This is a genomic window from Streptomyces sp. NPDC104371, assembly GCF_055583785.1.
In genome coordinates this window covers 513764-571146 of record NZ_JBVJNF010000001.1, presented here as the reverse complement: position 1 = coordinate 571146, position 57383 = coordinate 513764, and the positions used below count along the sequence as shown (strand labels likewise).

The 57383-nt window shown below is 70.7% G+C and carries 53 protein-coding genes (2 of these 53 running past the window's edge); 36 read left to right on the top strand and 17 right to left on the bottom strand.

The window, feature by feature from the left end; genetic code table 11:
- The 9 genes from ACZ60T_RS02660 to ACZ60T_RS02620 all read left to right on the top strand — a co-directional run.
- Positions 1-463: the 3' end of a glutathione-independent formaldehyde dehydrogenase gene (locus tag ACZ60T_RS02660; protein ID WP_469664729.1), read on the top strand. Its footprint begins 689 nt before the window's first position; the window shows 463 of its 1152 coding nt (coding positions 690-1152); its start codon lies beyond the left edge, outside the window; its stop codon occupies positions 461-463.
- A 184-nt stretch (positions 464-647) separates the two neighbouring features.
- Positions 648-3329, top strand: a complete 2682-nt coding sequence (locus tag ACZ60T_RS02655; protein WP_469663815.1) for a SpoIIE family protein phosphatase — start codon at positions 648-650, stop codon at positions 3327-3329.
- A gap of 314 nt (positions 3330-3643) precedes the next feature.
- The gene (locus tag ACZ60T_RS02650) at positions 3644-4816 is read left to right on the top strand and encodes a sensor histidine kinase (RefSeq protein ID WP_365630655.1); all 1173 of its coding nucleotides are present in this window, start codon (positions 3644-3646) and stop codon (positions 4814-4816) included.
- Positions 4813-5214 carry a roadblock/LC7 domain-containing protein gene (locus ACZ60T_RS02645; RefSeq protein WP_365630403.1) on the top strand — a complete coding sequence of 134 codons (402 nt, stop codon included), beginning with the start codon at positions 4813-4815 and terminating at the stop codon, positions 5212-5214. Before ACZ60T_RS02650 ends, ACZ60T_RS02645 begins: the two co-directional genes overlap by 4 nt.
- A gap of 5 nt (positions 5215-5219) precedes the next feature.
- A complete protein-coding gene (locus tag ACZ60T_RS02640; RefSeq protein ID WP_252423012.1) occupies positions 5220-5597 on the top strand; it encodes a DUF742 domain-containing protein in 378 nt (125 codons plus the stop codon).
- On the top strand, positions 5572-6177 hold the full coding sequence (locus ACZ60T_RS02635; RefSeq protein WP_365630408.1) for a GTP-binding protein: 606 nt from the start codon (positions 5572-5574) through the stop codon (positions 6175-6177). Before ACZ60T_RS02640 ends, ACZ60T_RS02635 begins: the two co-directional genes overlap by 26 nt.
- Positions 6174-7505, top strand: coding sequence for a cytochrome P450 (locus ACZ60T_RS02630; protein WP_469663812.1), 1332 nt, complete (start codon positions 6174-6176; stop codon positions 7503-7505). The genes ACZ60T_RS02635 and ACZ60T_RS02630 overlap by 4 nt, the downstream gene beginning before the upstream one ends.
- A 241-nt stretch (positions 7506-7746) precedes the next feature.
- Positions 7747-8976, top strand: coding sequence for a tryptophan dimethylallyltransferase family protein (locus tag ACZ60T_RS02625; RefSeq protein WP_469663810.1), 1230 nt, complete (start codon positions 7747-7749; stop codon positions 8974-8976).
- Positions 8958-10319: a tryptophanase gene (locus tag ACZ60T_RS02620; protein ID WP_365630415.1), complete on the top strand. Its 1362-nt coding sequence runs from the start codon at positions 8958-8960 to the stop codon at positions 10317-10319. The genes ACZ60T_RS02625 and ACZ60T_RS02620 overlap by 19 nt, the downstream gene beginning before the upstream one ends.
- 87 nt (positions 10320-10406) lie before the next feature.
- On the opposite strand, the gene ACZ60T_RS02615 is transcribed toward ACZ60T_RS02620, so the two are convergent.
- Positions 10407-11081, bottom strand: coding sequence for a ScbR family autoregulator-binding transcription factor (locus ACZ60T_RS02615; protein WP_365630418.1), 675 nt, complete (start codon positions 11079-11081; stop codon positions 10407-10409).
- 224 nt (positions 11082-11305) lie between these two features.
- Here ACZ60T_RS02615 and ACZ60T_RS02610 point away from each other — a divergent pair, with 224 nt between their 5' ends.
- Both ACZ60T_RS02610 and ACZ60T_RS02605 read left to right on the top strand, forming a co-directional pair.
- On the top strand, positions 11306-12142 hold the full coding sequence (locus ACZ60T_RS02610; protein WP_469663807.1) for a ScbA/BarX family gamma-butyrolactone biosynthesis protein: 837 nt from the start codon (positions 11306-11308) through the stop codon (positions 12140-12142).
- Between the two features lie 267 nt (positions 12143-12409).
- On the top strand, positions 12410-13162 hold the full coding sequence (locus tag ACZ60T_RS02605; protein ID WP_365630424.1) for an HAD family hydrolase: 753 nt from the start codon (positions 12410-12412) through the stop codon (positions 13160-13162).
- Positions 13163-13214: 52 nt separating this feature from the next.
- Here the strand turns inward: ACZ60T_RS02605 and ACZ60T_RS02600 are convergent, their stop codons facing one another.
- Complete coding sequence (locus ACZ60T_RS02600; protein WP_469663804.1) at positions 13215-15551, bottom strand: ATP-binding cassette domain-containing protein; 2337 nt, start codon at positions 15549-15551, stop codon at positions 13215-13217.
- 232 nt (positions 15552-15783) lie between these two features.
- Here ACZ60T_RS02600 and ACZ60T_RS02595 point away from each other — a divergent pair, with 232 nt between their 5' ends.
- The 7 genes from ACZ60T_RS02595 (at position 15784) to ACZ60T_RS02565 (ending at position 22546) form a co-directional block, all read left to right on the top strand.
- The gene (locus tag ACZ60T_RS02595) at positions 15784-16596 is read left to right on the top strand and encodes an SAM-dependent methyltransferase (RefSeq protein ID WP_469663802.1); all 813 of its coding nucleotides are present in this window, start codon (positions 15784-15786) and stop codon (positions 16594-16596) included.
- A gap of 210 nt (positions 16597-16806) precedes the next feature.
- Entirely contained in the window at positions 16807-17547 is a 741-nt protein-coding gene (locus ACZ60T_RS02590; RefSeq protein WP_469663800.1) for a DUF1684 domain-containing protein, read from the top strand.
- A 44-nt stretch (positions 17548-17591) separates the two neighbouring features.
- Positions 17592-19106, top strand: coding sequence for an ABC transporter substrate-binding protein (locus tag ACZ60T_RS02585; protein ID WP_365630436.1), 1515 nt, complete (start codon positions 17592-17594; stop codon positions 19104-19106).
- Positions 19106-20071 (top strand): ABC transporter permease, encoded by a 966-nt coding sequence (locus ACZ60T_RS02580; RefSeq protein WP_469663798.1) that lies wholly within the window; start codon positions 19106-19108, stop codon positions 20069-20071. The genes ACZ60T_RS02585 and ACZ60T_RS02580 overlap by 1 nt, the downstream gene beginning before the upstream one ends.
- A complete protein-coding gene (locus tag ACZ60T_RS02575; protein WP_469663796.1) occupies positions 20068-20946 on the top strand; it encodes an ABC transporter permease in 879 nt (292 codons plus the stop codon). Before ACZ60T_RS02580 ends, ACZ60T_RS02575 begins: the two co-directional genes overlap by 4 nt.
- Positions 20943-21743 (top strand): ATP-binding cassette domain-containing protein, encoded by an 801-nt coding sequence (locus ACZ60T_RS02570; protein WP_469663794.1) that lies wholly within the window; start codon positions 20943-20945, stop codon positions 21741-21743. Before ACZ60T_RS02575 ends, ACZ60T_RS02570 begins: the two co-directional genes overlap by 4 nt.
- Entirely contained in the window at positions 21740-22546 is an 807-nt protein-coding gene (locus ACZ60T_RS02565) for an ABC transporter ATP-binding protein (RefSeq protein WP_365630448.1), read from the top strand. Before ACZ60T_RS02570 ends, ACZ60T_RS02565 begins: the two co-directional genes overlap by 4 nt.
- Here the strand turns inward: ACZ60T_RS02565 and ACZ60T_RS02560 are convergent.
- The 5 genes from ACZ60T_RS02560 to ACZ60T_RS02540 all read right to left on the bottom strand — a co-directional run bounded on the left by ACZ60T_RS02560 (position 22501) and on the right by ACZ60T_RS02540 (position 26438).
- Positions 22501-23304, bottom strand: coding sequence for a polysaccharide deacetylase family protein (locus ACZ60T_RS02560; RefSeq protein WP_469663792.1), 804 nt, complete (start codon positions 23302-23304; stop codon positions 22501-22503). The genes ACZ60T_RS02565 and ACZ60T_RS02560 overlap by 46 nt on opposite strands.
- Before the next feature lie 34 nt (positions 23305-23338).
- Positions 23339-24235, bottom strand: a complete 897-nt coding sequence (locus tag ACZ60T_RS02555) for a DMT family transporter (RefSeq protein WP_469663790.1) — start codon at positions 24233-24235, stop codon at positions 23339-23341.
- Positions 24236-24247: 12 nt separating this feature from the next.
- On the bottom strand, positions 24248-25099 hold the full coding sequence (locus ACZ60T_RS02550; protein WP_469663788.1) for an SDR family NAD(P)-dependent oxidoreductase: 852 nt from the start codon (positions 25097-25099) through the stop codon (positions 24248-24250).
- Positions 25100-25330: 231 nt separating this feature from the next.
- Complete coding sequence (locus tag ACZ60T_RS02545) at positions 25331-25867, bottom strand: SPW repeat protein (RefSeq protein ID WP_469663786.1); 537 nt, start codon at positions 25865-25867, stop codon at positions 25331-25333.
- A 112-nt stretch (positions 25868-25979) separates the two neighbouring features.
- Entirely contained in the window at positions 25980-26438 is a 459-nt protein-coding gene (locus ACZ60T_RS02540; protein WP_469663784.1) for a hypothetical protein, read from the bottom strand.
- Between the two features lie 288 nt (positions 26439-26726).
- Here ACZ60T_RS02540 and ACZ60T_RS02535 point away from each other — a divergent pair, with 288 nt between their 5' ends.
- Positions 26727-26936: a hypothetical protein gene (locus ACZ60T_RS02535; protein WP_365630466.1), complete on the top strand. Its 210-nt coding sequence runs from the start codon at positions 26727-26729 to the stop codon at positions 26934-26936.
- A gap of 146 nt (positions 26937-27082) precedes the next feature.
- Positions 27083-27298: a hypothetical protein gene (locus ACZ60T_RS02530; protein ID WP_252423051.1), complete on the top strand. Its 216-nt coding sequence runs from the start codon at positions 27083-27085 to the stop codon at positions 27296-27298.
- A 69-nt stretch (positions 27299-27367) separates the two neighbouring features.
- Here ACZ60T_RS02530 and ACZ60T_RS02525 read toward each other — a convergent pair whose 3' ends face one another.
- On the bottom strand, positions 27368-28468 hold the full coding sequence (locus tag ACZ60T_RS02525) for an alpha/beta hydrolase (RefSeq protein ID WP_469663782.1): 1101 nt from the start codon (positions 28466-28468) through the stop codon (positions 27368-27370).
- 724 nt (positions 28469-29192) lie between these two features.
- Between ACZ60T_RS02525 and ACZ60T_RS02520 the strand changes: the two genes are divergently transcribed.
- The 5 genes from ACZ60T_RS02520 to ACZ60T_RS02500 all read left to right on the top strand — a co-directional run bounded on the left by ACZ60T_RS02520 (position 29193) and on the right by ACZ60T_RS02500 (position 35592).
- Positions 29193-31739 carry a DUF7507 domain-containing protein gene (locus tag ACZ60T_RS02520; RefSeq protein ID WP_469664727.1) on the top strand — a complete coding sequence of 849 codons (2547 nt, stop codon included), beginning with the start codon at positions 29193-29195 and terminating at the stop codon, positions 31737-31739.
- A 103-nt stretch (positions 31740-31842) separates the two neighbouring features.
- Positions 31843-32724, top strand: coding sequence for a KPN_02809 family neutral zinc metallopeptidase (gene ypfJ, locus ACZ60T_RS02515; RefSeq protein ID WP_469663780.1), 882 nt, complete (start codon positions 31843-31845; stop codon positions 32722-32724).
- A 138-nt stretch (positions 32725-32862) separates the two neighbouring features.
- Positions 32863-34308: a glyceraldehyde-3-phosphate dehydrogenase gene (locus ACZ60T_RS02510; RefSeq protein WP_469663778.1), complete on the top strand. Its 1446-nt coding sequence runs from the start codon at positions 32863-32865 to the stop codon at positions 34306-34308.
- A gap of 103 nt (positions 34309-34411) precedes the next feature.
- The gene (locus ACZ60T_RS02505; RefSeq protein WP_469663777.1) at positions 34412-35179 is read left to right on the top strand and encodes an SOS response-associated peptidase; all 768 of its coding nucleotides are present in this window, start codon (positions 34412-34414) and stop codon (positions 35177-35179) included.
- Between the two features lie 5 nt (positions 35180-35184).
- Entirely contained in the window at positions 35185-35592 is a 408-nt protein-coding gene (locus ACZ60T_RS02500; protein ID WP_469663775.1) for a GNAT family N-acetyltransferase, read from the top strand.
- A 7-nt stretch (positions 35593-35599) separates the two neighbouring features.
- On the opposite strand, the gene ACZ60T_RS02495 is transcribed toward ACZ60T_RS02500, so the two are convergent.
- Positions 35600-36256, bottom strand: coding sequence for a TetR/AcrR family transcriptional regulator C-terminal domain-containing protein (locus ACZ60T_RS02495; protein ID WP_469663773.1), 657 nt, complete (start codon positions 36254-36256; stop codon positions 35600-35602).
- 130 nt (positions 36257-36386) lie between these two features.
- Here ACZ60T_RS02495 and ACZ60T_RS02490 point away from each other — a divergent pair, with 130 nt between their 5' ends.
- The gene (locus tag ACZ60T_RS02490; protein WP_469663772.1) at positions 36387-36845 is read left to right on the top strand and encodes a hypothetical protein; all 459 of its coding nucleotides are present in this window, start codon (positions 36387-36389) and stop codon (positions 36843-36845) included.
- A gap of 7 nt (positions 36846-36852) precedes the next feature.
- Here ACZ60T_RS02490 and ACZ60T_RS02485 read toward each other — a convergent pair whose 3' ends face one another.
- Both ACZ60T_RS02485 and ACZ60T_RS02480 read right to left on the bottom strand, forming a co-directional pair.
- Positions 36853-38337 (bottom strand): oxidoreductase, encoded by a 1485-nt coding sequence (locus ACZ60T_RS02485; RefSeq protein ID WP_469663770.1) that lies wholly within the window; start codon positions 38335-38337, stop codon positions 36853-36855.
- 67 nt (positions 38338-38404) lie between these two features.
- Positions 38405-38866: a MarR family winged helix-turn-helix transcriptional regulator gene (locus ACZ60T_RS02480; RefSeq protein WP_469663768.1), complete on the bottom strand. Its 462-nt coding sequence runs from the start codon at positions 38864-38866 to the stop codon at positions 38405-38407.
- Between ACZ60T_RS02480 and ACZ60T_RS02475 the strand changes: the two genes are divergently transcribed.
- The 8 genes from ACZ60T_RS02475 (at position 38860) to ACZ60T_RS02440 (ending at position 48468) form a co-directional block, all read left to right on the top strand.
- Positions 38860-39930, top strand: coding sequence for an MFS transporter (locus tag ACZ60T_RS02475; RefSeq protein WP_469663766.1), 1071 nt, complete (start codon positions 38860-38862; stop codon positions 39928-39930). The two genes, ACZ60T_RS02480 and ACZ60T_RS02475, sit on opposite strands and share 7 nt — an antisense overlap.
- Before the next feature lie 313 nt (positions 39931-40243).
- Positions 40244-41593: a M20/M25/M40 family metallo-hydrolase gene (locus ACZ60T_RS02470; protein WP_365630496.1), complete on the top strand. Its 1350-nt coding sequence runs from the start codon at positions 40244-40246 to the stop codon at positions 41591-41593.
- 50 nt (positions 41594-41643) lie between these two features.
- The gene (locus ACZ60T_RS02465; protein WP_469664725.1) at positions 41644-43476 is read left to right on the top strand and encodes an ABC transporter substrate-binding protein; all 1833 of its coding nucleotides are present in this window, start codon (positions 41644-41646) and stop codon (positions 43474-43476) included.
- The gene (locus ACZ60T_RS02460; protein ID WP_469663764.1) at positions 43469-44557 is read left to right on the top strand and encodes an ABC transporter permease; all 1089 of its coding nucleotides are present in this window, start codon (positions 43469-43471) and stop codon (positions 44555-44557) included. Before ACZ60T_RS02465 ends, ACZ60T_RS02460 begins: the two co-directional genes overlap by 8 nt.
- The gene (locus ACZ60T_RS02455) at positions 44554-45450 is read left to right on the top strand and encodes an ABC transporter permease (RefSeq protein WP_365630503.1); all 897 of its coding nucleotides are present in this window, start codon (positions 44554-44556) and stop codon (positions 45448-45450) included. The genes ACZ60T_RS02460 and ACZ60T_RS02455 overlap by 4 nt, the downstream gene beginning before the upstream one ends.
- Positions 45450-46484 (top strand): ABC transporter ATP-binding protein, encoded by a 1035-nt coding sequence (locus tag ACZ60T_RS02450; protein WP_469663762.1) that lies wholly within the window; start codon positions 45450-45452, stop codon positions 46482-46484. Before ACZ60T_RS02455 ends, ACZ60T_RS02450 begins: the two co-directional genes overlap by 1 nt.
- Positions 46481-47527, top strand: coding sequence for an ABC transporter ATP-binding protein (locus ACZ60T_RS02445; RefSeq protein WP_469663760.1), 1047 nt, complete (start codon positions 46481-46483; stop codon positions 47525-47527). The genes ACZ60T_RS02450 and ACZ60T_RS02445 overlap by 4 nt, the downstream gene beginning before the upstream one ends.
- Positions 47524-48468, top strand: a complete 945-nt coding sequence (locus ACZ60T_RS02440) for a S66 peptidase family protein (protein WP_469663758.1) — start codon at positions 47524-47526, stop codon at positions 48466-48468. The genes ACZ60T_RS02445 and ACZ60T_RS02440 overlap by 4 nt, the downstream gene beginning before the upstream one ends.
- Positions 48469-48533: 65 nt before the next feature.
- On the opposite strand, the gene lysA is transcribed toward ACZ60T_RS02440, so the two are convergent.
- Positions 48534-49805: a diaminopimelate decarboxylase gene (gene lysA, locus ACZ60T_RS02435; protein WP_469663756.1), complete on the bottom strand. Its 1272-nt coding sequence runs from the start codon at positions 49803-49805 to the stop codon at positions 48534-48536.
- A gap of 363 nt (positions 49806-50168) precedes the next feature.
- Between lysA and ACZ60T_RS02430 the strand changes: the two genes are divergently transcribed.
- Together ACZ60T_RS02430 and ACZ60T_RS02425 are read left to right on the top strand one after the other, a co-directional pair.
- Positions 50169-51701 carry an N-acyl-D-amino-acid deacylase family protein gene (locus tag ACZ60T_RS02430; RefSeq protein WP_469663754.1) on the top strand — a complete coding sequence of 511 codons (1533 nt, stop codon included), beginning with the start codon at positions 50169-50171 and terminating at the stop codon, positions 51699-51701.
- A complete protein-coding gene (locus ACZ60T_RS02425) occupies positions 51695-52468 on the top strand; it encodes a serine hydrolase (RefSeq protein ID WP_365630519.1) in 774 nt (257 codons plus the stop codon). The genes ACZ60T_RS02430 and ACZ60T_RS02425 overlap by 7 nt, the downstream gene beginning before the upstream one ends.
- A 340-nt stretch (positions 52469-52808) precedes the next feature.
- Here the strand turns inward: ACZ60T_RS02425 and ACZ60T_RS02420 are convergent, their stop codons facing one another.
- From ACZ60T_RS02420 to ACZ60T_RS02400, 5 genes are all read right to left on the bottom strand, one after another.
- Positions 52809-53750: a LysR family transcriptional regulator gene (locus tag ACZ60T_RS02420; RefSeq protein ID WP_365630522.1), complete on the bottom strand. Its 942-nt coding sequence runs from the start codon at positions 53748-53750 to the stop codon at positions 52809-52811.
- A 115-nt stretch (positions 53751-53865) separates the two neighbouring features.
- Positions 53866-54195: an antibiotic biosynthesis monooxygenase family protein gene (locus ACZ60T_RS02415; RefSeq protein WP_365630525.1), complete on the bottom strand. Its 330-nt coding sequence runs from the start codon at positions 54193-54195 to the stop codon at positions 53866-53868.
- An 80-nt stretch (positions 54196-54275) separates the two neighbouring features.
- Positions 54276-55364, bottom strand: coding sequence for a sulfite oxidase (locus ACZ60T_RS02410; protein ID WP_469663752.1), 1089 nt, complete (start codon positions 55362-55364; stop codon positions 54276-54278).
- Between the two features lie 101 nt (positions 55365-55465).
- A complete protein-coding gene (locus ACZ60T_RS02405; RefSeq protein ID WP_469663750.1) occupies positions 55466-56656 on the bottom strand; it encodes an acyl-CoA dehydrogenase family protein in 1191 nt (396 codons plus the stop codon).
- Positions 56653-57383 carry the 3' portion of a CaiB/BaiF CoA transferase family protein gene (locus ACZ60T_RS02400; protein WP_469663748.1) on the bottom strand. 427 nt of this gene lie beyond the right edge of the window, so only the last 731 of its 1158 coding nucleotides appear in the window; the start codon falls outside the window, past its right edge; its stop codon occupies positions 56653-56655. Before ACZ60T_RS02400 ends, ACZ60T_RS02405 begins: the two co-directional genes overlap by 4 nt.

Below are 57383 nucleotides of genomic sequence, written 5' to 3'. Positions count from 1 at the left end.
GGCCGCGCAGATCAAGGAGAAGACGCGCGGCGAGGGCACCGACAAGGGCGTGGACGCGGTCGGATACCAGGCCCAGGGGGCCGACCCGGGCCAGGAGGAGCCCGCCGTCGTCCTCAACGCGCTCGTCGAGACCGTACGGCCGACCGGCATGCTCGGCGTGCCGGGACTGTATGTGCCCGCGGACCCGGGCGCCCCCGACGAACACGCCAAGAAGGGCCAACTGCTCGTCTCCATCGGCAGGCTGTTCGAGAAGGGGCTGCGGGTGGGCACCGGCCAGTGCAACGTCAAGCGGTACAACCGCCAGTTGCGCGACCTGATCATCGCCGGACGCGCCAAGCCCGCCTTCGTGGTCTCCCATGAACTCCCGCTGGAACAGGCCCCGTCGGCGTACGAGAAGTTCGACCAGCGGATCGAGGGGTACACCAAGGTGGTGCTGCACCCCGGTCACACACCTGTGGCGTGAGGGACGGGCCCGGAGCCGTGGTGTGTCACTGATCCCCGCCCGGCCGGGCCGCACACCTGCCTCCTCCGTCCTCCCTGCCTCTCCGTCGACCGGCGCGAGCCCACCGTGTCCACTCCCGGGGGCCGGTCCCCGGTTCGTTCTCCCGACATGGCCGTGAGGGATCACCGGTGCTAGAAAGGGGCACATGGTGGACCGTTTCGCCCGGTTCCGGCGAACGCCGTTGCGGTCACTGGTCGGCAAGAGCCCACGAAGTGTCGCCGGGCAGGTGTTCCTTCTCCAGGTGGCGTTGATCCTGCTGCTCGTGGCCTGCGCCGTCTTCCTGCTCCTGCTGCAGTCCCGGCGGTCGACCAGCTCCGAGGCCAGGAACCGCGTCGTGGCCGTCGCACAGACCTTCGCGCACTCTCCGGGCGTCGTGGCGGCGCTGGGGACCACGAACCCGACGGCGGTGCTCCAGCCGGCCGCCGAGGCGGGGCGCAAGACCGCGGGCGTCGACTTCATCGTCGTCACGGACACCCACGGCATCCGCTACACCCACCCCATCACGCACCTGATCGGCAAGCCGCTCATAGGGGACATCCGTCCCGCGCTCCAGGGCAAGGCCCACACGGAGAACGTCAACGGGCCACTGGGCCGTGAGGTGCAGGCCGTCGTGCCCGTGAAGACCGCCGACGGCAAGGTGATCGGGGTCGTCGTGGCCGGGATGAAGGTCCAGAGCGTGACCGGTGAGGTGAACCGGCAGATCCCGATCATCCTGGGCACCGGGGCCGGTGCGCTCGCCCTGGCCACCGCCGGGACGGCGCTCGTGGGCAGGCGGCTGCAACGCCAGACCCACAGCCTGGCCCCGGACGAGATGACCCGGATGTACGAGCACCACGACGCGGTGCTGCACTCCGTACGCGAAGGTGTGCTCATCGTGGACGGCGACCAGCGGCTGCTCCTGGCGAACGACGAGGCCAGACGGCTCCTTGAGCTGCCCCAGGACGCCGAGGGACGGCGCGTGCCGGAGCTGCCGGGCCTCGAACCGGGCATGGCCGCGCTGCTCGACTCCGGCCGTGAGGCCAGCGACGAGGTGCACTTCTCCGGGGAGCGGCTCCTGGTGGTCAACCAGCGGCCCACGGACCGTGGCGGCGGCCCCAAGGGAACGGTGGTGACGCTGCGCGACTCCACCGAGTTGCAGACGGTGTCCGGCAGGGCACAGGTGGTGGGGGAGCGGCTCAAACTGCTGTACGACGCCAGCATGGGCATCGGGACGAGCCTCGACGTGGCCCGCACCGCGGAGGAGCTGGCGCGGGTCGCCGTACCGCGCTTCGCCGACTTCGTCAGCGTGGACCTGGCCGACGCCGTGCTGCGCGGCGAGGAGCCGACCACCAGGGCGGCGACCCTGCGGCGCATCGCCGTGTGCGGCGTCCGCGACGACTACCCCTTCTACGAGAAGGGCCGGCTGATCTCCTTCCCGTCCTACACACCCCAGGCGCGGGGCTATGCCACCGCCCACTCCGAACTGCTGGCCGATCTGACCACCACGAGTACCTGGCATGTGCAGGATGACGAGCTGGCCAGGGAGATCCTGGAGTACGGCATCCACTCGCTCATCGTGGCCCCGATCCGGGCGCGCGGTGTCCTGTTGGGGATGGCCAGCTTCTGGCGCTGCAATCAGCACGAGCCGTTCGACGAGGAGGAGCTGGCGCTGGCGGAGGAGCTGGTGGCCCGCGCCGCGGTCACCATCGACAACGCGCGCCGCTACACCCGCGAGCACGCCCTGGCGGTCACCCTCCAGCGCAGCCTGCTGCCCCGGGCCCTGCCCGAGCAGAACGCCCTCGATGTCGGCTACCGCTATCTCCCGGCCCAGTCGGGGGTGAGCGGGGACTGGTTCGACGTGACCCCGCTGTCGGGGGCCCGGGTGGCCCTGGCCGTCGGCGATGTGGTGGGCCACGGGCTGCACGCCGCGGCCACGATGGGGCGCCTGCGGACCGCGGTGCACAACTTCTCCGCGCTCGACCTGCCGCCCGACGAACTGCTCAGTCACCTGGACGACCTGGTCGGCCGCATCGACCGGGACGAGACGAGCGCGGAGACGGTCGTGGGCGCCACGTGTCTGTACGCGATCTACGACCCGGTGACCCGGCGCTGCGTCATGGCGCGTGCCGGACACCCGGAGCCCGCGCTGGTCCACCCCGACGGCCATGTCACCTTCCCCGACCTGCCGGCCGGGCCGCCGCTGGGCGTGGGCGGCATGCCCTTCGAGACGGCCGAGCTGGAACTCGCCGAGGGCACGCAACTGGTCCTCTACACCGACGGCCTCATCGAGGACCGCAGGCGCGATCTGGACGTGGGGATGGACATGCTGCGGCAGGCCCTGGCCGGGCACCCCGACCGGTCGCCGGAGGAGAGCTGCCAGGCCGTGCTGGACGAACTGCTGCCCAGCAGGCCCACGGACGACGTCGCCCTGGTCATCGCCCGCACCCGGGCGCTGCCGCCCGACCGGATCGCCAACTGGGACGTGGCACACGACCCGGCCGCCGTCGCGGGGATGCGCGAGGCGGTGTCCGGCCGACTCGAGGCGTGGGGCCTCGACGAACTCACCTTCAGCGTGGAACTCGTCCTGAGCGAACTGGTCACCAACGCCATCCGCTACGGCTCCGAGCCGATCCATGTACGGCTGATCCACGACCTCACGCTGATCTGCGAGGTCGCCGACGGCAGCAGCACCTCGCCCCATCTGCGCTACGCCGCGACGACCGACGAGGGCGGCCGTGGCCTGTTCCTGGTCTCGCAGTTGGCCAAGAGCTGGGGTACCCGGTATCTGGCCCAGGGCAAGGTGATCTGGGCGGAACTGACGCTTCCCGTACGGCCCGAGGAGGTCTGACCGGCTTGGTCCGGTGGGTCTGCGGCGGCGCGAGCGGAGGGAACGCGTCCGGTGAGTGAGGGCACGTCAGAACGTATGAACGAAGCAAGCTGATACCCCATCAGGTGACCTCGACGAGCATCGGGTTGACGGTCTGTCGCCTGTCATGGCGGTGATACGATCACCGCACTTGCCGAGCGGGCGGATGGACGTAGGAAACGGCATCCGTGACCAACGGGGCGGCTCGGGCGGTGAATTCGGTGCGGGCGACCCACCGGTTCCTCCGCATTGACGCGAAATCAGCCGCTGGCCTTCAGTCGTCTGAAGAGAGTCTTATGACGCAGTACATACAGGACCCGGCACTCTGGGCTTTCCTCGTCGGCACCCCTGCCGCCGCTGCCGTTGCTGTTCGCCAACGCAGGGCGGCGCGGAGCGCACGACGGGAAGTCGACGAGGTCAGGAACCACTACACCGAGCTGGAGAACCGGTATTCGGAATCGGTCAGGAAGGCTCAGGAGCAGGCCGAAGAGGAGACCAAGTCGGCACTCAAGTCCGCTATGCGGACGCTGCAGGGTCTTGCGGGTGAACAGCAGCTCATCATTTCGAAGTTGCAGTCCAAATACGGCGAGTCCCTCGTACTTCAGGATCTTCTCGAAATCGACCACATGAACTCGCAGTTCGGTCGGCGCGCCCAGTCCATCGCCGTGCTGTGCCAGGGCTGGGTGGGCAGGCATCGCGACGTCGCGTCGGTCTACGACGTGGTCCGCAGCGCCCAGGGCAGGATCCGCCACTTCCAGCGGGTGGAGATCCTCTCGCAGGTCGACTTCGGCATCACCAGCAGGGCGGTCGAGCCGGTCGCGCTGGCGCTCGCCGAGCTGCTCGACAACGCGACCAGCTACTCGAGCCCGGACACGATCGTCGAGATCAACGTCCGCACCGTCCCCAAGGGCATCTGCATCGTCGTCGACGACGCCGGTGTCGGTATGAACGACGAGGAGCGGGCCAGGGCCGAGAGGCTCCTGTCGAGCGAGCGTGCCTCGGGTGTCTCGGGACTCGGCAACCCTCCGCAGTTCGGCTTCGCGGTGATCGGTGTGCTCTGTGAGCGCTTCGGGTTCACGGTGTCCGTGGACTCCTCCTCCCCCTACGGAGGCGTCCGGGCGGTCCTGCTGCTGCCCGACGAGCTTCTCACCAGCATGCCGGAGCGGAAGGAGCCGGCACCGGCCGCGGTCGGTGCCGTGCCCACGTCGGCACCGACCGGACCGGAGACCTCCCTGAACCCGTCCATGACCTCCGACGGCCTTCCCAAGCGACGCCGCAAGCGGCCGATGATCCTCGTGCAGAACGACACGACGGCCACACCCTCTGCCCCCAAGCGCTCCGACGAGGACACCGCGGCGATCATGGCCGCCTTCCAACGGGGCACCCGGTCCGGCCGTACCACGGATCCGCGCACCATGGGGCAGATGAGCAACACACGCGATGCAAGCGAAGGGCATGAGATCCCGTGAACAACGATCTGTCATGGATGCTTGACAGCGCTCTGGAGCTTCCCGGAGCCCTGCACGCTGTCCTGGTCTCCGCCGACGGGCTGTTGATGGCCCGCTCCAAGGGGGTCGACAAGGACATGGGAGACACGGCTGCCGCCGCGATGAGCGGGGTGCAGTCCCTGAGCCGTTCGATCGGGTTCTTCTGCGGCGGCTCCGGCCAGCAGTGGCGCCAGACGCTGGTCGAGTTCGACGGCGGCTGGGTCTTCCTGATCTCGGCCGGCGAGGGCGCGTACCTCGCGGTCTCGGCCTCCCCCGAGGTCGACATGGGTGACATCACGTTCCGGATGCAGCAACTCGTCGGCCAGTTGGGCAAGTCGCTGACGACCCCGCCGCGCGAGAACATCGGTATGCGCCCGTGACGCCCATGACCGATCCCGACAAGCCGGAGCCCGAAGCCGCGGAATTAGTACGCCCCTACGTCATCACCAAGGGGCGCAGCCTCCCCGACGACGAGCAGTTCTCCCTCATCACCCTGGTCACGGCGACGCTGGACGACCGCCAGCGCCCGAACAGGCTGTCCCCTGAGGAACAGAACCTGCTGACGATGTGCACCGGCGGCTACCTCTCGGTCGCCGAGATCGCGGGGCACACGCGGCTGCCGCTCGGCGTGGTGAAGATCCTTCTCGCTTCCCTCGTCGAAGGCGGATATATCCTCACCCGCCCGCCGGTCGCGCGTGCCGTCCTCGCCGACCGGGAAATCCTTCAGGAGGTGCTGGATGGTCTCCGGGCCAAATTTGGATGAGACGGCCTACGTTCGCGACGGAGCCAACCAGACACCGGTGAAGATCCTGGTCGTCGGGCACTTCGCGGTGGGGAAGACCACGTTCATCGGAGCGATCTCCGAGATCCCCCCGCTCTCCACCGAGGAGACGATGACGCGGGCCGGGGAATCGGTCGACGACCTCAAGGGCGTCAACGGCAAGACCACCACCACGGTTGCCATGGACTTCGGCCGTCTGACCATCAGCGAGCGCGTCGTGCTGTATCTGTTCGGCACGCCCGGCCAGCAGCGGTTCGTGCAGATGTGGGAGGACATGGCCCGGGGCGCCCTCGGCGCGCTGGTCCTGGTCGACCCCGAGCGGCTGGCGGACTCCTTCGCCGTGATCGACCTGATAGAGCAGTACGGACTCGACTACGCCATAGCCGTCAACCACTTCGACGGTTCACCGGTACGCGAGGAGAAGGCGCTGCGCGAGGCGCTGGACCTGCTCGACGACACGCCGATCGTCGCCTGTGACGCGCGGGACGAGAAATCGTCGGCCGCGGCATTGATCACGCTCGTCCGCTTCTTGCAGGACCGAGCTCTCCAGGAGCAGATATGAACGACCATTCCACCGCACCGGTGCCACCACCGGGTTGCCCGGCCCACGGCCGAGTACCCCTGTACGGGCCGGAGTTCGCCGCCCACCCGCAGGCGTACTACGCGTACATGCGGCAGTTCGGGCCGACCGCCCCCGTCGAGCTGGCGCCCGGCGTGGACGCCACCCTCGTCACGGACTACGCGGCCGCGCTGCAACTGCTCCAGGACTCCGGTTCGTTCCGCAAGGACTCGCGCCGCTGGCGGGAGCTGAACGAAGGCAGGGTCAGCCCGGACAGCCCGGTCCTCCCGCTGCTCACGTACCGGCCCAACTGCATGTTCAGCGACGGCGCGGAGCACCTGCGGCTGCGTCAGGCCGTCACCGAGAGCTTCGCCCGGGTGGACTCGCGCCGGCTCAGCCAGAGCACCGAGCGGGTCTCCAACTACCTGATCGCCCAGTTCGCCACCCGCGGCTCGGTCGACCTCCTCAACGACTACGCCAAGCAGCTCCCGCTGTTCGTGTTCAACGAACTCTTCGGCTGCCCCGCGGACATCGGTGACCGGGTCCTCTTCGGCATCTCCGGCATCTTCGACGGCATAAACGCCGAGAAGGCCAACGAGGTGCTGTTCCAGGCCGTGAGCGAGCTGGTCTCGCTCAAGCGCGTCAAGCCCGGTGACGACGTCACCTCCTGGCTGATGCAGCATCAGGCCCGCCTGGACGACCAGGAGATGGCCCACCAGTTGGTGCTGCTCCTCGGCGCCGGAGCCGAGCCGCTGCGCAACCTCATCGGCAACACCCTGCACCGCCTTCTCACCCACGACCGGTACGCCAAGGGTGGGTTGATAGAGGAGGCCATAGACGACACGCTGTGGGAGAACCCTCCCATGTCGAACTACGCGCCCCACTACCCGGCGTCCGACGTGGAGTTCGGCGACCAGAAGGTGCCCGCGGGCGAGCTGATGCTCGTCAGCTTCGCCGCCGCCAACGCCGGTCCGGCGCTCGCCGCGTCGCGTCAAGCGGGCAGCAGCCGCGCCCACTTGGCGTGGAGCGCGGGCCCGCACGCCTGCCCGTCGAAGGAGCCCGCCCGGCTCATCACCGTCTCGGCCATCGAGAACCTGCTCAACCAGGTCCCCGACGTCGAACTCGCGGTCCCGGAGGACAGCCTGACCTGGCGCCCCGGCCCCTTCAACCGGGCCCTGGCCACCCTGCCGGTCCGCTTCACCCCGCTGGCGTCCGTACGGCAGTTGAGCCCGGCTCCCCGGGTGCAGGCGGCCACGTCCGATCGCGACAGCGTGCCGAACCGCCAGGAACGAGGACTGTGGAGCTCCTTCCTGTCCTGGTGGAAGGGGTGACCTAGCTAACAACAGCCATGCGTGGAACACCGCATGACGGGGCGTCAGGTGGGGTAGGGAGTAGCGCGGCATTCATGTTGATCATGAGTTAAAGGAGTCTTGTGCCTCACATACCCGCCGGCGCTACTTCCGCCGCGTACTCCGCGGTCACGCCCCGTCTTCGCCGACGTACCGTCCGGGAGTGCGCCTCCGTGTCCCTCGTAGGCCCCGGTAAACCCTCCGGCCGTCGCCGGGAGAAGCGGTGATCGCCTCCCGGTCCGACGGCCGGGAGACTCTCGGAGTCAAGGAGCTGGGCGGGTTCGCCGCAGACCAGTTGCTGCGGCTCTGCGAGATCGCGGGGCTGGACCGAACCGACGCAGAAACGTATGCGCGGGTTCTGATCGACGCGTTGGGTCCCGTGGCGGAGCGCTCCCTGGCTCTGCCGCCCCCCTCCCGGAGCTTCCTGTCCGACGACCACACGCCGGTGGAGTACTCCCTCTCCTTCACGCCCGGCACCGCCCCGGCGCTGCGGGTGCTCGTGGAGCCGGGGTGCGACGCCGAGAGTCTCGCGGAGAACGGCCGTATCGGCCTGAGCGTCATCCGGCGGATGGCCAAGGACTGGGGCTTCGCCACCGACAAGCTCGACCTGTTGGAAGACCTGTTCTTCCCGCCCTCCCCGCAGGGCCTCCTCGCGGTGTGGTGCGCGCTGGAGCTGCGCCCCGGCGGCGTCCCGAAGCTGAAGGTGTACCTGAACCCCTCGGCGCGCGGGGCCGACCGGGCCGCCGAGACGGTCCGTGAGGCGCTGGACCGGCTCGGCCACCGGCAGGCCTTCGACGCGCTGCCCCCGGCCGACGGCTACCCGTTCCTCGCCCTGGACCTGGGCGACTGGGAAGCCCCCCGGGTGAAGGTCTACGTCATGCACCACAGCCTGTCGGCCACGGAGGCGGGCGCCCTGGCGCGGCGGAACCCCGGCTTCGACCACGAGGCGGCGGAGTGGTTCTTCCGGAACGCGGCCGGATACGACGACGCGACCGCCGAGGACGACACCCGGCTGGCCGGGAAGCCCGCCCTCACCTGCCACTCCTTCACCCGGACCACGAGCGGCGAGCCCACCGGCTTCACCCTCCACATCCCGGTCAGGGACTACGTGCGGCACGACGGCGAGGCCCACGCGCGCTCGGTCAGCGCACTGCGCCGCCACGGCATGGACGAAGCCGCGCTCGCCCGGTCGATGACCGCCGTGACCGCGCGGTCCCCCCAGGACGGGCGCGGACTCATCGCCTATCTGGCGCTGGCCCAGGAACAGGGCCGCGCGCCGCGGGTGACCACGTACATCTCCTCCGAGGCGTACGAGGTCCCGCCGCCGGCCGTCGTGCCGTCCCCCCGGGCGGTGCCCGCCGAAGAACAGGCCGACCCCGGCCGTCAGACATCAGCCCCCCAGCAGAACACCCAGAAGCAGGAACGAGGAGCAGCGTGGAGCCGTACCGCATAAAGGTCGTCGAACCCATCGCGATCACCACCCGTGAGCAGCGCGAAGCAGCCCTGGAGCGGGTGCACCACAACCCGTTCGACCTGCGGGCCGACGAGGTCACCATCGACCTGCTGAGCGACTCGGGCACCGGCGCGCTGTCGGCCGCGCAGCTCTCCGTCGGGATGGACGGTGACGAGTCCTACGCGGGCTCCCGTTCCTTCTACCGTTTCGAGGAGACGGTGAAGGAGCTGACCGGCTTCGCGCGCATCCTGCCCGCCCACCAGGGCCGCGCCGCCGAGCGCATCCTGTTCTCGACGCTTCTCCAGGCCGGCGGCATCGTCGTGTCGAACACCCACTTCGACACCACCCGGGCCAACGTGATGCTCGCGGGCTGCCAGGCCGTCGACCTGCCCTGCCCCGAGGCCAAGAACCTGGACAGCCACGAGCCGTTCAAGGGCAACATCGACCTGGAGGCGCTGGAGCGCTACCTCGGCGCGACGGACGGCCCGAAGGTCGCCGTGGTGGTCATGACGATCACCAACAACGGCGGCGGCGGTCAGCCGGTCTCCATGGAGAACCTCCACAAGACCTCGGAGATGTGCCGGCGCTACGGCGTTCCGATGTTCCTGGACGCCGCCCGGTTCGCCGAGAACGCCTGGCTGGTGACCCGTCACGAGGCCGCCTACCGGGACCGCACCCCCCGCTCGGTCGCGGAGGAGGCGTTCCGGCTGGCCGACGGCTGTGTCATGAGCGCCAAGAAGGACGCCATCGTCCACATGGGCGGCTTCGTCGGCCTGAACGACCTCGAACTCGCCGAGAAGTGTGAACAGCTCCTCATCGCCACCGAGGGCTTCGCGACCTACGGCGGCCTCGCCGGGCGTGACCTCGACATGATCGCGCAGGGTCTGCGCGAGGTGACCGAGCCGGCCTACCTCGCGGAGCGGGAGGACGCCGCCCGCTACCTCGCGGACCGCGTCCGGGCCGCCGGGGTCGACATCCTGGAGCCTCCGGGGCTGCACGCCGTGTACCTGAACGCCGGACGACTGCTGCCGCACATCCCGGCCCACCAGTTCCCCGGCCAGGCCCTGTCCTGCCAGCTCTACCTGGAAGGCGGCATCCGCGCGGCCGAGCTGGGTTCCCTCTACCTCGGCGAGGAGGACGAGGCCGGCAACCCGATCAAGAGCGCGCCGTACGAGCTGGTCCGGCTCGCCCTGCCGCGGCGTGTCTACACGCGCAGCCACTACGACCACATCGGTGAGACCCTGGCGCGCATCGCCAAGAACGCGGAGTCCGTGCGCGGCTACCGGATCGTGGAACAGTCCCCGATCCTGCGGCACTTCCGCGCGAAGCTCCAGTCGGTGTGAACCGCTTCCGGCCGCTGAGACCACCGGCGGCCGGAGCGAGAGCGTGATGTGAGTGAGGCGGCCGGGCCACGGACCTGGCCGCCTCACTCATGCTCTGCGGGCCCGAGGGCTGTCGGTCACGCGGGCCGGGTGGCCCACCGTCACCCGGCCGCCCGCCTTGGCCAGCAGGGCCCGGGGCGCCGGATCGGCCTGGAGGCCCGGCAGAAGCAGCAGCCAGAAGTTGGCCAGCCGGTCCTCGATCAGCATGCGGTCGTCGAGGACGTCGGAGAGGGTGTGCAGCCCGAAGAACGCGGCGACCAGATTGGGGGCGTCGCGGCTGGGCTCCGCCTGGGCGGCGAGTTCTCCCGCGGCCCGCGCCTGGGCGAGCAGCCGCTCGACCGTGGTGATCCAGTCCACGAAGGGCAACGGCATCTCGATGTCGATGGACTTCCGCTCGGTCCACAGCCGGGCGCCCGCGCGGACCAGGACGTCGTCGCGGAAGGTACGGGCGACCGCGAAGCTCAGCCCCACCAGCTTCTCCAGCGCGGGGCCGGCCGTGGCGTCATGACGTGCGATCACCGCGGGCCAGGCCGAGAAATGGGCGTCCACCAGGGCCAGGGCGAGCTGTTCCTTGTTCGTGTAGTGGAAGTAGATCGCCCCGCTGGTACGCCCGGACCGTTCACTGATGTCGCTGATACTGGTCGCCGCGTATCCCCGTTCGGAGAACAGCTCGGCCGCCGCATGGAGTACCGCGTTGCGGGTTGCTTCCGCCCGATCCTGCACGTGTGTTCCCTTGTCTGTCGGTGAGTCGCGAGGAGGAATGTAGCGGCCCGGGGGTGCGAGAACGAAAACCGGGCATGCGGAAACGGCAATAGTCTTATTAGCCTTTTGCTATGGATACCGGGCAGCAAACGCGGAACGCAGGGGAATCGACGACCGCCTCCCCCCAAGCCGCCCCCGCTCCCTTTTCCGCTCTCGACCGCTCAAGGACCGTCGAGCGTGAGTGGGTGCACCGGATCTCGGTGGCCGAGGTCCTGCTGACGGATGTGCGCGCCAGCGGTCCGCTCACCTTCTGCGCCGCTGCCGCATGGACGCGTTCGCACCCCACGTTCCCTCGCGGGCGCGACGACCGGCACAGCCCCTGGATGATCGTCGAGACACTGCGCCAGCTCGGCATCTGCGTTCCGCTGCGGTATTTCGGCGTGCCGCACACGGCCCGCTTCCTGATCGGCGACCTCTCCTTCCGGCTCGACCCGGCGGCCGAGCCCAGGGCGCCGTACGGCGCGGGCGAGATCGACTGTCTCGCGACCGTCGGCGACGTCCGTACCGGCGGACGCGGCAACGCGGTGACGGGGCTGCGGATGCGGGTGGACTTCTTCGCCGACGGGCGGCTGTTCGCCCACGCCGAGGGCGGGGCGCGCTTCCTGGACGCCCGGCTCTACGACGCCCTGCGCTCCCGGGCCGCTACGGCCGTGCCGACCCGGCACCAGGGCGTACGCCCCCAACCGACCGTGCTGGGGCTCGAGTCGGCGTCGGACGTCGTCGTCTCCCAGGACGGCGACCGCGTCCTGGTGGACCCCGCCGACCCCCGCCATCCCTTCTTCTTCGACCATGGCACGGACCATGTGCCCGGGATGGCCCTGCTGGAGGCGGCCCGGCAGGCGATCGCCCTGCGCAGCGGAGGGAAGCTGCTCCGCCCTGTCTCCTGCCGTATGACGGCAGCGCGCTTCACCGAACACGCACCCCCCGCCGCCATTCACTGCTCCGTATACGGATCCCTCGCCTTCTTCCGTATGCGGCAAGGCGATACGAAGACCGCGACGGGCCTGCTGCGCTATTGCTGAGCGTCACCCACACGTGGGTATTGCGGTGGCAAATGGCCACGATCGCTCGGAGCAAGCGTAGCGTTCGTTATGTTTCTGGTTCCGGATGTGCTCGAGACCACCGCGGACCGCGGTGTGTGACCGTCATGCATGAACCGGCCATGACCGTCCTGCTCTTACGCGCTTTCCTGCGGTGAAGGCGGCTCAGCAGGCACATCGGGACCTCTGACCGGCGGATCGCGCCGCCCTTCGGCAGTTCCGTCCTGCACCAGAACGGCAGCACAGCACATGACATCCCATCGTATTTTCGACTGGACGCCACAAGCCGTCGTCTTCGATTGCGACGGCACACTGGTGGACACAGAACGGCACTGGGAACAGGCCCGCGACATCGTCCTGAGCGGCTATGGAGTCGTACCGGACGCGGAGTTCGCGGAAAGCAGCAAGGGGCTGCACTACACGGAATGCGGCGCCCTCATGGCGCGTCTCGCCGACCGCCCCGACGCCGTCGAGGACATGACCGAGCAACTCCTCGCGAGCTTCCGCGAACTCGTCGCGCAACGCCCCGTCCCGGTCGCCGGAGCACAGGATCTCGTGCGGAACCTGGCCCGGATCGCGCCGCTGGCCGTGGCGAGCAACTGCCCCGTGGACGTGGTGGAGTTCTGCCTCGAGTCCGTGGGCCTGAGACCCCACTTCCGGCACATCGTCGTGCCGGGAACGGACGTGCTTCCCAAACCGCGCCCCGACGCCTATGCCGAGGCCGCGCGCCGACTGGGCGCCGACGGCGGGGACACACTGGCGGTCGAGGACTCGGTCAACGGCCTGAAGGCCGCGGTCGGCGCGGGCCTGCGGGTGATCGGGGTCGGACGGCAGCCCAGCAAGGAAGGCCTCGCCCTCGCCGACCTCTGGGTGGACACGCTGGCCGACCCGGAGTTGGTGGCCTGGGCGAAGAGCCGCCCCGGCGCCCCCACGGCCGCCGACCAGCCGCTGGTGCCCAAGCAGAGCGGTTCGGCCGAGTCCGGCACGGAAGCCCTGCCCTGACCGGGCGGCCACGCGGGCGAGCGGAGACAGAGCCTTCTACGGGTGTTGGTCCTCACCGGCCGTCCAGGACACCCCTCAGATACGGTGCCGTCGCGCTCCCGCTCGCCCGCGCCACCTCGGCCGGGGGGCCCGCCGCGACGATCCGCCCGCCTGCGTCCCCGCCGCCGGGACCCAGGTCGATCACCCAGTCCGCACCCGCGACCACGGACATGTCGTGCTCGACCACGATCACCGTGTGCCCGGCGTCGACCAGTCCGTGCAACTGACGCATCAGGACCTCGACATCGGCCGGGTGCAGCCCGGTCGTCGGCTCATCGAGGAGGTAGAGGGTGCTGCCACGGCGCCCGCGCTGCAACTCACTGGCGAGCTTGATGCGTTGTGCCTCACCACCGGACAGCTCCGTGGCCGGCTGACCCAACCGCAGATACCCGAGGCCGACATCGAGCAGGGTGCCGAGGCTGCGGGCGATCGCCGGGGTGTCCGCGAAGAAGTCCGCCGCCGCCTCGACCGTCAGATCGAGCACCTGCGCGATGTTCCGTCCCCGGTACGTCACTTCGAGCGTGTCCGGGTTGTAGCGCGCGCCGCCGCATTCCGGGCACGGTGCGTAGGTGCTCGGCAGGAAGAGCAGCTCCACGCTGACGAACCCCTCGCCCTGACAGGTCTCACAACGCCCGCCGGACACATTGAAGGAGAACCGGCCGACGCCGTACCCCCGCTCGCGCGCCTCGTCCGTGGCCGCGAACACCTTGCGCACGACATCGAAGAGGCCCGTGTAGGTCGCGAGGTTCGAGCGCGGGGTACGGCCGATCGGCTTCTGGTCGACCGCGACCAGCCGCTCCACACCGGGCAGTTCCTCGGTGATCTCACCGATGAGCGTGGACTTCCCGGAGCCCGAGACACCGGTGACCGCCGTGAACACTCCGAGCGGGAACCGCGCCGTCACCTCGCGGAGGTTGTGCCGTGTGACGGGCCCGACGCTCAACTCACCGCGCGGCGCGCGTACTTGGCGCGCGGTGCCGGGGGAGCGGTCGAAGAGGAAGCGGGCCGTCGCCGACTCCTCGACGCCCGCCAGCTCCGCCACCGGGCCGCTGTGCAGCACGCGCCCGCCGTGCTCGCCCGCGCGCGGGCCGACATCCACCAGCCAGTCGGCGGCGCGCATCACCTCCAGTTGGTGCTCGACCACGAACACCGAGTTACCGGCGGCCTTCAGCCGCTGAAGCACCGTCAACAGCGCCTCGGTGTCGGCGGGATGGAGCCCCGCGGAGGGCTCGTCGAGGACGTACACCACCCCGAACAGCCCGGAGACCAACTGCGTGGCCAGCCGCAGCCGTTGCAGCTCGCCCGCCGACAGGGTGGGGGTGGCGCGGTCCAGGCTCAGATAGCCGAGGCCCAGTTCGAGGACCGGCGCGATACGGGAGGTGAGGTCCTCGGTGAGGACACGCGCGGTTCCCGTCGCGCCCTCCAGCGTCTGCGCCAGCGCCGCCAGCGGCAGTGCGGCCAGGTCGGCGATGGTGCGGCCCGCGAACGTCACGGCCAGCGCCTCCGGGCGCAACCGGCTGCCACCGCACGCCGGGCACGGCGCACTGGCCAGGAAGCGCTCCGCCTTCGCGCGCAGCGTCGGGCTCTTGGAGTCCGAGAACGTCTTCATCACATAGCGGCGGGCGCTCATGTACGTGCCCTGGTACGGCCGTTGGATGCGCTGGGCCTCCCGTACCGGATGGACGGTCACCACCGGCTGCTCGTCCGTGAACAGGATCCACTCCCGCTGCTCGGCGGGCAGTTCGCGCCAGGGCAGATCCACGTCGTAGTCGAGCGCGTCGAGGATGTCCCGCAGGTTCTTGCCCTGCCAGGCGCCCGGCCACGCGGCGATCGCCCCCTCCCGGATCGACAACGACGGGTCGGGCACCAGCAACTCCTCCGTCGTACGGTGCACTTGGCCCAGCCCATGGCACTCCGGGCACGCACCGGCCGCCGTGTTCGGGGAGAACGCGTCCGAGTCGAGACGCGCGGCCCCCGGCGGATAGTCACCGGCGCGGGAGAAGAGCATCCGCAGCGAGTTCGAGAGGTTCGTGACCGTGCCGACCGAGGAGCGGGACGTCGGCGTGGAGCGGCGCTGCTGGAGCGAGACGGCGGGCGGCAGTCCGGTGATCTCCCCGACCTTCGGCGCGCCCACCTGGTGGATCAGCCGCCGTGCGTACGGCGCGACCGACTCGAAGTAGCGACGCTGCGCCTCCGCGTACACGGTGCCGAACGCCAGCGACGACTTCCCGGACCCGGACACCCCCGTGAACACGGCCACGACATCCCGGGGGATGTCGACGTCGACGCCCTTGAGGTTGTGCTCCCGGGCACCGCGAACGCGGACGTACGGATCGTGGGGGCTGTGCATGACGGGAACTCCGTACGGATCGTCGACGGGGATGGGACAAACCCCGCAATTCTATGGGGTCGGGGGCGCGGACCGTCGGGCGGTGTCGCCCGAGACCGGCTGCGGTCGGCAGGCGGCTGCCGCCGGAGACTCGCCGGGGTGATCGGCAACTCCCTCTGGGAGTCGGAGAGTTGTTCGACATGGGCTACCGTGCGGGGCACAAGGTCGACCACGGTGAGGGGAGCGGGTCAGGATGTACGAGCGGCCGACGGGTCCGATGGTGCCGATCAACAGCTCGGTCGCGCATCCCGCGCGCGTCTACAACGCCTGGCTGGGCGGCAAGGACAACTACCTCGCCGACCGCGAGGCGGCCGAGCTGGCCGCCGCGGCCAACCCGGAGATCGTCCCCGCGGTCCGGGCCAACCGGGCGTTCCTGGGGCGGGCCGTCCGGCATCTGGCGGGGGAGGCCGGTATCCGGCAGTTCCTCGACATCGGCACCGGGATCCCGGCGGCCGACAACACCCACGAGGTGGCGCAGCGCGTCGACCCCGGCTCACGTGTGGTGTACGTCGACAACGACCCGATCGTCCTCGCCCATGCCCAGGCGCTGCTGGTCAGTGCCTCGGAAGGGAGCACGGACTACCTCCAGGCGGATCTGCGGGACGTGGACCGCATCCTGGCCGCCGCCGGGAAGACGCTCGACCTGTCTCAGCCCGTGGGCCTCATGCTCGTGGCGGTCCTCCAGTACGTCCCGGACGCCGACGACCCGTACGACCTCACCCGGCGCCTCCTCGACGCGCTCGCCCCCGGCAGCCACCTCGTCCTCTCCCACCCGGCGGCCGACATCGGCGCCGAGAAGGTCGCCGAGTCCATGCGCGCGTACAACGAGCGGGCCGCCGAACACGCGGGCGCCACGCCGCGTACGCACGCCGGGGTCACCCGCTTCTTCGACGGCACCGACCTCCTGGAGCCGGGCGTCGTCCAACTGCCCGAGTGGCGCCCGGAGGGCGAGGGCGCCGCGGCGCCGGGCCCGCTGCCGATGTGGTGTGGAGTCGGCCGTAAGTAGGCCCTGATCCGCCTGGCGGAGTCGGCTGGAAGCAAGCCCCGATCCGCCGGACGGCGCCGAACCGCCGTATCTGTCCAGGCGGCGCTGAGCAGGGCGGTTGGGTCATTTCATTTGACATTAGGGTGGCTTATGGAAGATAAAGGGGAGGCTTTGGCCATGTGGTCACGTTGCGTAATACACGCGGCGTGACCCGGTATCCCGTCTGCGCGAATGAGCCCTACCGTGTCCCACTCCAGCACCGACCAGCCCGCCACCGACCCCGTGGGGGAGTGGGACGCCTGGCGCGCCGAGCGCCGTCGAGCCCTCACCTCGCCCACCGGGAACCTCGCGCTGATCGAGACCCGCTGGCTCCCCGCGGGTGAGCGCCCGGACCCGGAGGCGGCCCGCGCCGGACTGGCGGACAGCGTGACCGTCACCAGCCTCCAGCGCACCGACCTGATCACCGGCGAGCCCGAGCACGGGCTGCGCTTCTGGGACGCCGACGCGCCCGCCGTCCGCCACTTCGACCACGTCGACGCCTTCCCGTACGACCCGGCCTGGGTGCTCCACGCGACGTACACGCCCGTGCCCGGCGCCCGGCGGGTGTCCTTCGAGCACATCCGGGACAACGGCGGCACCCGCGACCTCGTCGTCCCCGGTGACATCACGCTCACCCTCGACGGCCGCGACTACACCCTCAGCGCCTTCGACGACGACGGCACCCTGCTGCTCGTCTTCGGCGACCCCACCAACGGGGACACCACCTACGGCGCCGGCCGCTTCCTCTTCGTCCAGCGCACCGAGGACGACGACCGCGTCCTGCTCGACTTCAACCGCGCCTTCGTACCGCCCTGCGGGTTCTCCGATCAGTACAACTGTCCGATGCCGCCGCGGCAGAACCGCCTCCACCTGCCCGTCCAGGCCGGTGAGAAGCGCCCCGTCTTCCGCGACGGCTTCTCCGACCAGCACTGATCGTCCGTAACTCCCCGCACCGCAGCACGAAAGCGCCCTTCGCCATGAGCCTCAAGAAGACGTCCCTGTACGCCACCGCCACCGCGACCACCCTCGCGCTGACCCTGACCGCCTGCGGCGGCTCCGGCAACAGCGCCTCGGGCGGCCACTACGACAAGAACGCCACGGTCGAGATCGGCTCCCTCTACGAGCCGCAGAACCTCGACAACACCGCGGGCGGCGGCCAGGGCGTCACCGAGGCCCTCAACGGCAACGTCTACGAAGGGCTGTTCAAGCTCACCGACGACGGCAAGACCGAGAAGCTGCTGGCCCAGGACTACAAGGTCAGCGACGACGGCCTCACCTACACCTTCACCCTGCGCGACGGCGTGACGTTCCACAGCGGCAAGAAGCTCACCAGCGAGGACGTCAAGTACAGCCTGGAGAAGGTCATCGCGGACGACTCGCAGTCCGCGCGCAAGGCCAACCTCAAGGTCATCAAGGACATCGCCACCCCCGACGCGCACACCGTCAAGGTCACGCTGTCGCAGAAGTCGATCTCCTTCGTCTACAACCTCTCCTACGTCTGGATCATCAACTCCCAGGCGAAGAACCTGAAGACGACCGAGGACGGCACCGGCCCCTACAAGCTGGACAAGTGGACCCGCGGCTCCGCGCTCAGCCTGACCCGGTTCGCCGGGTACTGGGGCAAGGCCGCCGCCAACGGCAAGGCCGTCTTCCACTACTACAAGGACGCCACCGCGCTCAACAACGCCCTGGCGACCGGCGCCGTGGACGTGGTCACCAGCGAGCAGTCGCCCGACGCCCTCGACCAGTTCAAGAACAACCAGAACTACAAGGTCAACGACGGCGACTCCACCACCAAGCTGCTGCTCGCCTTCAACGACAAGGCCAAGCCGTTCACCGACGTCCGGGTGCGCCAGGCCGTCTCCGCCGCCATCGACGACAAGAAGCTGCTGGAGTCCGTCTGGGGCGGCTACGGCAAGCTCATCGGCTCGATGGTGCCGCCCACCGACCCCTGGTACGAGGACCTGACCAAGGTCAACGCCTACGACCCGGCACGCGCCAAGAAGCTGCTCGCCGAGGCCGGGTACGGCAAGGGCTTCGACTTCACCCTCGACACCCCGAACTACGACCCGCACCCCACCGCGGCCACCTTCATCAAGTCCCAGCTCGCCAAGGTCGGCATCACCGTCAAGATCAACACGATCACGCCGGACGAGTGGTACACGAAGGTCTACAAGAACCACGACTTCACGGCCACGCTCCAGGAGCACGTCAACGACCGCGACCTCGTCTGGTACGGCAACCCCGACTTCTACTGGGGCTACGACAACAAGCAGGTCACGCGGTGGGTCCAGCAGGCCGAGGAGGCCGCCACCACCGCCGGGCAGACCGAGCTGCTGAAGAAGGTCAACCGCAAGACCGCCGAGGACGCGGCCAGCGACTGGCTGTACCTCTACCCGCAGATCGTCGTCGCCAACAGCAAGCTGTCCGGCTACCCGGTCAACGGCCTCAACTCCCAGTTCTTCGCCTACGACATCAAGAAGAAGAGCTGATGACGCGCTATCTGCTGCGCCGCCTCGCCTTCCTCGTGGTGTCGCTGGCCCTGGCGAGCATCGTGCTGTTCGTCCTGCTGCGCCTGCTGCCCGGCGATCCGGCCAACGCGCTCACCTCCGTGGGCGCCGACCCCGAACAGATCGCCGCGGCCCGCCACGCCATCGGCTCCGACAAGCCGCTGCCCGAGCAGTTCACCCACTGGCTCGGGCAGTTGGCGAGCGGCGACCTCGGCACCTCCTTCGTCAGCTCGCTGCCCGTCGGACCCGAGGTCGCCTCCCGGCTGAACGTCACGGTGCCCCTGACCCTCAGCGCGTTCGCCCTGGCCGTCCTCATCGCCGTACCCGCCGGGTTCGTCGCCGCCCACAAGCGGCACACCTGGTACGGGGCCCTGCTCAGCGGGGTCTCCCAACTCGGCATCGCCGTCCCGGTGTTCTGGCTCGGCATGATCCTCATCGCCGTGTTCGCGCTCAACGCGGGCTGGCTCCCGGCCGGTGGCTTCCCGCAGGACGGCTGGGCCGAGCCCGCCGAGGCGATCCGCTCCCTCGTCCTGCCGGTCCTCACCATCGCCCTGGTGATGAGCGCGTCCCTGATCCGCTACGTCCGCTCCGCCACCCTCGACGTCCTCGGCAGCGACCACCTGCGCACCGCCCGCGCCCTCGGCTCGTCCTTCGGACAGGCGATGTGGCGGCACGGGCTGCGCAACGCCTCCGTACCCGTGATCTCCGTCCTCGGTATCGAACTCGCCTCGACCCTGCTCGGCGCGGTCGTCGTGGAGTCGGTGTACGCGCTGCCCGGCCTCGGCTCGATGCTCGCCACCGGCATCGCCCAGCACGACTACCCCGTCGTCCAGGGCGTCCTGTTCGTCTCCACGCTCGCCGTGCTGCTCATCGGCTTCGCCGCCGACCTGGTCCAGCGGATCATCGACCCGCGACTGCGCGGCCGGCTCTCCGGAGGTGCCCGATGACCCAGGCAGACGTACGCACCCCCGTACGGCCCCAGCAGCCCGCGCCGGTCCGACGCCGCTCCCGGCGCTCGGCCACCCTCGTCGTCGGCTGCGTCCTGGCCGGACTCATCGCGCTGCTCGCCCTGGTCTCCCTCGTCTGGCTGCCCTACGCCACCGACGACACCTCCGGCGGACGCCTGGCCGGACCCGGCGGCGGACACCTGCTCGGCACCGACAAGCTCGGACGCGATCTGTTCACCCAGGTGATGACCGGATCACGGATCGCCGTCGAGGCCGGTCTCGGATCGGTCCTCATCGCCGCCACGCTCGGCATCACACTCGGCGTACTCGCCGCGTTCGCGCAGGGCTGGCTCGACGACACGGTCTCCGCCTTCCTCGACATCCTCATCGCCTTCCCGACGCTGCTGCTCGCGATGCTCATCGTCGCCGCGCGCTCGGCGACCCTCGGCTCGGCCGTCCTCGCGATCGGCCTGGCCCAGAGCGCCGTCGTCGCCCGGCTGGTACGCATCCTGGTCAAGCGGGTGCTGGCGCAGGACTACATCACCGCCGCCCGCACCTCCGGCACGTCCTGGCCCCGGAACGTGGTGGCCCATGTGCTGCCCAACATCTGGCCGACCCTCGTGGTCAACCTCGCCCTTCAGTTCGGGCTCGCCGTACTGGCCGAGGCCGGGCTGTCCTACCTCGGACTCGGCGCGCCCCCGCCGAACGCCTCCTGGGGCCGCATGCTCCAGGAAGCCCAGGCCACCTTCACCACCGCGCCCGTGGGCGCGCTCGCCCCCGGCATCCTGCTCGTCCTGCTCGTCATCGGCGTCAACCTCATCGCCGACGGCCTGCGCGACACCCTCGACCCGGCCACCCGCAAGAGGCGCGCATGACCCTCCTCGACGTCCGCGGGCTGACCGTCCGCACCACCGACGGCCGCACCCTGGTGGACGACCTGTCCTTCACCCTGGCGCGCGGCGAACGGCTCGGCCTCATCGGCGAGTCCGGCTCCGGCAAGTCCCTGACCACGCTCGCCGTGCTCGGCCTGCTGCCCGACGGCATGACCGCCACCGGCAGCATCGAACTCGCGGGCACCCAGATCGTCGGCGCCCCCGAGAAGCGGCTCACCGCCGTCCGCGGCCGGGACGCCGCCGTCGTCTTCCAGGAGCCGCTGACCGCACTCGACCCGCTCATGCGCGTCGGCCGCCAGATCGCCGAACCCCTGCGCAGGCGCACCGGCCTGAAGGGCGCCGAGCTGACACGGGCCGTGGGCTTCGCGCTCGAACAGGTGCGGCTGCCCGACCCCGAGCGCATCGCCCGCGCCTTCCCGCACGAGATCTCCGGCGGCCAGCGCCAGCGCGTGGCCCTCGCCATGGCCCTGGCCTGCGATCCGAAGCTGCTCATCGCGGACGAGCCGACCACCGCCCTGGACGTGTCCGTGCAGGCCGAGATGCTGGAACTCATCGACACCCTGGTCCGCGAACGGGAGATGGCCGTGCTGTTCGTCAGCCATGACCTCGCCGTCGTGGCCAAGGTGACCGACCGCGCCCTGGTACTCAAGGACGGCCGGGCCGTCGAGGAGGGCGAGGTGCGCGGCCTCGTCGGCGCGCCCCGCGAGGAGTACACCAAGGCCCTGGTCGCCAGCGCCCGGCGGCTGGAGTCCGCACTGGACTTGAGGAGCGCGCGATGACCGCCGGACGTGACACGGAGACCCCGGTCCCCGACGCGACGACCCCCGTGCTCGAACTGGCCGATGTCGCGCTGCGCTACCGGGGCGGCGCGGACAACGTGGTCGAGGACGTCTCCCTCACGGTCGAGGCCGGACACAGTCTCGCGCTCGTCGGCGAGTCGGGCGCGGGCAAGACCACGCTGCTACGGCTGCTGCTGGGGCTCGCCCGCCCGACCTCCGGCCAGGTCCGCTTCGACGGCGCCGAGCTGTCCCTGCGCGACCGGGGGCAGATGCGTCGCTTCCGCCGCAGTGTGCAGTGCGTCTTCCAGGACCCGTACTCCTCGCTCGACCCGCGCCGCCGGGTGGGCGCCACCGTGGCGGAGCCGCTGCGCTCCCTGGGCATCGACAGCCGTGCCACGGCCGCGCCGAAGGTGGCCGAGGCCCTGGAACGCGTGGGCCTGCCGGCCGACGCGGCGGACCGCTATCCGCACGAGTTCTCCGGCGGCCAGCGCCAGCGGATCGCCATCGCCCGCGCCACGGTCTGCACCCCGCGGATCCTGCTGGCGGACGAACCCGTGAGCGCGCTCGACGTCACCACCCGGGTGAAGGTCGTCGACCTGCTGGCCGAACTCAAGCAGGAGCAGGGGCTGACGCTCGTGATGGTCTCCCACGACCTGTCGGTCGTCGCCTCGCTGTGCGAGCGGACCGCGGTCCTGGAGCGCGGCCGGGTGGTCGAGCAGGGCGACACCGCCCAGGTCCTGGGCCGCCCCGCGCACTCCTACACCCGCCGCCTGATCGACAGCGTGCCGCGGCTGCCCGGCTGAGCGACGTCCAGGGCCCCGGTGCCGTGTTCGGCGAGCGGGCCTATGGACAGTCCGGCCGCGCGGCAGTCCTCGACGATGTGGGCCAGGGCGCCGAGGGACGCACGCCAGCAGCCGGTCGCCGAGTGCCGGTCGGAGTCGTGCAGCAGCAGCGTGCCACCACCACGCAGCCCGGCCCCGACCGCCGTCCGTACGGAGGCGGGCGTGGCCTCGGCCGTCCAGTCCCTGCCCCAGGCGGTCCACAGCACCGGCCGCACCCCGACCCTGCGGGCGGCGGCCCAGCGGCCGGACGTCAGGATCCCGTACGGGGGGCGGTACCACCGCGGCGGTCGGCCCCCGGCCCGCCCCACCGCGTCGGCCGCGCGGGCCAGGTCCGCCGTCTCGCGTGCGGGAGCGGGCAGCCAGGGCCGGTCGTGGGTCCAGCCGTGCACGGCGAGTTCATGGCCGCGCTCGGCGATCTCGCGGGCCAGCGCCGGGTGCCGTGCGACGCTCTCCCCGAGCAGGAAGAACGTCGCCCGCACACCGAGTCCGTCCAGCGCGTCGAGGAAGCGCGGGGTGGACGTCGGATCAGGGCCGTCGTCGAACGTGAGAGCGACGTGGTCGGGGCGGCCGGCCCCCGCGAGCCGGGGGAAGAAGCGGTACCGCAGGCCGGGCAGCCAGGTGACGGCCGGGCCTATGTGGGCGACCGCGGCGAGGGCGAACGACGTCAGCACGGCGGGCGCGTGCCGGGCGGGGACATCGACAACGGCGTGACGGGGCATCGCTCCTCGACCTCCTTTGTCGGACCCGTAGCGGTCACAGGGGGCCGTCCCGCTCCGGAGGCACCACCGTGTCCCAGGCACCGCCGCTCGCCAGGGCCCGCGCCAGCCCGATGCTGCCGACCCCGATGAGCGCCACACCGATCAGCTCCGGGAGCACCCACGCCCCGAGGGCGATCCGCTCGTCGAACAGCGCCCACCCCAGCCCCACGCTGACCACGGCGTCTCCCAGGGTGAGAACCGGCTGGGACGCCGTCAGGGTCCCAGCGCGGAACGCGTTCTGCAACAGCACGAAGGCCACCAGCCCGGTAGCGAGAGTGGCATACGGCGGCCACCCCGTGAGCACCGCGACCGGACCCCGCGAGATTCCTCCCATGACCTCCTTGAGCAGCGCGGCGGTGGCGGCGAACGACACCGCGGACGCCAACCCGAACAGCGCCGCGCGCGGCGCCCCCGTCAGCGGGCGGGCCAGCGCGACGGAGGCGGCCACCACGCAGGCCAGCGTGACCCCCACCACGGGCCAGCGCCCCGGCAGCGCGGTGGCCTGGCCCGGCGACGGCGCGGCCATCCCGAGGAAGAGCGCGAGACCCACGGCCAGCGCGGCGAACGCCAGCCAGGTACGACGGTCCGGCAGGCGCTGGAAGACCACACTGCCGACCGCCAGGGTGAACAACAGTTCGCTCGCCAGCAGGGGCTGGACGACGGACAGGCTGCCCACGGCCAGCGCGGCGGCCTGGAGGGCGGTCGACACCGCGAGCATCCCGGCGCCCGCCAGCCAGTGGGGCCGCCGCAGCACATGGACGATCCAGCGCATCCCCTGCCACCGCCCGTGGAGGACGTCGGGTTCGTCCCGCGCGGCCCGTCGTTGCAGGACGGAGGCCGAGGCGTTGGAGAGCGCCGCGAGCAGCGCGAGCAGGATGGTGGGAGCGCTCACCCGCCACTCGATTCAGCCGAACCGTGCGGCCAGCCGCCGGTACAGCGCTGGTGCCGCGCCGTGGACCCGGGCGGGCAGCCGCAGCCAGCCGGGGACGTAGACCTCGTCCCGCCCGTGGGAGATCGCGCCCCAGACGGCGTCCGCCACGCGCTCCGGCGGCACCGGGCGCGGCCTCGACCGCCGGTACGGCACTCCGCGACGTTCGAAGAACGGCGTGCTGACCACACCGGGGACCACATGGCTGACGCCCACACCCGTGCCGTGCAGCTCGTAGCGCAGGGCGTCGGCGAACGTGGCCAGCGCCGCCTTGGCCGCGGAGTAGACGGCCTCGCCGCGTACGCCGACGGCGCCCGCGATGGACCCGATGATCACCACGCGCCCCGATCCGGCCTCGATCATCGGCGGCAGCACATGCCGTACCAGGCGCATCGTGGCGACCAGGTCGACGCCGACCACTTCGTCGATGTCGGCCAGCGGCATGGCCCGGAAGTCGCCCGCGCAGCCGATTCCGGCGCACGCCACCAGCAGGTCCACCCGGCCGTCCTGGCCGAGCGCGAACTCGGCGAGCTGCCGTTCGGCACCCGGACGGGTGAGATTCGTGGGGAAGACGGTGGCCGACGTCTGGGCGGCGACATGGGCGAGGCGTGTGGTGTCACGGCCGTTCAGCACCAACTGCCACCCTCCCTCACCGGCCAGTCGACGGGCGACCGCGGCACCGATACCGGAGGACGCGCCGGTGACCAGCGCCGTCCCCTGCCGCAGCGCCCGGTCGGCACCGGCCGGACGCGAGGGGCCGACGGCGGGGGCCAGGGTGCCCAGGGGCGAGACGGGGACGGACCGAAAGGGGGACGAAGGCTGTGGCATGGCGGGTGACCTCGCTGCGACGGCGAACGTGCGGGGCGACAGGCGGATGACGCGACGGATGCGACGGACGGACAGCGGCCCACCCGCCAAGGTGATTTGTCACGCTATGTGTATTGTCATCTACTCCCCGGCGCCAGGCGACGTGAGCTGACCGGCGCACGGCAAAGGCCCCGAACGGATGCGAACGAACATCCATTCGAGGCCTGGTGGTACGGGTACTGCGGCGCCTTCTCACCGGCGCATGTCGTGGTGCCGACTGCGGCCGATGGTCAGACCCATGGCGGCGAGCCCCAGAAGGACTGTCAGCGCGCCCACGATGACGTTGCTCCAGATGATGCCGGCCCGTGCGCTGTGGGCGGCGGTGGCCACCCAGGGGGAGATGATCAGCCACAGGCCGAGCGGAACGATCATCCACGCCACCCGGAGCATACGGTCCGGGGCCAGCGTCAGCGCGAATCCGATCAGGGCGATGGTGATGCCGACGATCAGGTTGCTGGCGGTGAGGCTGGGCGTCTGTGCCGCGAAGTGGATGACCCAGGGCGATATCGCCGCGTAGACGCCCGCGAGGAGGATCAGACCCTCCACGGCGATCGCCGAGTTGCTGGTGGAGCCCGAGCGCTCCAGCCATTCCCGCATCTCCGCCAGTTCGGGGTGCAGGCCCATCGCGCCGTGGCGATGCGTCCCCATGTCATCGGGGTGATGCATGCCCGTCGTTCCGGTGGACTGCTGTTGCGGATGCATTCCACTGGGTTGCTGCGGATGCGCCATCGCTGTCGCTCCCCTCCGTGAGGGTTTAGATGTTCCTTATCTTCAATTTCCCTCCTTCGGGGGGTTTATGCACCCTTTCGCCCGCTATCGGTGGTATACGCTCACGCCCGCGTCAGTCCCACAGCGGATAGGTCACCGCTCGCGCGGAGCCCTCCGGCTTCCCCTCGGTGTAGATCAGGGTCATCTGCGTGTAGTGCCGCAGTCGAGGGTGCTTCTTCCACGGCTGCGGGTGCTCGAGCCGGACGACGACCGGGAACGAGTGGAAGGTCCCGGCCGCGCAGTACGGATCACAGTCGTTCGCCACGTCGAGGCCCGTGCCCACCGCCGACTTCGAGCCCCAGTACGACCAGTGCAGCGAGGAGAGGCGGTTGTTGCCGTCACCGCAGGCGATCATGAAGTCGGAGGGCTGTACCTGGGAGCGCCAGGAGCAGTCGACGAGGACGGTGTCCCCGCTCTGTCGCGCCGCGGCGGGCACCTTCGGCGGCAGTGGCACGGCGGCTGCCGCGCCCGTACTCGCTGCCAGCGCGACCGCACAGAGTGTGACCGTCGTACCCATCATGTGATGACGCATGTTCCGCTCCCCGTCCGTGTGTCGGTGCGCCCGAACCGGCGCGATGCCCGTGCCAGGTTATGCACCCCCGGCCGCCGCGCGCCGAGTCTTCACCCCCCTTTACCCCCAGCCGGGTGGCTCCCCCCGGCGCCCGAACCACCAGCCGCTCCCCAGCGCACACGCCCGCGCGCTCGCGTCGCCGGTCATGCCGTGCGGGTACGGCGCGCAGCGATCAGCATGGACATGGACAGGTGTCACAGAGGCCGGAGCAACGAGGCTGTCGTCAGGCGGCCGGTCAAGGAGATGCGCATGACTCGGCAACCCTCCCCCGAACCCGACGCAGCGCCTGGGCTGGAAGCGCGTGTGGGCCGCCTGGAGGCTCAGGTGGCGACGCTCGCCGATGCCCTTCGGGCGCTCGCGCACGGCTTGGAGAGCACCCCGGCCGAGGGCACCCCGCCCGAGGAGACGGCCCGCGGTGCGCGACTTGCCCGTGAGCTGCTGTTGTCCCAGGACCTGTAGACGCGACAGGCCCGTGCGAGCCGCCGATATTCGGGCCTCGCCCGGACGCCAGGTCGGCCAACGATAGGATCGAACGATGTCCGTGCCTGCCCCTGCGGTCGTCGCACGGCGGAGTGAAACCGCCGACAGGAAGGTCTCGTTGTCCCATGTTCCAAGACGCCCCCATCTATCACCAGCTCATCGCGGAGCGCGGTGACGTACCCGCACAGGTACGCGATGCGGCGGAGATGATACGTCGCCAACTCCAGGGGGTGATCAGACTGGAGCAGTCTCCCGGAGCCTTCGAGCCCGGCCCGTTCGCCGGTAACGCCCGTGTGCCGCAACAGCGCTCCGCGCTTCCCCCGGGCCCGCATCTGCGGTAATGCCGCGAGGCCGTGCGGCGATCGCCTGAACCGCCGCCGCACGGCGAGTAGTTGACGTAGCGTGGTGCGTCAACTGCGCAGGGACCTACGCAGCGCCGTGTTGGCCTGAGCGACGGCGGACCTGGCGGCCTGGGTGTCGGCGAGCGCGTTGAGCATCACGAAGTCATGGACCACCCGCGGGTAGTGGGTGTGGGTGACCGGCACACCGGCACGGCGCAGCATGGCGGCGTACTGGCGCCCTTCGTCCGACAGCACATCACTGTCGGTGATGACCAACGCCCGGGGCAGACCGCGCAGTTGAGCGGTCGTGGCACGCAGCGGCGACGCGGTGGGCCGACTGCGGACAGAGGTATCGGGGGCGTACTTGTTCCAGAACCACTTCATGCCCGCTGTGGTGAGCCAGCAGTTCGTGGCGAAGCGCCGGTAGGACGGCGTGTCGAACGAGGCGTCGGTGACCGGGTAGAACAGCACCTGCTGGGCGATCCTCGGCCCGCCGCGCTGCTTGGCCATCATGGTCACGGCGGCGGTCATGTTGCCGCCCACACTGTCACCGGCCACGGCCAGCCGGGAGCCGTCGACGTTGATCTCGCGGCCGTGCCGGGCGACCCACTGAGTGGCGGCGTACGCCTGCTCGTTGGCGACCGGGTAGCGCGCCTCCGGCGACCGGGCGTAGTCGACGAAGACCACCGCGGCCCTGGCCCCGTTGGCGATCTGCCGTACGAGCCGGTCATGGGTGGAGGCGTCACCGAGCACCCAGCCGCCGCCGTGGAAGTACATCACCGCGGGCAGTCTGCCCCTCATCCCGTGCGGCCGGACGATACGGATCGAGACCGGGCCGGTGCGGCTGCCCCCGGGAATGGTCCGCGTGGTGATGTCGGCGGGGAGCTTGGACACCGGGTAGGCGGCCTGAAGGTCGAGGAGCGACCGGCGCGCGGCCGAGGGCGTCATGTCCTGGAGCGGCGGGCCGCCCGCCGCGGCGAGCTTGTCGAGGAACGCCTGCGCGGCCGGTTCGAGGGCCACGGGGGGATTGCCACAGGTCGCCCTGCGGGGGGCGGCGTCCGCCGGGGTGGCCAGGGTGGGAACGGCGACAGCGAGCGTGATCGTGGTGAGCAGTGCGGTGAGGCCGGCACACGGCTTACGGAGCGAGCGGGAGCGTCGTATGGCGCTCATGGGTGTCCTCCTTCCGAGGGGCACTTCACCCGTGAGCCTTCTGGGCTTCCCGCCGACCGGCCCGCCGGACTGGGCCGAAGGGGTGGCACCCCGCACCCACCCTGGTGGAGAGTGGGCCGTCCTGGTTTGCGGACGCTCAATGGCGGCGGGAGTGATCCGCCCGGCCCGAGGGGCGAGCCGACCGACGACGGCCGGGGCGGACACCGCGGGGGAGAACCGGTTCCGCAACCGTCGCACACGATCGCTGTCGCGGCATCCCTTCACATGCGATGGCTCTGTCGTTCAACTCCGCTGTACGGCACGGGCAGTGAGGTCCCCAGCCGTGCCGGGTCGGCCTATGAACACCGCGATCTACGAGAACTGCCCCTGTGCGCACCGGCCTTGGACCTCCCTCTTCCGGAGGAACTGACACGCCGTGGATTTCGCAGATGAAGCGATCAACAGCCGACGGTGCGTCAGCATGTCTGTGTCTGTGCCCGGGTGCGTGTGAGGCTGACCGGGTTCTTGGATATGCGCGGCGGCTTGTCATGGGGTTGCTAAGGCAACGTGACTGCTATCTATGCTGGGCATGAAGCGAAGGCAATCGACGTCCGGCCTACCGGCCCGGACTTCCCGACTAGCTGCGGCAGCGCTGTCCCTGGTCCTGGGCGCCGGCACCACGCTGGCGCTGGGCGCAGGCGACATCGCTCAGGCACAGCCGCGTCAAGGTGGCGGTTCCACCTTGGTGAACGAGACGTTCACACATGCCACGGCCCCGGAGTTCATCGGGGTGGGGGATGCCTGTCTCACCGGCGCACCTGGCATCGCCACGCCGCCTCCGGCGGGAGACCACCCGCTCGGTGGCTGTAACCCCGGTGTCAACAGCCCGCCCCTCAACGCCGATCCGTTCGGCTACCTCCGGCTGACGGACTCGTCCAACGACGAGTCCGGTGCGGCCCTGTACAACCAGGCGATTCCCGCCACCCATGGTCTGGATGTCACGTTCGACCAGTGGCAGTACGGCAGCACCACGCCGAACACGCCCGCCGACGGCATCTCGTTCTTCCTGGTGAACGGTGATGTCTCCCTGACTCAGCCGGGCGCCTTCGGCGGCAGCCTCGGATACGCGCAGAAGCTCGACAACGACGAACCCACGGCCCCGTTCCTTCCCGGTGTGGAAGGCGGCTACCTGGGCATCGGCCTCGACGTCCTCGGGAACTTCTTCGGGGACTGGGAACACCGGGGCAACGGCTGCCCGCCCGGTCAGCAGTCGCCCGCCGGCACGGGCTTCCATGTGCCCGCTCCGGGGCCGAACATGGTCACGGTGCGCGGGCCCGGTGAAGGGCTGGAGGGCTACTGCTTCCTGACGGCCACCACCAGCAACTTCACCACCACCGGCCCGTGGCCGTCGACCCTGCCGGGCAACCTCCAGGGGCCGCTGGCCACGATGCCTCCGGGGCTCACCCCCGAAGAGGCCCAGGCCGTGCTCGAGCCGTCGCGTCGTCGGGTGCATGTGGTGCTCACTCCGGCGCCCAACCCCCAACTGACCGTGTCCATCGACTTCAACGACGGCGCGGGCTCCCAGCAGGTGCTCTCCGCCCCGGCTCCGACCCCGGTGCCGGACACCTACAAGTTCGGCTTCGCGGGCTCCACCGGTGAGTTCACCGACGTCCACCTCATCCGCAACGTGGTCGTCGCCACGGACACACCGCTTCCGCAGTTGAACCTCGTCAAGCAGGCCAGGCAGCCGCTGCCCGGTGAGCTGACGGTGGGCGACCTGGTCCCGTACGACTTCGTGGTGACCAACTCCGGTGAGACGACGATCAACAACATCGCCGTCACCGACCCGAAGATCGGTGCGGTGGACTGTCCGGTGACGAGTCTCGCGCCCGGTGAAACGGTGACCTGTACCGCGGTCTATCGTGTCACCGCCGAGGACGTGGCCAACGGCTCCATCCAGAACACGGCCACGGCGACGGGGACTTCGGACGGTGAGACGGTCACCTCACCACCCTCGTCGGAGAACGTGCCGGTCGTCCAGCCACCCAGCCTCGAGATCGAGAAGACGGCGCAGACACCCGGCCCCTACTCCGTCGGGCAGACGGTCACCTTCACCTACACCGTCCGCAACAGCGGCGGGCTGACGATCAACGGCATCACGGTGAACGACGACCACGTCCACAACATCACCTGTCAGGCGACCACGCTGACACCGTTCGAGACACCCGGCGACACGACCACGTGCACCGGTACGTACACCATCACCGCGGCCGACGGTCAGGCGGGTTCCGTCACCAACACGGCCACGGCGACCGGTACGGCGTCCAACGGTATGCAGGTGACCTCCCCGCAGACCCACCAGACCCTCAAGGTCGGGGCGCCCCACCTCGCTCTGGCGAAGCGGGTCGTCTCGCAGGGCCCGTTCCGCATCGGGGACCAGGTCGAGTACGCCTACACGGTCACCAACGAGGGCAACGTCCCCCTGACCAATGTGGTGATCGATGACGACCGGGTCGCCGACGTCACCTGTGAGGCGACCACCCTCGCTCCGGGACAGAGCACCACCTGCACCGGCACCCACACGATCACCCTTGCGGACGTGACCCCGTGCAACCCGCCTCAGACGCGTGTGGGTGACAAGGCCAAGCGCGCGGAGCCGCGGCAGGCGGTCATGCGGTGCGCGGTCACCAACATCGCGGTGGCCGGCGGAACGCCTCCGTCGGGCAACCAGATCACCAGCGACCCGGCCTCCGCCACCGTCATCGTGGAGGTGGAGCAGGGCGCCGAACTCGCCCTGGCGAAGCGGGTGGTGTCGAAGGGACCGTTCCGTGTCGGTGACAAGGTCACCTACGCCTACACCGTCACCAACACCGGCGGCAGCACGGTGACCAACGTGGCCGTCACGGACGACCTGGTCGCCAACGTCACCTGTCAGGCGACCACCCTCGCTCCGGGACAGAGCACCACCTGTACCGGCACGCACAAGATCACCAAGTCCGATGTCACCCCGTGCAAGAAGGCGAAGGAGCGCGGCGGGGACCACGGCAAGGGCAAGAACAAGCACCAGGTGATGCGCTGCGAGGTCACCAACACGGCGACGGCGACGGCGATCGACGCGCAGGGCAAGCGCGTCACCAGCAACCAGGACACCGCCACCATCACGGTGAAGGTGGAGAAGAAGAAGGAGAAGGAGCACTGCCACAAGCACCACGGCGGTCATGGGAAGGCCTACGGCGGAGACAGGTGTGAGGACCATGACGGTCATCACCGCCGGGTAGCCCAGGAGGCCTGAGCACACGCCTCGTAGCTCGCTGAACCCCGCCCCGCTCCGGACCTTCCGGAGCGGGGCGGCACCATGGAGGGGCTGAAACCAACTCCCAGGAGACGAAGGACCGATGGAATTCCGCGACGATGTGGATCTGGACGCTTCCCAGGTGGAGGACCGCGGCAGCGGCGGCGGACTTCCCGGAGGAGGGCTCGCCATCGGCGGTGGCGCCCTCGGGATCGTCGTCCTGATCGTGGCCGTGCTGCTCGGTGTCAACCCGGCGGGACTGCTCGACGGGAACGACCACGCGCGTTCCGCCGGTTCGCCGGGGTCGGACCTCAAAGCGCAGTGCCACAAGGGCAGTGATGCCAACCAGTCGGAGAAGTGCCGTGTGGTGGGTGTGGTCAACAGCATCCAGCGCTACTGGCGGGGGGAGTTCACCCAGAGCGGCCGGCAGGCGTACAGCACCGCTCGCACCAAGCTGTTCTCCGGCAGGGTGAACACCGGGTGCGGGGCGGCGAGTTCGGCCGTGGGCCCGTTCTACTGCCCGGCCGATCACCGGGTCTATCTCGACCTCGGCTTCTTCGACGAGCTGGAGAGCCGGTTCGGCGCCCGCGGCGGCCCGTTCGCCCAGGCGTATGTGATCGCCCATGAGTACGGCCATCATGTGCAGAACCTGCTGGGCACCACGAACCGGGTCGGACGGGACCGCAAGGGAGCGAGCAGCGCCTCGGTCCGACTGGAACTCCAGGCCGACTGTTACGCGGGGGTCTGGGCGAAGAACGCCGTGGACACCGGGTTCTACAAGAAGCCGTTCACCGACGACGACATCCGCGAGGCCCTCGACGCCGCCGCCGCGGTCGGCGACGACCGTATCCAGGAACGCTCCCAGGGGCACATCGACCCGGAGGGCTGGACCCACGGCAGCGCACAGCAGCGGGTGGACTGGTTCACCACCGGATATACCACGGGCTCCGCCGCCCGCTGCGACACCTTCTCCGGGTCCCTGTGACGTCCGGTCCGTCCGGCGTCAGCGGTGCGGCGAACGCGCAGGTCACAGCGTTCCGTGCGGCGTCGGACGGATCCGTTTGGATGATCGAAGGAGCAGGGGGTTAGCATATGAGCGCCGCCTAGCTCGAAAGATAAATCTGTGACTGTCAATGAGGACTCGTTCACTAACTGGAAGAAGCGCGAGGAGATCGCGGAGGCGATGATCCCGATCATCGGGAAGCTGCACCGTGAGCGGGACGTCAACGTCCTGCTGCACAGCCGCTCCCTGGTGAACAAGTCGGTCGTCAGCCTTCTGAAGACCCACCGCTTCGCCCGGCAGATCGCCGGTGAGGAACTCTCGGTCACCGAGACGATGCCGTTCCTGACGGCTCTCACCACGCTCGATCTCGGCCCTTCCCAGATCGACATCGGCATGCTCGCCGCGACGTACAAGACCGATGACCGCGGTCTGTCGGTGGAGGACTTCACCGCCGAGGCCGTCGCCGGCGCCACGGGTGCCAACAAGATCGAGTGCCGCGACGGGCGCGATGTCGTCCTCTACGGCTTCGGCCGTATCGGCCGTCTCGTCGCCCGCCTGCTGATCGAGAAGTCGGGCTCCGGCAACGGCCTGCGGCTGCGTGCCATCGTCGTCCGCCAGGGCGGTGACCAGGACATCGTCAAGCGTGCCTCGCTGCTGCGCCGTGACTCCATCCACGGTCAGTTCCAGGGCACGATCACGGTCGACGAGGCGAACAGCACGATCATCGCCAACGGCAACGCGATCAAGGTGATCTACGCCAACGACCCGTCGGAGGTCGACTACACGGCGTACGGCATCAAGGACGCCATCCTCATCGACAACACGGGCAAGTGGCGTGACCGCGAGGGTCTGTCGAAGCACCTGCGCCCCGGCATCGACAAGGTCGTCCTGACGGCGCCGGGCAAGGGCGACGTCCCCAACATCGTGCACGGTGTGAACCACGACACGATCAAGCCGGACGAGCAGATCCTGTCCTGCGCGTCCTGCACCACCAACGCGATCGTCCCGCCGCTGAAGGCGATGGAGGACGAGTACGGCGTGCTCCGCGGCCACGTGGAGACCGTCCACTCGTTCACCAACGACCAGAACCTGCTGGACAATTACCACAAGTCCGAGCGTCGGGGCCGGTCCGCGCCGCTGAACATGGTCATCACCGAGACCGGCGCCGCCTCCGCCGTCTCCAAGGCGCTGCCCGACCTCAAGGCGAAGATCACCGGCAGCTCGATCCGCGTCCCGGTGCCGGATGTCTCGATCGCCATCCTCAACCTCCAGCTCGGCCGCGCGACCAACCGCGAGGAGGTCCTCGACTACCTCCGGAACGTGTCGCTGACCTCGCCGCTCAAGCGCCAGATCGACTTCATCAGCGCCCCCGACGCGGTCTCCAGCGACTTCATCGGCTCGCGCCACGCCTCGATCGTCGACGCCGGTGCCACCAAGGTCGAGGGCGACAACGCCATCCTCTACCTCTGGTACGACAACGAGTTCGGCTACTCGTGCCAGGTCATCCGGGTCGTCCAGTACGTCTCCGGGGTCGAGTACCCGACCTACCCCGCCCCGACGGTCTGATCCTGACCCCCGCTCGCTGCCGGTGTCGGCCATCCGCCGACACCGGCAGCGGCATGTCCGGGGCATTCGGTAGGCCCGGGACGTCCGGTGGCACAGTGGCTGTATGTGCGGCCGTTTCGTCTCCACCCGCAGCGCCCAGGACCTGGTCAAGACCTTCCGGGTCACCGACTGGCGCGGCACGGACGCGCTGCCGCCGAACTGGAACGTCGCCCCGACCGACGACGTCTGGGCCGTCCTCGAACGCGCCCCACGCGGCCCGGACGCCGGGGCGCCGTGCCGACGGGAGCTGCGGCCCCTGCGCTGGGGCCTGGTCCCCTCCTGGGCGAAGGACGCGAGGACCGGCGCCCGGATGATCAACGCGCGCGTGGAGACCCTGCACGAGAAGCCCGCCTTCCGCCGCGCCTTCGTCGCGCGCCGCTGCCTCCTTCCGGCCGACGGCTTCTACGAGTGGCAGCGGCAGGACAGCGATCACGGTACGGGCGGCGCCCGCAAGCAGCCGTACTTCATCCACCCCGAGGACGGCCGGGTGATGGCGCTCGCCGGACTGTACGAGTACTGGCGCGATCCGGCGGTCGAGCCGGACGACGACCCCGCCGCCTGGCTGATGACCTGCACGATCATCACCACCGACGCCACCGACGCCACCGACGCGGCGGGCCGCGTCCACCCCCGTATGCCGCTGGCGCTCGGCCCCGACCACTACGACGCCTGGCTCGACCCCGCCCACCGGGACCCCGACGGACTGCGCGCGCTTCTGACCCGGCCCGCGGACGGACACCTGGCCGCCCGGCCGGTCTCCACGGCCGTCAACAGCGTCCGCAACAACGGCCCCCAACTCCTCGAAGAGGCCCGGCCGTTGCCGTTAGAGTGAGCGAAGTGATCTCTTACGCATGGCGTGACCCGCTCACGGACGACGAGATGGTCGACCTGGTCCGCTCGCACGGTGGCCAGGCCGAGGCCGGCTGGTGGAGCAGGATCCAGGCGCACAGCCTCGGTTGGGTGGCCGCCCGCGACGCGGACGGACTCCTCGTCGGATTCGTGAACGTGGCGTGGGACGGGGGAGACCACGCCTTCCTGATCGACACGAAGACCCGCGGCTCGTACCAACACCGCGGTATCGCGACGGCAGTTGTGCGTCTGGCGGCGGCGCGGGCGCGCGCGGCGGGCTGCGAGTGGCTGCACGTCGACTTCACGCCCGAGCTGCGGGCCTTCTACTTCGACGCCTGCGGCTTCCGCCCCACGGACGCGGGGCTGATCCATCTGCCGTCCATGCGCGGCGAGTAGCGCCTGGTCACGACCGCGGGCCGCGGGCCGCGTCGAATCCGGACAGCATCGCGTCGAGCGCGAAGGTGAACCGGGAGTCCGGTCCTGAGTGCCGATGGCCGGTGCGCGCGGCCTCGGTGAGCAGGGGGAACTCCTCGGGATCCAGGCCGTCCAGCGGGTCGGCGGCGGCCCGCCGGTCGTCGTCGGCGCCGGGGGGAGCGGTGGCGACATGGCCGACGACGAACCCGGAGACGGCGTACAGCACGTCCAGCGCCCTGCCCAGCGGGAACCCGGCCGCCCGCAGTGAGGCGAGCGCGTTCTCCATGAAGCTCAGGTTCCGCGGGGTCGTCGCGGGCCGGGAGACCACGAGCGGCACCACGTTCGGGTGCGCGAGGAGCGTCGCGTGCAGCGCGTGGGCGTAGTCGCGCAGATCGGCGCGCCAGGACGCGCCGTGGAACAGAGGGGGGACCACCTCGGCGAAGATCTGCTCGACGATCCCGTCCAGCAGGGCGTCCTTGTTGGCGATGTGGTGGTAGAGGGTCATGGCCTCCACGCCGAGTTCGGCGCCGAGACGGCGCATCGACAGTGCCTTCAGGCCCTCGCGGTCGGCGAGGGCCAGGGCCGCTTCGAGTACGGCCTGCCGGGTCAGCCCGGCGCGCTGTCCCCTCGCCCGGTTGCTGGACATCGAACGGTTCCTCTCTTTGGGTTTGACGATTCTTACGACGTAAGTCTAGCGTGGAAATCACCTACTTACGGTGTAAGAATCAGGGCGCCAGGAGCCGGTCGGCGTCCGCATCTGAGACGGAGGAAGCGTCTTGACCACGATCACGACGTCCCGGTCCGAACGGCCCGGTCTGCGCGCGAGTTGGGCGGGTCTCGCGCTGACCGCGCCGGCCACGCTCGTCCCACTGATCGACATCGCCACCAGCGACCGCCTGACCGACCATGTGCGCGCCGCCTACCCCGGCTGGTCCGCCGACCTGGTGGCGGGCGACCGCGACGCCATCGCCACCTACCTGGCCGTTGTCGGGCTCCTCGGTCTCCTCGCCTGGGCGTCGACGATCCTGGGCATCGCGCGGCGCAAGAGCTGGTCGCGCGCGATCGCCACCACGTTCTTCGTGCTGGGCGGATCGATCGCGGCGTTCGACCTGACGTACGCGGGAGGCGACTACAGCCTCGTCATCCCCCGCCTGTACGGCCTGCTCGGTCTCCTGCCCGCGATCGCCGGGGTGGCCGCCCTCGTGCAGATGTGGCGCCGGTCGCCACGGACCTAGGGCGCGGTCAGGTGCGGTTCAGCATGCGGGACGCACCGGCGACGACGGTGGTGGTGAGGATCCAGCCGATGGCGATCATCAGGTACGACAGCCACTGCGTGGCCCCGGTCCAGTGCCATGCGCCGCGCTGGCCGAAGTCGCCGATGGGGAAGAGCAGATCGACGGTGTAGACGAAGGCGTTGAACGGATCGCCTTCCCCCGGCTTCGTCCGGACTGGTGAGGAGAGGCTGAACGCCAGGGTGCCGAGCAGGGAGAGCACGGCCAGCCACAGCCCGGCCAGCCAGGGGCGATAGCCGTACCCGACCGTCGCGTCGAGCAGATACCCCCACGCGCGTCCCGCCGGGCGCAGCGTACGGCGGCGGTGGCGCTGCTTCTCCAGCAGGACCCGGCGGGCGGCGTCGTCGTGGCCGGACTGCCGGTAGCACGTGGCGAGTTGCTCGTAGGGCTGTGGGGCATGGCCGGGGCTCCGGCGGATCCACGCCAAGCGGTAGGCCATGTCCTCGCGCAGGGAGTTCCTGTCGGAGCGCAGGGAGCCGTAGACGAAGCCGTCCAGCCGTACCTCTCGCGGCCAACTCCTTTCGTGGTCCCGCAGGGTGGCGGCCCTGGCGCCCTGGAGGTCCACCGCGCCCGTGGGGGGTACGGCGAGGGCGAAGTCGAAGGCTCCCGTCTGCATCCCCGCGCCGAGCAACGCCGTGTCACCGCCGTGGAGGGTGGCTCCGTCGAGGGTCAGCCGGTCGGATATCCGGGCGCCCCGCATCCGCAGGGTTCCCGCCGCGCTGAACCCTTCGGACAGGTTCACCACGGTGGCGGTGATGCCCTCCACGTGCAGGGCCACACCGCCCGGGTTCTCCAGGCGGGCGCCCCGCATGTGCAGGCCGCCGGGCAACTGTGCGCCCGGCAGGCGCACCCCGCCGTGTGCGGTGAAGCCGTCCTGGCAGAAGACGGCGCCGCCCATGACCAGGCCCCCGGCGAACAGCGCCCACCTCCCGGGCGCCGTGATCCGTACACGGTCCAGATCCAGCTCCCCGGCCACATGGGCGTTCATGAGAGAGACGCGGCCTGTCTCCATCACGGAGCCGCTCAAGTCCAAGTGGCCCTCGATACGGCCCAGTTCGGCGTCGACTCCGGGGACCCGGCTGTCCGTGACGCGGATCGTCCGGGTCGACGCCCCGTAGAAGCCGGCCGGGTGCTCCAGCCAACACCCCTTCAGCCACAGCACATGGCCGATCTCCGCGCCGGCCAGGTCGAGTTGGCCGGTGATCCGTGCGCCGGCGAGGCGAAGGGACGCGACGCGGCCGGAACTCGCCGCGTTCGCGCCCAGCAGCAGGGCGGCCACGACCGAGGCGCGGACCGTGCGTTCGGGTCCCCAGCGTGCTCCCGCGGCCGGGTCGTCCTGCTCCGGCGTTCCGGTACGCAGATCCACCCAACGCCCTTCGGGGAAGGCGTCCCACAACTCTCGCTCGGAGTCGGTCAGTTCGTCGTAACTCAGCACCGCAACAGGCTACGGTCCGTCACGCGTCGGCGGCTGCGGCCGGTGTGCTCAGGGCGGCGGAGCGCGGTCAGGGCGACTCGGCCACCAGCATCACGCGCCGCAGCAGGTCCGAGAGTTGCTTCCGCTCCTCCTTGCTGAGCACCCCCAGCAGGCGTCCCTCCTCGTCCCCGACCGCGCCCAGCGCCTGACTCCAGGCCGCGCGCCCGGCGTCCGTCAACTCGACGTCGATACGACGGCGGTCGACGGCCGAGGGCGTGCGGTGCACGAAGCCGCGGCGCTCCAGCCCGTCCAGCCGTCCGGTGACCGAGGCGGGGGCGAGGCCCAGGTCGGCCGCCAGCTCGGAGGGGGTGGCCCGGCCGCCGCGCCCGGCGAGCTTGTGCAGCGTGTCGAACTCGTGCCGGTCCAACCCCGAGGCGGCGAGGGAGCGTTCCTTGGCCCGGCGCAGATGCCGGGAGAGCAGCATGGCGCGGGTGACGGCGCCCTCGGTGTCCGGATCCAGATCCGGCAGCACGGGCAGCCAGCGTGCCACATGGTCATCGGTCGCGTCACGTCGGCGGCGTCGCCGGGGACCGGGTCGACGTCCGTACGGTGGCGCTGACCACCGCGCTCGTCCGGTCCGTGACCCAGATCTTCGTCGGGCTGCAACTGCTCGCCGGAGTGCCCGCGTTGTGGCCGCTCGCGGTGGCCGAGGCCCTCGGCGGGGTGGCCACGGCCTTCGCCCAGCCGACCTTCTCCCCGCTGGTCATCGGTACGGTGCCGAAGGCGCAGCGGCAGCAGGCCAACGCCGCCGTGGCCGCGGCCTCCAGCGCGGCGCGGCTCGCCGGGCCACCGCTCGCGGGCGTGCTGCTGCTCCCCGGCTCGGGCTGGGCGTTCATATCCGTCGGCGTCGGCTACGCGGTGAGCGCCGCGCTGCTGATGCCGCTGCGGGTCGCGCATGTACGGCCGCCGCGCCGGGCGTTCCTGGCCGATCTGCGCGAGGGCTGGAGCGAGGTGCGCTCCCGCGACTGGTACTGGACGAGCCTGATCGCGCACGCGACGTGGAACGGCGCCGCCGCCGTGCTGGCGACGCTCGGCCCCGCGATCGCGCTGCGTGAACTGGGCGGCAGGAACGTGTGGGTGACCATGTCGACGGTCGCGGGCGTCGGCCTGCTGCTGGGTTCGCTGGTGGCCGGCCGGGTCCGGCTGCGCAACCCCGTCCTCACCGGCAATCTGGCACTGGCGAGTTACGCGGCACCGCTCGCCCTCCTCGCCGTCCCCGCCCCGGCCCCGGTGATCATCACGGTCTACGGACTCGCGATGGCGGGCCTGGGCTTCCTCAACCCGCTCTGGGAGACGGCCGTGCAACAGGTCGTCCCCGGCCCGGTGTTGGCCCGGGTCGTCTCCTACGACTGGCTGCTCTCCCTGGCCGCGATGCCGGTGGGCTACGTGTTCGGCCCGCTCGCGGCGGACGCCTGGGGGCCGGGGGTGCCGCTGACCGTGGCCGCGGTCCTGGTCGGCGCGGCATGCCTGGCCACGGCGTTGGTGCCCGGCGTACGCCACGTCCGGATGCCGCGGGAGGAGCGCGTGCCGGTCGACGCCACCGCCGCACAGTGACCGACGTACGGCGTAACAGGCGGTGAACTCCGCGGTATCGGACGGAGCGACCCGCGCGGGCACGTGCCGAACCCTCTGCCTGCCTGGGAGTTCTCCGGCTCGGGCACGGCCGTGGCCGCTGCGGGGGACAGGGCGGTGGTGCCCGGCGCGCGGGGCCCGGTGAAGCGGGCCCGAAGGCATCGAAGATTTCGAGGCTGAGGATCGCAAGCCCTCAGGGGATCTTGCCGTGGACAAGCCCTCAGGGGACCTTGCCGTGAAACACACGCTTGCCCCCTCAAGCACCCCAGCCCCGTTGATCAGGAGGTGCCGCGCCATGCCCAGAAGAGTCGCGCCATCGGCTCCCGTCCCCACCGCGGCCGAGGCCGAGGCGCTCGCCGCCGACGCCGTCGCCCTGTGCTCCCGGCTGATCCGCTTCGACACCAGCAACTTCGGCGCGGGCGACAGCCGCGGCGAGCGCGCCTGCGCCGAGTGGGTCGCCGAGGAGCTGACCGACGCCGGACACGCCCCGGTCGTCCTGGAGTCCGCGCCCGGCCGCGCCAACACCGTGGTCCGGATCCCCGGTGCCGACCCCACCGCGCCCGCGCTGCTCGTCCACGGCCACCTCGACGTCGTACCCGCCGAACCCGCCGACTGGCAGAGCTACCCCTTCTCCGGCGAGATCCGCGACGGCGCGGTCTGGGGGCGCGGCGCGCTGGACATGAAGGACATGGACGCGATGATGCTCGCGTTCGTCCGGCACCTGGCGCGCACCGGCACCCGGCCGCCGCGCGACCTCGTGCTGGCGTTCGTCGCCGACGAGGAGGACACCGGCGAGTTCGGCGCGCGCTTCCTGGTCGAGCAGCACCCCGATCTGTTCGAGGGCGTGACCGCGGCCATCAGCGAGTCCGGCGGCCACTCGGTCCATCTGCCCGGCGGCAGCCGCCTCTACCCGATCGCGGCCGGTGAGCGGGGCAGCGCCTGGATGACCATCACCGCCCGCGGCACCGCGGGCCACGGCTCGCGCCGCAACGACGACAACGCCCTGGTCAAACTGGCCGCGGCGGTCGGCCGGTTCGCCGCACACGAATGGCCCGTCCGGCTCGTGCCGATCGTCGAGGCGCTCCTCGACGGCCTCTCGCAGCACCTGGGCACCGAGATCGACCCCGCCGATCTCGGCCCGTTGGGCGCCGCCGCACCGCTGGTCGCCGAGACGCTCGCGAACTCCGTGAACCCGACCATGCTGCGCGCCGGTTACAAGCACAACGTCATCCCCAGCGAGGCCGCCGCGTCACTGGACGGACGCATCCTTCCGGGCGCCGAGGCCGAGTTCTTCGAGACGATCGACGCCCTCCTCGGCCCGGACCTCACCCGCACCGGCGACTACCAGGCACCGGTCAGCGCCGACCACACCGCGCCCGACTTCGCCGCGATGGCCGCTGCCCTGCGCGCACACGACCCGGACGCCCTCGTGCTCCCGTACTGCATGACCGGCGGCACCGACGCGAAGGCCTTCGCCGACCTCGGCATCCCCGGCTTCGGCTTCGTACCCGGCCGTACCCCCTCCGACTTCGACGCCTGGCGTTACGTCCACGGCGTCGACGAACACGTACTCACCGACAGCCTCGGCTTCGGCGCGCGTGTGCTCACCACGTACCTCATGACCGACCCCCGAGCCTTCGCCTGATACGGCACGGTCCCCCTTCCCTCCTCATCCTCCGGAGACCTGACTTGGCTGTGCGTGAGACCCCTGGATTCCGAACGGCTCTGGCCGCCGCCGTCGCCGGTGGCCTGCTCCTGGCCGGCCCCACCGCCCCCGGCCTGACGACGGCCGCCGCGGCCTCGTCCGGCACGACCCTCCGGGTCGCGATGGACGGCTCGGGAGTGGACACACTGAACCCGTTCACCGCCTACTTCAACGGCGCGCTCGACATCTTCGGCACCATCTACCCGTCGCTCACCACGATCGACGACAACGGCGCCCCCAAGCCCTACCTGGCCACCTCCTGGACCCTCTCGGACGACCAGCTCACCTGGACGTTCAAGCTGCGCGAGGGTCTGAAGTGGAGCGACGGCAAGCCGCTGACCGCGGAGGACGCGGCCTGGACGCTCCACCTCGTCATGACCGACGACGTCGCCGGGACCGCGAACAGCTCCCTGGTGGCCGACTTCGAGAAGGTCACCGCGCCCGACGCCACCACGCTGGTCATCAAGACCAAGAAGCCCAAGGCGAACGTCACTTACAGCAGCATCCCCATATCCGGCATCCCGATCGTGCCCAAGCACATCTGGCAGTCGCATGTGAAGGACCTCAGGAACTACAAGAACACCTCCTTCCCGGTCGTCGGCTACGGGCCCTGGATCCTCACGGAGTACAAGAACGGCCAGTACGCCAAGTTCGACGCCAACAAGTCCTTCGTCCTCGGCGCCCCGAAGTACGACCACCTGATCCAGCAGATCTACAAGGAGACCGACGCCGCCGTCGCCGCGCTGAAGTCCGGCCAGTTGGACTACATCAACGGCATCAACGCGACCGAGTACTCCTCGCTCCAGCATGTCGACGGGGTGCACACGGCACAGGCCGTCGGCCATGGCTGGGTCGGCCTGGAGCTGAACCCCGGCGCGAAGACCCGTACCGGCAAGCCCATCGGCACCGGCAACCCGGCGCTGGCCGACCCCGTGCTGCGCCGGGCGATCGCCCTGAGCGTCGACAAGAAGACCCTCGTGACCAAGGTGCTCAACGGGCAGGGGAAGATCGCGGAGGGCTACCTGCCTCCGGCCTGGCCGCAGTGGAACTGGCAGCCGGAGCCCGGCAAGAAGCAGAGCTACGATCCCGCCGCCGCCAACAAGATGCTGGACAAGGCGGGTTACAAGCGCGGTCCCGGTGGCACCCGTATCGACCCCAAGACGGACAAGCCGTTGAACCTGCGTCTCGGCATCCACTCCGACGACGCCGAGGACGCGGCGATCTCCCGCTATCTGGTGGGCTGGCTCAAGGTCATCGGTGTCAACGCCACGATCCAGGCGATGAGCATGAGCGCGCTCAACAGCGACCTGGGCAAGGGCAACTGGGACATGCTGATGGACGCGTGGACCACCGGCCCGGACCCGACCTACCAACTCGGCATCCAGAGCTGTACGACCCTGCCGAAGGACGACGGCACCGGAGGCAACACCGACTCCTTCTTCTGCGACCCCGCCTACGAGAAGCTGTTCGCCAAGCAGGCGACGCTCTTCGACCCGGCCGAACGGGCCAAGGTCGTCGGCCAGATGCAGGAGATCCTCTACGACGCCGACGTCGACATCATGTTCTACAACAAGACCATCAAGATCGCGCACTCCTCGAAGGCCGACGGCCTGATCACCGGCAAGGCGAACGCCGACGGCTTCTACCCCGCCCAGACGGCGTTCTGGAGCTACCTCAAGGCCACCCCCGGAAGCTCCTCCTCCGACTCCTCCTCGGGCGGCGGCAACACCGGCCTGTGGCTGGGCATCGGTGCCGCGGTGATCGTGCTCGGAGCGGGCGTCGCCGTCGTCCGCCGCCGCGCCGGAGCGGACGACCGTGAGTAGCCGCCCCGCCCTCGCCGAACCGCAGTCGGCCGAGGAGCCCGAGGCGGAGGCGGCGAAGGCCCCCGCCAAGGGCCGCACCGAACGCAGGATGTCGCGCCTGCCCGGACCCGGCTATCTGCTCACCAAGCTCGCCGCGGCCGTCGTCAGCTTCGCGGTCACCCTCGTCATCGGCTTCGTCCTGTTCAACCTGATGCCCGCCGACCCGGTCCGCACCATGACCCGCGGCCGACCCGTCAGCGAGGCCGAACTGATCCGGCTGCGCGTCCAGTTGGGCCTGGACAAGCCGATCTGGGAACGGTTCCTCGACTTCGTCAACGACACCCTCCACGGCAACCTCGGCTACTCCTGGGAGTACCAGCAGTCCGTCGCGTCGCTGACCATGCACCGCCTCGGCCCGACCCTGCTGCTCATGGGCACGTCCTTCGTCATCTCCGTGCTCCTCGGCCTCTGGCTCGGGCTGCGCAGCGGATGGCGCGCGGGCAGCCTGTTCGACCGCGTCACCTCCGCCACCGCGCTGACCCTGTGGTCGGTGCCCACGTTCTGGCTGGGCATGATCCTGCTGATCGTCTTCAGCGTCGGCGTCGGCCCGTTCCACGGGTTCCTGCCCACGGCCGGGATGGGCGATCCGACCCTGCCGCAGACCGGGCTGACGCACTGGCTGGACGTCGCCAAGCATCTCGTCCTGCCCGCGCTGACCATGGTCCTCGTCGTCTACGCCCAGTACGTGACCATCATGCGGTCCTCCATCACCGAGGAACTCGGCAGCCCCTACCTGCTGACCGCGCGGGCCAAGGGTCTGACCGACGCCGCCGTGCGCCGCCGCCACGCCCTGCCCAACGCCCTGCTGCCCTCCGTGACCATGATCTTCATGCATCTGGGGACGCTGATCAGCGGCGCGGTCACGGTGGAGGCCATCTTCTCCTGGCCGGGCCTCGGCGACCTGACCTTCGAGGCCCTCAAGATCCCCGACCTGCCGCTGCTCCAGGGCACCTTCATCGTCTTCAGCGCGAGTGTGATCCTCATGAATCTCCTGGCGGACCTCGCCTACCGGTTCCTCGACCCACGGGTGCGTGACCAGTGACCGCCGCACAGACCGCCACCGCGGCCCTGCCCAGCCGGTTCGCCGGGGCCCGCCGCTTCGCGCGTGCCTTCCGCGGCCGTCCCTCCGGCGTGGCCGGCCTCGTGATCCTCGTCGCCTTCTCCGTACTGGCCCTGGCCGCACCGCTGTTCATCGGCGACGAGCAGCTCGATGTCACCCAGGTCGACGGCCCGCTGCTCGCACCACCGAGCGCTGACTACCCGCTCGGCACCGACCAGTCGGGCCGCAGCGTCCTGCTGCTGCTCATCTGGGGCTCCCGGGAGTCGCTGCGCATCGGCGTCATCGCCACCGTCCTGACGGTCGTCTTCGGCAGCGCGGTCGGGATCATCGCAGGGCACTACGGCGGATTCGTCGGCCGGATCCTGATGCAGGTCACCGACTGGTTCATCGCCCTGCCGAGCCTGCCGCTGGCGATCTCGCTCGCCGCGGTCCTCGGCCAGGGATCGATGTCGATCACCATCGCGATCGCCGTGACCTCCTGGACCGCGACCGCGCGCCTGGTCCGCGCGCAGACCCTGGCCGTGGAGGCCCGGCCGTTCGTCGAACGGGCCCGCGCCCTCGGCGCCGGAGACCGGCAGATCATGACGCAGCAGGTCCTGCCCAACGTCATGCCGCTGATCCTTGTCTCCAGCACGCTGACCGTCGCCGGGTCCCTGCTCTCCGAGGCGACGCTGACCTTCCTCGGCCTCGGCAACCCCGCCGACGTCACCTGGGGCGAGATGCTCCATGAGGCCTTCTTCGGCGGCGCGTTCACCGCCGGGGCCTGGTGGTTCCTCGTACCGCCGGGCCTGGCGATCCTCGCGGTGGTGCTGGCCTTCACCCTCACCGGCCGGGCCGTCGAGTACGTCCTCGACCCGCGGATGGAGAAGAAGTGATGACCACCGACACGACGCGCACCGAACCGGTGGCGGCCGAGGACGCCGAGGCCGAGAGCCCGCTGCTCGACGTCCGTGATCTGCACGTCAGTTACCGGCAGGGCGGCCGGTCCGTGCCCGCCGTACGCGGCGTCAGCTTCGCGCTCGCCCCCGGCGACACCCTCGGCATCGCGGGCGAGTCCGGCTGCGGCAAGTCGACCATGGCCCTCGGCCTGCTCCGCCTGCACGGTGCCAAGGCGCGGGTCAGCGGCGAAGTGCTGTTCCGCGGCGAGGACTTGCTGACCACGAGCTGGGGCCGACTGCGCGCGGTGCGCTGGGCCGGGGCGTCCGTGGTGTTCCAGGGCGCGATGAGCGCGCTGAACCCCGTACGCACCGTCCTGGAGCAGATCGTCGAACCGATCGTGCTGCACGACAAGGTGAGCGCGAAGGAGGCCGAGCGCCGCGCCGCCGAACTCCTCGACAGCGTCGGCATCCCCTCCCGGCGGATGCGCGGCTACCCGCACGAGTTCTCCGGCGGACAGCGCCAGCGCGTGATGATCGCCATGGCGCTGGCCTGCCGCCCGGACCTGATCATCGCCGACGAGCCGACGACCGCCCTGGACGTCATGGTCCAGGCCCAGATCCTGGAGTTGCTGGCCCAGTTGGTCCGCGAGTCGCGGATCGCGGTCATCATGATCACCCACGATCTGTCGCTGCTGGCCCACACCTGCGACCGGCTGGCCGTGATGTACGCGGGCCGGATCGTCGAACTCGGCCCGTCCCGGCAGGTACTCGAGGACCCGCGGCACCCCTACACCCGCGCCCTGTCCCGGGCGTTCCCCACGATCGGCGACCCGGCCTCCCGGCGCGCCCCGGCGGGCCTGGCGGGCGACCCGCCCCGGCCCTCGGAGGTCGGCGAGGGCTGCGCCTTCGCACCCCGCTGCGCGGAGGCCACCGAGTCCTGCCGCAGCGGGGAGATGCTGCTGTGGCCCGCCGGACCCGGCCGCTCCGCCGCCTGTCTGCGCGTCCACCCCGATCACGGAGGTACCTCGTGACCGACACCGACACCGACACCGACACCGACACCGACACCGACACCGAGAACGCGACCCAGCCGCCCGCCCTGGAGGTCCGCGACCTGTCCGTCGTCTACCCGGCCTCCGGCGGCCGGGGCCCGGCGCGCGCCGTCGACGGAGTCAACCTGCGCGTCGGCAAGGGTGAGATCGTCGCGCTGATCGGCGAGTCCGGCTGCGGCAAGTCGACGCTCGCCCGCGCCCTTGTCGGACTGGTCAAGCCGACCGACGGGCAAGTGCGGTACGAGGACACACCGTTGGACTACTCGGCGGCGGCCCTCAAGCGCTACCGCCGCCACACCCAGCTCGTCCTCCAGGACCCCGGCGGCGCGCTCAACCCCAAGCAGAACGTCTACGACGCCGTGGCCATGGGGCCGCGCCTGCACGGGCTCACCGACCGGCTCCCCGAGACCGTGCACAACGCCCTGTCCCAGGCCGGACTCCGGCCCCCGGAGGACTTCTTCCGCCGGTACCCGCACGAACTGTCCGGCGGCCAGCAGCAGCGCGTCGTCATCGCCGGTGCGCTGGCCCTCAACCCCTCGGTGATCGTCGCCGACGAACCGGTGGCCTCGCTCGACGCCTCGGTCCGCGGCGAGATCCTCGCGCTGCTGCTCCGGCTGCGCGACGAACTCGGCCTCTCGGCCCTCGTCGTCAGCCACGACCTGGGCCTGGCCTGGAACATCGCGGACCGCGTCGCGGTGATGTACCTCGGCCGGGTCGTGGAGCAGGGCACCGTCGAGGACGTCCTGCTGCGCCCCCAACACCCGTACACCCGGGCCCTGTTGTCCGTCATCCCCAGCGGCGCCGAGGACTGGCGCCCGACGCTGCTGACAGGCGAGCCGCCGGACCCCACCGCGATCCCGGCCGGCTGCCGCTTCCACCCGCGCTGCGGGCGCTGGGCCGACGCGTCCGCCGACGAACGCGCGGCGAGCGCCTGCGACCGCCGTGAACTCCCCGTCCTGGCACCGGACGCGTGCGCCGCCGCGTGCCACCTTCTCGCCCCGACCGCCTTGGAGACCGCATGACTCTGCTTCGTCCGCCCGCGCTCAAGCCCGGTGACACCGTCGCCGTGCTCTGCGCCAGCTCGCCCGTGGAGAACCAGGAGCACCTGGAGTCGGGCCTGCGCGCCCTGAGGTCCGTGGGCCTTCAGCCGGAGGTCTTCGCCTCGGCCCGCGACACCGGGAGCATGTACGACTACCTCGCGGGCGACGACACCCGCCGCGCCGAGGACCTCACCCGGGCCCTGACCGACCCCCGGTACGCGGGCGTCTTCCTGGCCTGCGGCGGCTACGGCTCCCAGCGCACCCTGGAGTTGATGGACTGGCACACGATCGACGCCGCGGCGCCCAAGGTCGTCGTCGGCTACTCCGATGTGACCGCCCTCCTCGAGGCGCTGGCCGTCAAGCTCGGCTGGGTGTCGCTGTTCGGGCCGATGGTCGCGTGCGGCGGGTTCTGGGAAGGGCCCGAGGAGTACGACTTCAAGGAGCTGATGAAGCTCCTCTACACGCCCGCCGACGTGAAGGAGCTGACCTTCCCCGGCGCGCGCACCCTCGTCCCGGGCGTCGCCGAGGGCCTCACGCTGGGCGGCACCGCGACCCTCATCGCCGCCAACTTCGGTACCGACACCACGTATCCGGCGCGCGACGCGATCCTGTTCCTGGAGGACGTCGACGAGTTCCCGTTCCGGATGGACCGCATCATCACCCAGATCCGGCGCTCCAGGAGCTACCTCGACGGCGTCGCCGGGATCGTCCTCGGCACGTTCACCGAGTGCGGCGACCCCGAGCACATCGACCGGATGCTCGCCGAACGCTTCGGCGACCTCGGCGTGCCGGTCCTGATGGGCGTGAACATCGGCCACAACACGCAGATGCAGACGTACCCGGTCGGCGTGCGGGCCCGGCTGGACGCGGACAACAAGACGTTGACCTTCCTGGACCAGGTACTCACCGATCCACAGGCCTGATCGCATACGACAAGGTGGGGCCCGAGCACATGTGCTCGGGCCCCACCCTGCTTCCGTACGGCGTGTCACACATACAGCCGCAGCAGATCCTCCTCGGTCTCGCGGCGGACGATCGTCCGTGCCACACCGTCGCGCACGGCGACGACCGGCGGGCGCGGGAGCAGGTTGTAGTTGCTCGCCGCCGAGCGCTGATAGGCGCCGGAGCAGGGGATCGCGATCAGGTCGCCGGGACGGACGTCACCCGGCAGATCGACGCCGTCGACCAGGATGTCGCCGGTCTCGCAGTGCTTGCCGACGATCGTGAAGTTCCGGGCCGCCGCCTCACTCGTACGGGACGCGAGGACGGCCGTGTACGCGGCGCCGTACGTCGCCGGGCGCGGGTTGTCGCTCATGCCGCCGTCCACGCTGAGGTAGCGGCCCTTGACCGTACCGACCTCGTAGAGCGCGACCGTCGTCGGCCCGACCACCGACCGGCCGGGTTCGAGCGCGATCCGTACGTCCGCGGGGACCGCCGCCCGCAGGACCTCGGCGAGTTCCGCCGGGGTCGGGGCGGCCTTCTCGCCCGGCAGATACGGGACACCGAGGCCGCCGCCGAGATCCAGCTTGCCGATCGTCACACCGTGCTCCCGCTCGACCTCCCGCAGGAACCCGACCATGCGGTGCGCGGCCGTGGCGAAGGAGCCGAGGTCGAAGATCTGCGAGCCGATGTGCGAGTGCAGCCCGACCAGTTCCAGGGACGGCTCGGCCAGCACCCGGCGGACCGCCTCGGCCGCCTCACCGGAGGCCATCGACAGACCGAACTTCGTGTTCTCGCCGCCCGTCGCCCACGAGGCGTGCGTGTCCGCGTCCACCCCGGGCTTCACCCGGATCATGACGGCCTGCCGTACGCCCGACGCGCGCGCGACGTCCGCCACCCGCTCCAGCTCCTGGAACGAGTCGAGGACGACGCATCCGATGCCCCACCGCACGGCATCGCGTATCTCGGCCACCGACTTGTTGTTGCCGTGGAAGACCACGCGCTCGGCGGGCATCCCGCCCCTGCGCGCCACGGCCAGCTCGCCGCCGCTGCACACATCGAGCGACAGCCCGAGTTCGCGCAGCCAGCCGACCACGGCCGGGGCCAGGAACGCCTTGCCGCCGTAGTGGATGTCGCCCCCGGGGAACGCGGCCGGCCAGGCCGCGCAGCGCGCGCGGAAGTCGTCCTCGTCCAGAACGTAGAGCGGCGTGCCGAACTCCGCCGCGAGATGCCGCACACCGAGCCCGCCGAGACGGAGTTCACCCTCGGCCCACGTCGCTGTGCGCGGCCATACCTGGTCCATCACTGTGTTGCTGCCCATGCGCCCCAAGCTAGGGAAGGCGCCGACGCGGACCGGCCGAGCGTCGAGGAACTGCGCGCTGAGAGTCGATTCTCGTCACCGGGGCGGCCTCCGCGCGGCTGGACGGGCCGTCACCATGGGCGCCGTCGGGCGTCCGGAAACAGCCGCACAGGAAATGGTGCGTGAGCCGCGAGGTTTTCGACGCTCCCCGCGAGCGCGCCCCGCGCCGCTGCACGCTGGGGCGGTCCGTGCGAGCACTCCCGTGAGGAAGCCCATGCCCCTGAATCCGACCGCGGTCCCCTCCTTCACCGTCCCGGACCCCGCACCGGGCGCGGCGTCCGACGAGCGCGTGCGCGGTGGCGTCACGGCGGCCGGGGCGGTGCGATGAGCGGCGGCCACTTCGACCTGCTGCTGCGCGGCGGCGAGATCGCGGACGGCACCGGCGCGCCGCTGACGGCCGGGGACATCGGCATCACCGGGGGCAGGATCCGGCTTCTGGCGCCGGGCACCGCCGCCACGGCCGACCGGGTCGTGGACGTCTCGGGGCTCGTCGTCACGCCCGGCTTCATCGACGCTCACACCCACTCCGACGAGACGACCCTCAACGGCACCGGGGACGAACAGGCGCACGCCGCCGTGCTCCAGGGCGTGACCGTCGAGGTCTGCGGCAACTGCGGCGACAGCGCGTTCCCTGGCCCGTACCCGGACTTCGCCGCCTTCGCCGACGCGCACGCCTCCGTCGGCCGCGCCAACCATCTCGCCTCGCTCGTCGGACACGGCACGCTGCGCGCGGCCGTCGTCGGCCATGCCGCCCGCCCCGCCACGGCGGACGAACTCGCCGAGATGTGCGAGGTGTTGGACCGGAACTTCACCGCGGGCGCCGCCGGGCTGTCCACCGGCCTCATCTACACGCCGGGCTCCTACGCCGACACCGCCGAGGTCACCGCGCTCGCGACCGTCGCGGCCCGGCACCGCAAGCCGTACGTGACCCATCTGCGCGACGAGATGTCCCGCGTCGAGGAGGCGCTCGCCGAAGCGGTGGCGATCGCGCAGGCCAGCGGCGCGCCCCTGCATGTCTCGCACCACAAGACCGCGGGCAAGTACGGCTGGGGCGGCACCGAGCGGACCCTTCCCTGGCTGGAGCGGCTGCGCGCCGAGGGCATGGACTTGACCTGCGACGTCTACCCCTACACCGCGGCCAGCACGGCGCTCGCCGCGATGCTGCCGCCCTGGGCGCACGACGGCGGCCCGGAGCGGCTGCTGGAGCGCCTGCGCGACGCCGGGGAGCGGGCACGCATGCGCACGGCGATCGCCGAGGGCGTGCCCGGCTGGGAGAACACCGTCGGCAACGGCGGCTGGGACCGGATCTCGGTGGCCGGTGCCGCGCACCACCGCGAACTGCAGGGCCGGACGATCGCCGACATCGCCGAGGAACGTGGCGCCGACGCCCTTGATGTGGTGGCCGAGTTGCTGCTCGCCGAGGACGGTGACGTGACCATCATCAGCCACTCGATGCGCGAGGACGACGTCCAGCGTGTGCTCCGCACGCCGTTCGCGATGATCGGCTCGGACGGCGTCCCCAAACCGGGCCTCCCGCACCCGCGTTGGGCCGGTACGTTCGCCCGGGTGCTCGGCCACTATGCTCGCGACCTCCAACTGCTGTCGATCCAGGAGGCGGTACGCAAGATGACCGGAGCAACAGCCGCGCGATTCAACCTAATTGGGCGCGGTGTCGTACGCGACGGTGCCCACGCCGACCTCGTGGTCCTCGACCCCGCCACGGTCGCCGACCGCGCGACCTTCGCCGAACCGCTGCTGACGCCGGTCGGCATCCATCTGGTGCTCGTCGCCGGGGAGATCGTGGTGCGGGACGGCACCGTGACCGGCGCGCGGCCGGGCCGGGTACTGGCATGCTGACCGCCTTCCCGCCGCCGGAACTCCCCGGCACGCTGACGGTCGCGGTCCCCGGCCTGCTGGAGCACCGCGCGGACGACTCGTTGGCGCTGGCGAGCGTCGGCAAGCTGCTGTTGCTGGCGGAGGTCGCCCGCGGCCTGACCGGCGGCACCCTGGAGGCCGACGAGCCGGTCGCGTTGCTCGACGAGGACTACTGCGCCGGCTCCGGCCTGCTGGCCAAGCTCTCGGCCCGGCAGTGGACCGTCTCCGACCTGGCGCGGCTGACCGCGGCCGTCAGCGACAACACCGCGACGAACGCCCTGCTCCGCCGGGTCGGCCTCGACCGCGTCAACAAGGGCGCCGCGGAACTGGGGTTGACGCAGACCCGGATCCTGGACTTCATCCGCGAGCCGCGCCTGCCGGAGCACCCCCCGACCTTCGCGGTCGGCACGGCACGCGAACTGGCCGCCCTGACCCAGCAGATCGCCGGCCCCGCGGCCTGGGCACGCCTCATGCTCGGCTGGATGGCCGCGTGCGCCGACCGCACCATGGTGGCGGGAGCGATCCCGCACGACCCCGAGGACGACTCGGTCCCCAAGGTCCCCCTCGACCGCCTCTGGGTCGCCAACAAGACGGGCACCGACATCGGAATGCGCTGCGACGTGGGCGTCGTACGCGGCAGACGCGAGGTCTGCTATGCGGTACTCGGCAACTGCACACCGGGCCGAGAGTTCGAACTCCTCCAGGCGATGCGAACGATCGGAGCCCGGATCGCGGCGTTCATCGGCTGAGCCCTGCGGGGAGGAGGGGCTGGGGGCGACGGGCTGCACGGGCCATGGGTCACGTGGCCGACGGGCCGCCCAGGCCACGGGCGACGCGGGCCACGCCACGGACTGCGTGGTCCATGGGCCACGCGGACCACGGGCTGCAAGGCACGGGCCACGCGGACCACGGGCTGCAAGGCACGGGTCATGCGGACGATGGGCTGTGTGGGCGACGAGCCACGTGGGCCACGGACCATGTGGGCCACGGACGGCGTGGACCATGGGTCACGCAGACGACGGCCTACGTGGTCAACGGGCTACGCGGGTCACGGGCTACGTGGGCCACAGGCCACACCGGGCCACGGGCCTACGCACGCGTGCTCGTGGTGCGTCCCGGGCCCGGGGCGGTGCGTAGGTTTGACGCCGCGCTCACCAAGTACGCGATGAACGTGCCGAGTACCGGGTTCGCGTTGCCGGGGCGGGAGGCGACGCCTATCTTTCGGTACAGCCGTGGGCCGGACACGCGTGTCGTCTCCAGGCCGGTGGTGTCGTTGATCCCGAGGCTCGGCATCAGCGCGATCCCCATCCCGGCCCTGACCAGGCCCGCCACCACCTCGTAATGGTCGCTGCGGCAGCGGATGTTGGGGACGAAGCCCTCCAACGCGCAGGCGCGCTCCAGTACCGACCGCACCGGCCTGCCCGTTCCGAACGACGTGATCCACTGCTCGCCCGCCAGCTCGTCCAGCCGGACCTGGCTGCGCCGCCCCGCCGGATGCCCGCTCGGCACCACCAGCAGTTGCGGCTCGCGGATCAACTCCCGGACCTGTACGCCCTCCGGCGGGGTCCACGGGTCGAGCGCGTGCTCGAACACCACCAGCACATCGATCTCGCCCTGCTGCACACTGTGGGCCAGCTCATGCGGCTGCCCCTCGACCAGGTCCAGCTCGACCCCGGGATAGCGGCTGGAGAACCGCGACAGCGCCTGCGGCACCAACCGGTACCCGGCCGAGGCGAAGAACCCGATGCGCAGATGCCCGGAGTCGGCCCGCGACTGCGCCAGCAGATCCTTCTCGGCGGCGTCCAGCAGCGCCAGCACCTCCTGCCCGCGCAGCGACAGACGCCGCCCGGCGGCCGTCAGCCGCAGACTCTGCGCGCTCCGCTCGACCAGGCTGACCCCGGCCTCCTTCTCCAACTGGGAGAGCTGGTGGGAGACCGCGGACGGGGAGAGCTTCAACTCGCGCGCCGCCCCGGCGATGCTGCCACTCCGATGGACCTCGGTCAGAATGCGCAGGCGGTGCGTGTTCAGCATGGCGGCAGACTAACCAGCTCACCCGCGGTTGGCGATCACGTATCAGAGCCGCCTACGCGGCGACGCCGGGCCGCGAGAACCTCCCGGCCCGGCGTCGACAGCCCACACCCGCGTACTACGCGCCCTTCGGCGCCGCCTGCTGCACGACCTCGAAGGACCACAGCGTGGACCCGGTAGCGGCGGGCTTCGGACGCTCGCCGCTCTCCGCGCCACCCCCCTGGTGGGCCGACTTCATGGGGCCCTCCATCCACGCCTTGAACGACTCCTCGTCACGCCAGCGCGTGTACACGAGGTAGTTGTCGGTGCCCTCGACGGGCTTCAGGAGCTCGAACCACTCGAACCCGTCGGAGTTCTCCACGGCATGGGCCCGAGAGGCGAACCGCTTCTCCAGCGTCTCCCGCTGCTCGGCGGGGACGGTCAGCACGTTGATCTTGACTACGCTCATGCGCCCATCCTGCCGCACGGCCCTCGCCGGACGTGGAGCGGCTCGGCGTCGACGTGGTGCGGGCGCCCGCCGTGGTGTGTTCACGGGTGGGGGCAGGCCACCCGCAGCCGGGCCCACGACGTATTGGCGTACCCCTTGGGGTTCCACACCGTCGCGGCCGACTCCGGCTGGACGGCCGCGGTGGAGTCCCAGGCCCGCGCGACCAGTTCCGTACCGCCCGCGGGCAAGGTGAGATCGGCACGCCAGTGCTGCCAGGTCCAGGGGCTCTCCGGTACGTCCAGATCGGCGCGTACCCACGTGGTGCCACCGTCGCCGGACACCTCCACGCGGGCCACCGTCCGGTCCTCCCCGGCGAGAGCGAAGCCGGTGACCCGCGTGGGCCCGGCCGGGAGCCGCGCGCCGTTCTCGGGGCACAGGATGGCGCAGTGGAGGGCGATCGGGCCCAGGACGATGCCGTCGCCCGGCTCGGCGGTGTGCGGGTCGGCTTCCGGCGGCAGGACGCTGTAACCGGCCTGGAAGTAGCTGTCGCTCGGCCGCGCCAGGGCGGTGATCCGCTGGAGCCACTTGACGCTGCGCGCGCCGATCCAGCCCGGGACGACCACGCGCAAGGGCGCGCCGTGCGCGGTGGGCAGCGCCTGGTCGTTCATGGCCCAGGCCAGGAGCACTTCCTCGGAGGTGGCCTTCGCCACCGGGACGGAGGCGCCGAAGGGCTGCGGCGGGCGCGCCTCCTGGGACATGTCGGCGCCGGTGAAGGCGATGTGCGCGGCCTCGCCCCGGAGCCCGGCCTCGGTCAGTACCTTGGCCAGGCTCACCCCGCTCCAGCGCGCGGTGGAGGTGGCTCCCGGCCCCCAGGGCTGCTGACCGGGGATGTCGCGGAACCGCATCAGATCCGCGCGCCGGTTGCCCGCGCACTGCAAGGTCGCCACCACGCTCTCCTGCGGGAAGCGGCATCTCAGGTCGTCGAGGGACAGTTCGAGGGGACGGTCGACCAGGCCGTCCACCCGCAGCCGCCAACTCGCCGTGTCGATACGGGGGATCGGCCCGTGGTTGCGGCCGTAGAAGGTGTCCACGGGCGTGATGCGGTCCAGCAGCGCGCCCGGTGGCGGTTCGGCGTTGAAGGGCTCCACGTCATGCACCACCATGTCGCCCCGTTTACCCCACATGTCCATGAGGCCACTATCGGTGAACGCGCCCCGATCACCGGTCCTTTCACCCCACCCCGGTGTGGCGCGGGCCGGGGGAGGAGCACATCACCTCCGGCCCGTACCGCTCAGCGGAACGCCGCCTGACCGGTGACCGCCTGGCCGACGACGAGCGTGTGCATCTCCACGGTTCCCTCGTAAGTGAGCACCGACTCCAGGTTGTTCATGTGCCGGATCACCGGGTACTCCAGCGAGATACCGTTGGCCCCGAGGACCGTACGGGCGGTGCGGCAGATGTCCAGCGCCTCCCGGACGTTGTTGAGCTTGCCGAGGCTCACCTGCTCGGGCCGCAGCGTACCGGCGTCCTTGCGGCGCCCCAGATGGAGCGCCAGCAACACCCCCTTGGTGTACTCGAGATACATGTCGGCGAGCTTCTGCTGGGTCAACTGGAACGCCCCGATCGGCTTGCCGAACTGCGTCCGCTCCATGGCGTACGACTGGGCCGCGTACAGCGAGGAGCGGGCCGCGCCCATCGCGCCCCAGACGATGCCGTAGCGGGCCTCGTTGAGGCAGCTCAAGGGGCCCTTGAGACCGCGGACCTCGGGCAGCACGGCATCGGCGGGAAGGCGCACCCCGTCGAGGACCAGCTCGCTGGTGACGGACGCGCGCAGCGAGAGCTTGTGCTTGATCTCCGGCGCCGAGAAGCCCGGGGTGTCGGTGGGGACCACGAAGCCGCGGACCCCGTCGTCGGTCTGTGCCCACACCACGGCCACATCGGCCACGCTGCCGTTGGTGATCCACATCTTGCGGCCGTCGAGGATCCAGTCGTCGCCGTCGCGGCGCGCACGGGTGCGCATGCTGCCCGGGTCGGAGCCGACATCGGGCTCGGTGAGGCCGAAGCAGCCGATCGCCTCACCCGCGGCCATGGACGGCAGCCAGCGCTGCTTGTGCTCCTCGCTGCCCCACCGCCAGATCGCGAACATCGCCAGCGAGCCCTGCACGGACACCAGCGAGCGGATCCCCGAGTCGGAGGCCTCCAGTTCGAGGCAGGCCACCCCGTACTCGGTGGCCGACATACCGGCACACCCGTAGCCCTCCAGATGCATGCCGAGCACCCCCAGCGCGCCCAACTCCTTGGCCACGGCGCGGATATCGGGGATGGTTCCCCGCTCGAACCAGTCGGCCACGTGAGGGTCGACCAGTTGGGAGCAGAGCTGGCGCACCGAGGAGGCCACGGCCTTCTCGTCCGGGGTGAGCAGGTCGCTCAGACCGGCGGGGTCGCGAGGGTCGAGCGGGGGCAGCGCGGCCGGGGACTTCATGAGTTCTCCTCCTGTGACGGCTCGGTGAGCCAGCGGCGTACGTCGGCGCTGTGTTCGCCGAGACGGGGCGGCGGCCGGTAGCTGGTGACCGGGGTCGCCGAATAGGTGATGGGGTGGCGGATCTGCGGCGGCGAGGCGGGCCCGACCGACACGGTCGGTTCCAGACCGAGGGACTCGGCCAGCGCGACGGCGGAGGCGAGATCGCCGACCCGGCCCGCCGGAACACCGACAGCGGTCAGCCGCCGCGCCCACGCCTCGGCGGTGTCGCGCGCGAGGCGCTCCTCGAGCGCGCCGACGAGATCGCCGCGGTGCGCCACCCGCGCCGGGTTGGTCGCGAAGCGCTCGTCCGCGGCCAGCTCCGGGGCCTCCAGCACCTCGGCCAACTTGCCGAACTGCCGGTCGTTCCCGCAGGCGACGGCGAGCAACTCGTCCGCGCAGCGCAGGGTTTCGTACGGCGCTATCGAGGGATGCCGGTTGCCCATCCGCCCCGGCGCCCGGCCGGTGGTGAGATACGCCGAGGCCTGATTGGCGAGCGAACCCAGCAGACTGGACAGCAAGTTGACCTCGACCCGCTGCCCCTCCCCGGTGCGCTCACGCGCCTGGAGCGCGGCGAGGATGCCGATGGTGGCGTCCTTGGCCGTCAGCACGTCGACCAGGGCCACCCCGGCCTTCGTCGGATCGGCGTCCGGGTCGCCGGTGACGCTCATCAGCCCGCCCACGGCCTGGA

What these genes read in the sequence shown, in the direction of transcription:
- ACZ60T_RS02570 (WP_469663794.1), top strand. Translation starts at nt 20,943, where the DNA reads ATGACCCTCCTCGACGTCCGCGGGCTGACCGTCCGCACCACCGACGGC.
- ACZ60T_RS02470 (WP_365630496.1), top strand. Translation starts at nt 40,244, where the DNA reads ATGCCCAGAAGAGTCGCGCCATCGGCTCCCGTCCCCACCGCGGCCGAG.
- ACZ60T_RS02635 (WP_365630408.1), top strand. Translation starts at nt 5,572, where the DNA reads ATGGTCTCCGGGCCAAATTTGGATGAGACGGCCTACGTTCGCGACGGA.
- ACZ60T_RS02550 (WP_469663788.1), bottom strand. Translation starts at nt 25,099, where the DNA reads ATGCCACAGCCTTCGTCCCCCTTTCGGTCCGTCCCCGTCTCGCCCCTG.
- ACZ60T_RS02410 (WP_469663752.1), bottom strand. Translation starts at nt 55,364, where the DNA reads ATGGACATGTGGGGTAAACGGGGCGACATGGTGGTGCATGACGTGGAG.
- ACZ60T_RS02540 (WP_469663784.1), bottom strand. Translation starts at nt 26,438, where the DNA reads ATGCGTCATCACATGATGGGTACGACGGTCACACTCTGTGCGGTCGCG.
- ACZ60T_RS02575 (WP_469663796.1), top strand. Translation starts at nt 20,068, where the DNA reads ATGACCCAGGCAGACGTACGCACCCCCGTACGGCCCCAGCAGCCCGCG.
- ACZ60T_RS02545 (WP_469663786.1), bottom strand. Translation starts at nt 25,867, where the DNA reads ATGGCGCATCCGCAGCAACCCAGTGGAATGCATCCGCAACAGCAGTCC.
- ACZ60T_RS02650 (WP_365630655.1), top strand. Translation starts at nt 3,644, where the DNA reads ATGACGCAGTACATACAGGACCCGGCACTCTGGGCTTTCCTCGTCGGC.
- ACZ60T_RS02600 (WP_469663804.1), bottom strand. Translation starts at nt 15,551, where the DNA reads ATGCACAGCCCCCACGATCCGTACGTCCGCGTTCGCGGTGCCCGGGAG.
- ACZ60T_RS02505 (WP_469663777.1), top strand. Translation starts at nt 34,412, where the DNA reads ATGTGCGGCCGTTTCGTCTCCACCCGCAGCGCCCAGGACCTGGTCAAG.
- ACZ60T_RS02595 (WP_469663802.1), top strand. Translation starts at nt 15,784, where the DNA reads ATGTACGAGCGGCCGACGGGTCCGATGGTGCCGATCAACAGCTCGGTC.
- ACZ60T_RS02440 (WP_469663758.1), top strand. Translation starts at nt 47,524, where the DNA reads ATGACTCTGCTTCGTCCGCCCGCGCTCAAGCCCGGTGACACCGTCGCC.
- ACZ60T_RS02420 (WP_365630522.1), bottom strand. Translation starts at nt 53,750, where the DNA reads ATGCTGAACACGCACCGCCTGCGCATTCTGACCGAGGTCCATCGGAGT.
- ACZ60T_RS02405 (WP_469663750.1), bottom strand. Translation starts at nt 56,656, where the DNA reads ATGAAGTCCCCGGCCGCGCTGCCCCCGCTCGACCCTCGCGACCCCGCC.
- ACZ60T_RS02580 (WP_469663798.1), top strand. Translation starts at nt 19,106, where the DNA reads ATGACGCGCTATCTGCTGCGCCGCCTCGCCTTCCTCGTGGTGTCGCTG.
- ACZ60T_RS02495 (WP_469663773.1), bottom strand. Translation starts at nt 36,256, where the DNA reads ATGTCCAGCAACCGGGCGAGGGGACAGCGCGCCGGGCTGACCCGGCAG.
- ACZ60T_RS02525 (WP_469663782.1), bottom strand. Translation starts at nt 28,468, where the DNA reads ATGAGCGCCATACGACGCTCCCGCTCGCTCCGTAAGCCGTGTGCCGGC.
- ACZ60T_RS02605 (WP_365630424.1), top strand. Translation starts at nt 12,410, where the DNA reads ATGACATCCCATCGTATTTTCGACTGGACGCCACAAGCCGTCGTCTTC.
- lysA (WP_469663756.1), bottom strand. Translation starts at nt 49,805, where the DNA reads ATGGGCAGCAACACAGTGATGGACCAGGTATGGCCGCGCACAGCGACG.
- ACZ60T_RS02450 (WP_469663762.1), top strand. Translation starts at nt 45,450, where the DNA reads ATGACCACCGACACGACGCGCACCGAACCGGTGGCGGCCGAGGACGCC.
- ACZ60T_RS02530 (WP_252423051.1), top strand. Translation starts at nt 27,083, where the DNA reads ATGTTCCAAGACGCCCCCATCTATCACCAGCTCATCGCGGAGCGCGGT.
- ACZ60T_RS02590 (WP_469663800.1), top strand. Translation starts at nt 16,807, where the DNA reads ATGAGCCCTACCGTGTCCCACTCCAGCACCGACCAGCCCGCCACCGAC.
- ACZ60T_RS02415 (WP_365630525.1), bottom strand. Translation starts at nt 54,195, where the DNA reads ATGAGCGTAGTCAAGATCAACGTGCTGACCGTCCCCGCCGAGCAGCGG.
- ACZ60T_RS02535 (WP_365630466.1), top strand. Translation starts at nt 26,727, where the DNA reads ATGACTCGGCAACCCTCCCCCGAACCCGACGCAGCGCCTGGGCTGGAA.
- ACZ60T_RS02585 (WP_365630436.1), top strand. Translation starts at nt 17,592, where the DNA reads ATGAGCCTCAAGAAGACGTCCCTGTACGCCACCGCCACCGCGACCACC.
- ACZ60T_RS02630 (WP_469663812.1), top strand. Translation starts at nt 6,174, where the DNA reads ATGAACGACCATTCCACCGCACCGGTGCCACCACCGGGTTGCCCGGCC.
- ACZ60T_RS02425 (WP_365630519.1), top strand. Translation starts at nt 51,695, where the DNA reads ATGCTGACCGCCTTCCCGCCGCCGGAACTCCCCGGCACGCTGACGGTC.
- ypfJ (WP_469663780.1), top strand. Translation starts at nt 31,843, where the DNA reads ATGGAATTCCGCGACGATGTGGATCTGGACGCTTCCCAGGTGGAGGAC.
- ACZ60T_RS02565 (WP_365630448.1), top strand. Translation starts at nt 21,740, where the DNA reads ATGACCGCCGGACGTGACACGGAGACCCCGGTCCCCGACGCGACGACC.
- ACZ60T_RS02640 (WP_252423012.1), top strand. Translation starts at nt 5,220, where the DNA reads ATGACCGATCCCGACAAGCCGGAGCCCGAAGCCGCGGAATTAGTACGC.
- ACZ60T_RS02560 (WP_469663792.1), bottom strand. Translation starts at nt 23,304, where the DNA reads ATGCCCCGTCACGCCGTTGTCGATGTCCCCGCCCGGCACGCGCCCGCC.
- ACZ60T_RS02430 (WP_469663754.1), top strand. Translation starts at nt 50,169, where the DNA reads ATGAGCGGCGGCCACTTCGACCTGCTGCTGCGCGGCGGCGAGATCGCG.
- ACZ60T_RS02655 (WP_469663815.1), top strand. Translation starts at nt 648, where the DNA reads ATGGTGGACCGTTTCGCCCGGTTCCGGCGAACGCCGTTGCGGTCACTG.